Source organism: Pseudomonas sp. AIG (assembly GCF_977020205.1).
The window spans coordinates 1-43,053 of the sequence record NZ_CDROCK010000059.1 but is presented as its reverse complement, the minus strand read 5'-3'; the positions used below and the strand labels follow the sequence as shown (position 1 = coordinate 43,053).

Annotated in this window: 47 protein-coding genes, 1 tRNA gene and 1 pseudogene; 24 read left to right on the top strand and 25 right to left on the bottom strand. The window is 58.3% G+C overall.

The genetic code is table 11. The annotated features are described in order from the left end of the window. Nucleotides 1-82: 82 nt before the first annotated feature. Nucleotides 83-159: transfer RNA gene (locus ACWR1S_RS26465), tRNA-Arg, on the bottom strand. A 275-nt stretch (nucleotides 160-434) separates the two neighbouring features. On the opposite strand from ACWR1S_RS26465, the gene folD reads away from it, so the two are divergent. From folD to pbpG, 4 genes are all read left to right on the top strand, one after another. Then, complete coding sequence (gene folD, locus ACWR1S_RS26460; RefSeq protein ID WP_454565547.1) at nucleotides 435-1,289, top strand: bifunctional methylenetetrahydrofolate dehydrogenase/methenyltetrahydrofolate cyclohydrolase FolD; 855 nt, start codon at nucleotides 435-437, stop codon at nucleotides 1,287-1,289. A gap of 479 nt (nucleotides 1,290-1,768) precedes the next feature. Then, a complete protein-coding gene (locus ACWR1S_RS26455; RefSeq protein WP_254846371.1) occupies nucleotides 1,769-2,164 on the top strand; it encodes a DUF6932 family protein in 396 nt (131 codons plus the stop codon). After that, complete coding sequence (locus tag ACWR1S_RS26450; RefSeq protein WP_454565546.1) at nucleotides 2,151-3,053, top strand: hypothetical protein; 903 nt, start codon at nucleotides 2,151-2,153, stop codon at nucleotides 3,051-3,053. The genes ACWR1S_RS26455 and ACWR1S_RS26450 overlap by 14 nt, the downstream gene beginning before the upstream one ends. 282 nt (nucleotides 3,054-3,335) lie before the next feature. Then, nucleotides 3,336-4,274, top strand: a complete 939-nt coding sequence (pbpG, locus tag ACWR1S_RS26445) for a D-alanyl-D-alanine endopeptidase (RefSeq protein WP_141128104.1) — start codon at nucleotides 3,336-3,338, stop codon at nucleotides 4,272-4,274. 56 nt (nucleotides 4,275-4,330) lie between these two features. Here pbpG and ACWR1S_RS26440 read toward each other — a convergent pair whose 3' ends face one another. From ACWR1S_RS26440 to ACWR1S_RS26430, 3 genes are all read right to left on the bottom strand, one after another. Then, nucleotides 4,331-4,537, bottom strand: a complete 207-nt coding sequence (locus tag ACWR1S_RS26440) for a hypothetical protein (protein ID WP_454565545.1) — start codon at nucleotides 4,535-4,537, stop codon at nucleotides 4,331-4,333. 12 nt (nucleotides 4,538-4,549) lie between these two features. Continuing rightward, nucleotides 4,550-4,756, bottom strand: coding sequence for a DUF6021 family protein (locus ACWR1S_RS26435; protein WP_454565544.1), 207 nt, complete (start codon nucleotides 4,754-4,756; stop codon nucleotides 4,550-4,552). A gap of 91 nt (nucleotides 4,757-4,847) precedes the next feature. Beyond that, nucleotides 4,848-5,519 (bottom strand): peptidase C39 family protein, encoded by a 672-nt coding sequence (locus ACWR1S_RS26430; RefSeq protein WP_454565543.1) that lies wholly within the window; start codon nucleotides 5,517-5,519, stop codon nucleotides 4,848-4,850. Nucleotides 5,520-5,752: 233 nt separating this feature from the next. On the opposite strand from ACWR1S_RS26430, the gene ACWR1S_RS26425 reads away from it, so the two are divergent. After that, nucleotides 5,753-5,923, top strand: coding sequence for a hypothetical protein (locus tag ACWR1S_RS26425; protein WP_454565542.1), 171 nt, complete (start codon nucleotides 5,753-5,755; stop codon nucleotides 5,921-5,923). 256 nt (nucleotides 5,924-6,179) lie between these two features. Here ACWR1S_RS26425 and ACWR1S_RS26420 read toward each other — a convergent pair whose 3' ends face one another. Together ACWR1S_RS26420 and ACWR1S_RS26415 are read right to left on the bottom strand one after the other, a co-directional pair. Next, nucleotides 6,180-6,929, bottom strand: a complete 750-nt coding sequence (locus tag ACWR1S_RS26420; RefSeq protein ID WP_150751142.1) for a TerC family protein — start codon at nucleotides 6,927-6,929, stop codon at nucleotides 6,180-6,182. A gap of 29 nt (nucleotides 6,930-6,958) precedes the next feature. Continuing rightward, a complete protein-coding gene (locus ACWR1S_RS26415) occupies nucleotides 6,959-7,201 on the bottom strand; it encodes a hypothetical protein (protein WP_122597351.1) in 243 nt (80 codons plus the stop codon). Nucleotides 7,202-7,334: 133 nt separating this feature from the next. Here ACWR1S_RS26415 and nhaR point away from each other — a divergent pair, with 133 nt between their 5' ends. Further along, entirely contained in the window at nucleotides 7,335-8,234 is a 900-nt protein-coding gene (gene nhaR, locus ACWR1S_RS26410; RefSeq protein ID WP_108225594.1) for a transcriptional activator NhaR, read from the top strand. Here nhaR and ACWR1S_RS26405 read toward each other — a convergent pair. Further along, a complete protein-coding gene (locus tag ACWR1S_RS26405) occupies nucleotides 8,229-9,392 on the bottom strand; it encodes an MFS transporter (RefSeq protein ID WP_095123386.1) in 1,164 nt (387 codons plus the stop codon). The genes nhaR and ACWR1S_RS26405 overlap by 6 nt on opposite strands. A gap of 336 nt (nucleotides 9,393-9,728) precedes the next feature. On the opposite strand from ACWR1S_RS26405, the gene sstT reads away from it, so the two are divergent. Continuing rightward, nucleotides 9,729-10,961, top strand: a complete 1,233-nt coding sequence (gene sstT / locus ACWR1S_RS26400; protein ID WP_077573699.1) for a serine/threonine transporter SstT — start codon at nucleotides 9,729-9,731, stop codon at nucleotides 10,959-10,961. 336 nt (nucleotides 10,962-11,297) lie between these two features. Here sstT and ACWR1S_RS26395 read toward each other — a convergent pair whose 3' ends face one another. Then, nucleotides 11,298-11,807 (bottom strand): DUF1993 domain-containing protein, encoded by a 510-nt coding sequence (locus ACWR1S_RS26395; RefSeq protein ID WP_454565541.1) that lies wholly within the window; start codon nucleotides 11,805-11,807, stop codon nucleotides 11,298-11,300. Between the two features lie 125 nt (nucleotides 11,808-11,932). On the opposite strand from ACWR1S_RS26395, the gene ACWR1S_RS26390 reads away from it, so the two are divergent. After that, a complete protein-coding gene (locus tag ACWR1S_RS26390) occupies nucleotides 11,933-12,580 on the top strand; it encodes a YceH family protein (protein WP_454565540.1) in 648 nt (215 codons plus the stop codon). A gap of 116 nt (nucleotides 12,581-12,696) precedes the next feature. Here the strand turns inward: ACWR1S_RS26390 and ACWR1S_RS26385 are convergent, their stop codons facing one another. Both ACWR1S_RS26385 and ACWR1S_RS26380 read right to left on the bottom strand, forming a co-directional pair. Continuing rightward, the gene (locus ACWR1S_RS26385; RefSeq protein WP_454565539.1) at nucleotides 12,697-13,215 is read right to left on the bottom strand and encodes a cupin domain-containing protein; all 519 of its coding nucleotides are present in this window, start codon (nucleotides 13,213-13,215) and stop codon (nucleotides 12,697-12,699) included. Between the two features lie 191 nt (nucleotides 13,216-13,406). Continuing rightward, a complete protein-coding gene (locus ACWR1S_RS26380; RefSeq protein ID WP_454565538.1) occupies nucleotides 13,407-14,225 on the bottom strand; it encodes a shikimate 5-dehydrogenase in 819 nt (272 codons plus the stop codon). A 256-nt stretch (nucleotides 14,226-14,481) separates the two neighbouring features. Between ACWR1S_RS26380 and ACWR1S_RS26375 the strand changes: the two genes are divergently transcribed. The 3 genes from ACWR1S_RS26375 to ACWR1S_RS26365 all read left to right on the top strand — a co-directional run bounded on the left by ACWR1S_RS26375 (nucleotide 14,482) and on the right by ACWR1S_RS26365 (nucleotide 15,551). Next, complete coding sequence (locus ACWR1S_RS26375) at nucleotides 14,482-14,841, top strand: hypothetical protein (RefSeq protein WP_454565537.1); 360 nt, start codon at nucleotides 14,482-14,484, stop codon at nucleotides 14,839-14,841. 230 nt (nucleotides 14,842-15,071) lie between these two features. Further along, the gene (locus ACWR1S_RS26370) at nucleotides 15,072-15,266 is read left to right on the top strand and encodes a hypothetical protein (protein WP_454565536.1); all 195 of its coding nucleotides are present in this window, start codon (nucleotides 15,072-15,074) and stop codon (nucleotides 15,264-15,266) included. Between the two features lie 102 nt (nucleotides 15,267-15,368). Further along, nucleotides 15,369-15,551, top strand: coding sequence for a hypothetical protein (locus tag ACWR1S_RS26365; RefSeq protein ID WP_454565535.1), 183 nt, complete (start codon nucleotides 15,369-15,371; stop codon nucleotides 15,549-15,551). On the opposite strand, the gene ACWR1S_RS26360 is transcribed toward ACWR1S_RS26365, so the two are convergent. Further along, nucleotides 15,548-16,609: an AI-2E family transporter gene (locus ACWR1S_RS26360; RefSeq protein ID WP_454565534.1), complete on the bottom strand. Its 1,062-nt coding sequence runs from the start codon at nucleotides 16,607-16,609 to the stop codon at nucleotides 15,548-15,550. The genes ACWR1S_RS26365 and ACWR1S_RS26360 overlap by 4 nt on opposite strands. A 155-nt stretch (nucleotides 16,610-16,764) precedes the next feature. Here ACWR1S_RS26360 and trhP point away from each other — a divergent pair, with 155 nt between their 5' ends. Then, entirely contained in the window at nucleotides 16,765-18,096 is a 1,332-nt protein-coding gene (gene trhP, locus ACWR1S_RS26355; protein WP_454565533.1) for a prephenate-dependent tRNA uridine(34) hydroxylase TrhP, read from the top strand. A gap of 265 nt (nucleotides 18,097-18,361) precedes the next feature. Here trhP and ACWR1S_RS26350 read toward each other — a convergent pair whose 3' ends face one another. After that, nucleotides 18,362-19,228: a LysR family transcriptional regulator gene (locus ACWR1S_RS26350; RefSeq protein WP_454565532.1), complete on the bottom strand. Its 867-nt coding sequence runs from the start codon at nucleotides 19,226-19,228 to the stop codon at nucleotides 18,362-18,364. Between the two features lie 101 nt (nucleotides 19,229-19,329). Between ACWR1S_RS26350 and ACWR1S_RS26345 the strand changes: the two genes are divergently transcribed. Next, the gene (locus ACWR1S_RS26345) at nucleotides 19,330-20,226 is read left to right on the top strand and encodes a DMT family transporter (RefSeq protein ID WP_454565549.1); all 897 of its coding nucleotides are present in this window, start codon (nucleotides 19,330-19,332) and stop codon (nucleotides 20,224-20,226) included. Nucleotides 20,227-20,354: 128 nt separating this feature from the next. Here the strand turns inward: ACWR1S_RS26345 and ACWR1S_RS26340 are convergent, their stop codons facing one another. After that, nucleotides 20,355-20,588, bottom strand: a complete 234-nt coding sequence (locus ACWR1S_RS26340; protein ID WP_454565531.1) for a hypothetical protein — start codon at nucleotides 20,586-20,588, stop codon at nucleotides 20,355-20,357. Nucleotides 20,589-20,680: 92 nt separating this feature from the next. Continuing rightward, entirely contained in the window at nucleotides 20,681-21,394 is a 714-nt protein-coding gene (locus tag ACWR1S_RS26335) for a FadR/GntR family transcriptional regulator (RefSeq protein WP_454565530.1), read from the bottom strand. Between the two features lie 344 nt (nucleotides 21,395-21,738). Between ACWR1S_RS26335 and ACWR1S_RS26330 the strand changes: the two genes are divergently transcribed. Then, on the top strand, nucleotides 21,739-23,085 hold the full coding sequence (locus tag ACWR1S_RS26330; protein ID WP_454565529.1) for an MFS transporter: 1,347 nt from the start codon (nucleotides 21,739-21,741) through the stop codon (nucleotides 23,083-23,085). 39 nt (nucleotides 23,086-23,124) lie between these two features. After that, entirely contained in the window at nucleotides 23,125-24,468 is a 1,344-nt protein-coding gene (gudD, locus tag ACWR1S_RS26325; RefSeq protein ID WP_454565528.1) for a glucarate dehydratase, read from the top strand. A 128-nt stretch (nucleotides 24,469-24,596) separates the two neighbouring features. On the opposite strand, the gene ACWR1S_RS26320 is transcribed toward gudD, so the two are convergent. After that, nucleotides 24,597-25,469 (bottom strand): LysR family transcriptional regulator, encoded by an 873-nt coding sequence (locus tag ACWR1S_RS26320; protein ID WP_454565527.1) that lies wholly within the window; start codon nucleotides 25,467-25,469, stop codon nucleotides 24,597-24,599. Between the two features lie 169 nt (nucleotides 25,470-25,638). On the opposite strand from ACWR1S_RS26320, the gene ampC reads away from it, so the two are divergent. Continuing rightward, nucleotides 25,639-26,796 (top strand): class C beta-lactamase, encoded by a 1,158-nt coding sequence (gene ampC, locus ACWR1S_RS26315; protein ID WP_454565548.1) that lies wholly within the window; start codon nucleotides 25,639-25,641, stop codon nucleotides 26,794-26,796. 93 nt (nucleotides 26,797-26,889) lie between these two features. Here the strand turns inward: ampC and ACWR1S_RS26310 are convergent, their stop codons facing one another. The 3 genes from ACWR1S_RS26310 to ACWR1S_RS26300 form a co-directional block, all read right to left on the bottom strand. Continuing rightward, nucleotides 26,890-27,156 (bottom strand): hypothetical protein, encoded by a 267-nt coding sequence (locus ACWR1S_RS26310; RefSeq protein WP_454565526.1) that lies wholly within the window; start codon nucleotides 27,154-27,156, stop codon nucleotides 26,890-26,892. A 16-nt stretch (nucleotides 27,157-27,172) separates the two neighbouring features. Next, a complete protein-coding gene (locus ACWR1S_RS26305; protein WP_454565525.1) occupies nucleotides 27,173-27,463 on the bottom strand; it encodes a DUF6124 family protein in 291 nt (96 codons plus the stop codon). Nucleotides 27,464-27,540: 77 nt separating this feature from the next. Beyond that, a complete protein-coding gene (locus ACWR1S_RS26300; protein WP_454565524.1) occupies nucleotides 27,541-27,753 on the bottom strand; it encodes a hypothetical protein in 213 nt (70 codons plus the stop codon). 238 nt (nucleotides 27,754-27,991) lie between these two features. On the opposite strand from ACWR1S_RS26300, the gene ACWR1S_RS26295 reads away from it, so the two are divergent. Both ACWR1S_RS26295 and ACWR1S_RS26290 read left to right on the top strand, forming a co-directional pair. After that, entirely contained in the window at nucleotides 27,992-29,359 is a 1,368-nt protein-coding gene (locus ACWR1S_RS26295; RefSeq protein WP_454565523.1) for an AAA family ATPase, read from the top strand. Continuing rightward, nucleotides 29,352-29,981: a retron system putative HNH endonuclease gene (locus tag ACWR1S_RS26290; RefSeq protein WP_454565522.1), complete on the top strand. Its 630-nt coding sequence runs from the start codon at nucleotides 29,352-29,354 to the stop codon at nucleotides 29,979-29,981. Before ACWR1S_RS26295 ends, ACWR1S_RS26290 begins: the two co-directional genes overlap by 8 nt. A 64-nt stretch (nucleotides 29,982-30,045) precedes the next feature. Here the strand turns inward: ACWR1S_RS26290 and ACWR1S_RS26285 are convergent, their stop codons facing one another. Then, on the bottom strand, nucleotides 30,046-30,609 hold the full coding sequence (locus ACWR1S_RS26285; protein WP_454565521.1) for a DUF4174 domain-containing protein: 564 nt from the start codon (nucleotides 30,607-30,609) through the stop codon (nucleotides 30,046-30,048). A 208-nt stretch (nucleotides 30,610-30,817) separates the two neighbouring features. Between ACWR1S_RS26285 and ACWR1S_RS26280 the strand changes: the two genes are divergently transcribed. Continuing rightward, nucleotides 30,818-31,282 (top strand): GNAT family N-acetyltransferase, encoded by a 465-nt coding sequence (locus tag ACWR1S_RS26280; protein ID WP_454565520.1) that lies wholly within the window; start codon nucleotides 30,818-30,820, stop codon nucleotides 31,280-31,282. Between the two features lie 36 nt (nucleotides 31,283-31,318). On the opposite strand, the gene ACWR1S_RS26275 is transcribed toward ACWR1S_RS26280, so the two are convergent. The 4 genes from ACWR1S_RS26275 to ACWR1S_RS26260 all read right to left on the bottom strand — a co-directional run bounded on the left by ACWR1S_RS26275 (nucleotide 31,319) and on the right by ACWR1S_RS26260 (nucleotide 34,812). Then, nucleotides 31,319-31,645: a hypothetical protein gene (locus ACWR1S_RS26275; RefSeq protein ID WP_454565519.1), complete on the bottom strand. Its 327-nt coding sequence runs from the start codon at nucleotides 31,643-31,645 to the stop codon at nucleotides 31,319-31,321. Between the two features lie 7 nt (nucleotides 31,646-31,652). Continuing rightward, nucleotides 31,653-32,438, bottom strand: a complete 786-nt coding sequence (locus ACWR1S_RS26270; protein ID WP_242207532.1) for a sulfite exporter TauE/SafE family protein — start codon at nucleotides 32,436-32,438, stop codon at nucleotides 31,653-31,655. Between the two features lie 233 nt (nucleotides 32,439-32,671). Next, a complete protein-coding gene (locus tag ACWR1S_RS26265) occupies nucleotides 32,672-33,886 on the bottom strand; it encodes an MFS transporter (RefSeq protein WP_454565518.1) in 1,215 nt (404 codons plus the stop codon). Nucleotides 33,887-34,062: 176 nt separating this feature from the next. Continuing rightward, the gene (locus tag ACWR1S_RS26260; protein WP_242207530.1) at nucleotides 34,063-34,812 is read right to left on the bottom strand and encodes a hypothetical protein; all 750 of its coding nucleotides are present in this window, start codon (nucleotides 34,810-34,812) and stop codon (nucleotides 34,063-34,065) included. 344 nt (nucleotides 34,813-35,156) lie between these two features. Between ACWR1S_RS26260 and ACWR1S_RS26255 the strand changes: the two genes are divergently transcribed. The 3 genes from ACWR1S_RS26255 to ACWR1S_RS26245 all read left to right on the top strand — a co-directional run bounded on the left by ACWR1S_RS26255 (nucleotide 35,157) and on the right by ACWR1S_RS26245 (nucleotide 37,726). After that, nucleotides 35,157-36,305, top strand: coding sequence for an aldose epimerase family protein (locus ACWR1S_RS26255; RefSeq protein ID WP_454565517.1), 1,149 nt, complete (start codon nucleotides 35,157-35,159; stop codon nucleotides 36,303-36,305). Nucleotides 36,306-36,408: 103 nt separating this feature from the next. Further along, nucleotides 36,409-37,230: an aldo/keto reductase gene (locus ACWR1S_RS26250; RefSeq protein ID WP_454565516.1), complete on the top strand. Its 822-nt coding sequence runs from the start codon at nucleotides 36,409-36,411 to the stop codon at nucleotides 37,228-37,230. 25 nt (nucleotides 37,231-37,255) lie between these two features. After that, nucleotides 37,256-37,726, top strand: a complete 471-nt coding sequence (locus ACWR1S_RS26245; protein ID WP_454565515.1) for a DUF1810 domain-containing protein — start codon at nucleotides 37,256-37,258, stop codon at nucleotides 37,724-37,726. Here the strand turns inward: ACWR1S_RS26245 and ACWR1S_RS26240 are convergent. Beyond that, entirely contained in the window at nucleotides 37,691-40,051 is a 2,361-nt protein-coding gene (locus ACWR1S_RS26240) for a DNA polymerase II (RefSeq protein ID WP_454565514.1), read from the bottom strand. The genes ACWR1S_RS26245 and ACWR1S_RS26240 overlap by 36 nt on opposite strands. 198 nt (nucleotides 40,052-40,249) lie before the next feature. Here ACWR1S_RS26240 and ACWR1S_RS26235 point away from each other — a divergent pair, with 198 nt between their 5' ends. Next, nucleotides 40,250-40,690, top strand: coding sequence for a CBS domain-containing protein (locus tag ACWR1S_RS26235; protein WP_008084932.1), 441 nt, complete (start codon nucleotides 40,250-40,252; stop codon nucleotides 40,688-40,690). A gap of 133 nt (nucleotides 40,691-40,823) precedes the next feature. Here the strand turns inward: ACWR1S_RS26235 and ACWR1S_RS26230 are convergent, their stop codons facing one another. Continuing rightward, nucleotides 40,824-41,447 (bottom strand): glutathione S-transferase N-terminal domain-containing protein, encoded by a 624-nt coding sequence (locus ACWR1S_RS26230; protein WP_454565513.1) that lies wholly within the window; start codon nucleotides 41,445-41,447, stop codon nucleotides 40,824-40,826. 1,119 nt (nucleotides 41,448-42,566) lie between these two features. On the opposite strand from ACWR1S_RS26230, the pseudogene ACWR1S_RS26225 reads away from it, so the two are divergent. After that, nucleotides 42,567-43,053: pseudogene (locus tag ACWR1S_RS26225) on the top strand (energy transducer TonB); the annotation flags it as partial.

Sequence of the window (43,053 nt, the reverse complement as noted above, 5' to 3'; positions counted from 1 at the left end):
ACGACAACGGGAGTCACAATCCCGTGCTCTACCAACTGAGCTACGCCCACCATATCGCGCTACTTGTGCCAAAGCTGCCTAATGGCGCACCCGGCAGGACTCGAACCTGCGACCATCCGCTTAGAAGGCGGATGCTCTATCCAGCTGAGCTACGGGCGCCTTATTAATCTGTACTCTTAAAGGACTACAAACTAAGTGCTTTCCAGTGTTGCAGAACCTTGATTCCGCTTCACCTTCTTAACCAGTGCTAGGCTGTGCCCGACAAGTGCGACGAATAGTATAGAGCGCTCCGAAGGTCGTCAAATCCTTTTTGAAAAAAATTCATTTAATTAAAGGAGTTAGAGGAATTTGCTGACCAAGCGCCTTTGCCCTCACCGCTCGACATGCGAGAATGCGTTCTCATTTTTTCCCCTCTCGATGGTTAATCACGCGCAATGACTGCACAACTAATCGACGGCAAATCGATCGCCGCCAGCCTGCGCCAGCAGATCGCCCAACGAGTTGCCGAGCGTCGCCAGCAAGGCCTGCGCACTCCCGGCCTCGCGGTGATCCTGGTCGGCAGCGATCCTGCCTCTCAGGTTTATGTCTCGCACAAGCGTAAAGACTGTGAAGAGGTTGGCTTCCTCTCTCAAGCCTACGACCTGCCCTCTGAAACCACGCAAGACGCGTTGACCGATCTGATCGATCGCCTCAACGACGACCCTGCTATCGACGGCATCCTGCTTCAATTGCCGCTGCCCGAGCACCTGGACGCCTCCAAACTGCTGGAACGCATTCGCCCGGACAAAGACGTCGACGGTTTCCACCCTTATAACGTCGGCCGTCTGGCCCAGCGCATTCCGCTGCTGCGCCCGTGCACGCCTAAAGGCATCATGACCTTGCTGGAAAGCACAGGTGCTGATCTTTATGGCATGGACGCAGTGGTTGTCGGCGCGTCCAACATTGTCGGTCGCCCAATGGCGATGGAACTGTTGCTGGCCGGTTGCACCGTGACCGTGACTCACCGCTTCACCAAGGATCTGGCCGGCCACGTTGGTCGTGCTGATCTGGTGGTGGTGGCCGCCGGCAAACCGGGCCTGGTCAAGGGCGAGTGGATCAAGGAAGGCGCGATTGTGATCGACGTCGGCATCAACCGGCAGGACGACGGCAAACTGGTCGGTGACGTTGTCTACGAAACCGCCCTGCCCCGCGCCGGCTGGATCACGCCGGTACCGGGCGGTGTCGGCCCGATGACTCGTGCTTGCCTGCTGGAAAATACCCTCTACGCGGCAGAAACCCTGCACGCCTGAAGCGGTTTTACCGCTGCACCAGAACCCCGCCCAGTGCGGGGTTTTTCATGCCAAAGAAAAATCCGCCTCTTTTTCTATTAACAGCCCCCCAAAAAAGCTCCCCCCCCTGGAGGAGCTACATTAATCCTCCAAAGGCACTTCCGCTAACACGCTGAAGCATTTCTAAAATGCGAGGGACTGGCAACCAAGCGTATGGTGACGCGCATGTACTGACTTTTTGGCACCCCACATAACACTTGGCGCGATTGGCCCCCTCAGTCCGCCGACTAGGTCAAGACAACGGAACGCATGGAGGCTGGATTGATACCTGAATGGAATGCCGAAGGGGTAATCCCCCCTATAAACGAGGATAAACCCGCGGGGTTTGATCGAGCGCCTTATGAGGTTAGTCTTGGGCAAGTCGTCTCGAGATTTGCGACCAGCCCTGAGCGATGTGATATTTTTCAGGATATCTCGCTCATCGAGCAGAACTGCATAAAATGGGTATCGACAGGGGTTTTCAGTGGCTGGATGGAAGTTTCACTGAAGATATCGAGATGCTCGAACATCGCCCTCCGCGAGACATTGATGTTGTGACGTTCACGCCAGCAGGTGATGCGTTTTTCGATGCGCTCGGCGATCATGAAATCAATCTTCTTGGCGGCGATCGGGCTAATCTGAAGAAAGAATTCAAGATCGACTTCTACATCCAATCGTTGAGCGATCCAGCCGAATCCCTGGTGGCGATGACCACTTACTGGTACAGCATGTGGTCACACCGGCGCACCGGACAATGGAAGGGCTTTTTGAAAGTCGACCTTTCTCCTGATCAGGATGCAGATGCCGAAAGCTTGCTTGTGGTACGTCGGCAGGAGCTTGAACATGAACAGATCTGAGTACGCCCATAAAGCTGCGGAGCTCGGCTTCCTTGTAAAACAAGCTGCCACTCCTGGCATCAGTAAACTTACCCTGATGTCGATACAAGCAAAAATCGATCAGGCTCGCGCGTTTCTTGACGATAATGGTCAGCACGCCTATCGACCTGCCAGGGCCAGACTGACCTACCGCGGCGTTCCTGTATGGGGAACGCATGGTGTGCTGGCTGAATTTGGTGCGACAGCAACTCGGGCATTCAGCGTCGCAATAACCGCGATTGCAGCATCGGTTTCGGGAACGCTCGCAGACAAAGGGCCTATCCCCAACCGACTAAGCAACCAGCTTTTGATCACCGGACCAGCTCGCGGCTCTTTTGGATTCGAACTCGAAGAAATACCGGCTGATAGGCAGCTTGATATAGAGGGCACCACACCGGTATCCCAAGCTATCGATATTCTGGCCGAACTGCTCGAGGCCACGACAAAAAGCGACGAAGAATTATCTGAGCCGGTCTCCCGTTTGGCCGACAGAGCGATCGCAGCCGTTTCAGACTTCCTCAACGAGTTAGCCGAGAACGATGCTTCATGCGCGCTTACGACCAACACTCGCAGCTTCCTGTTTTCAGACGTAGAGCAGGTTCGCCGCAGCAAAGCGCGGCTGAGTAGAGACAATATCAAAGAGGATGATGAAGTTTTTACCGGGGCCTTTGTCGGTGTGTTGCCCGATAAAAGAGTTTTCGAATTCAAAACCGATGGAGGTGAAATTATCCATGGAAGGATTTCAAGCGAGATCACCAGCCCAAATGACATCAACGGGCATCTCTATACTCATCTGACGATCCGCGTTACTGCCAGGAGAATCGGTTCCAGTAATCCGAGATTCATGCTGAAAGGGCTTCCCTGGACGTAAGCCTGCCTGCTGAAAAAAACACCCTTTACGCCGCAGAAACCCTGCACGCTGAGTCGTCGTTTTCAGCGATAGAAAAACCCGCCTCGTGCGGGTTTTTTCATGCCTGAGAAAAAACTGTAACCGTTCGCCGGAAACCCCTCTTTTTACAGGCCTTTTCACGAGATTTTCAGGTCGTTCAAACAACCATCGACAGATCTTCAGCCATACTCCTAGAATGCGACGCTTTGAAGAAATAACCCGTTACAAACTAACGGAATATCCAACCTTTATGAGTTCGCCCGCGTGAAAATTCGTCTTTCGATTCTGAGCCTGTTTTTTGCTTTTACAGGCACATTCATCACGCCAACGATCAACGCTGCGGAAACCACCGCTGCCCCTCGTGATGCTTCGACCCTGAAGATCGCTTCCGGCAGTGCCCTGCTCATGGATATGCAGACCAACAAAGTCATCTACTCCAGCAACCCTGACGTGATCGTGCCGATCGCTTCTGTCAGTAAGTTGATGACCGGTTTGGTCGTGGTTGAAGCCCGGCAAAACATGGACGAATGGATCAATGTCGATATCAGCAACACGCCGGAAATGAAAGGTGTGTTCTCCCGAGTCAAACTGAAGAGTGAACTGCCGCGCCGCGAGATGCTGCTGATTGCCCTGATGTCCTCGGAAAACCGTGCCGCTGCCAGCCTGGCACACCACTACCCGGGTGGCTATGCAGCCTTTATCGCGGCCATGAACGCCAAGGCCAAAGCGCTGGGCATGACCAACACGCACTATGTCGAGCCAACGGGTTTGTCCGAGCGCAACGTCTCCACCGCCCGCGACCTGAGCAAGTTGCTGGTCGCGGCGAGCAAGTACCCGATTCTCAGCGAACTCACCACCACCAAAGAAAAGACCGTGTCTTTCCGCAAACCCAATTACACCCTGGGTTTCCGCAATACCGATCACTTGGTCAACAAGGCCGACTGGGACATCAAGATCACCAAGACCGGCTTCACCAATCCCGCCGGTCACTGCCTGGTACTGGTGACCAAGATGGGCAACCGTCCCGTCGCACTGGTCATTCTCGACGCGTTCGGCAAGTACACCCACTTTGCCGATGCCAGCCGTATTCGCAGCTGGGTAGAAACCGGGCGCAGCGCCAGCGTTCCGGCGGTGGCTCAGCAGTACAAGGCCGAGAAAAACCTCAAGAATCGCCAGAGCGGCGTGGTCGAAGCGTCCAAGTAAGCCACCGCACAAGAAAAAGCCCCGAATCCTCGGGGCTTTTTTTCATCTGCTGCCTCTCAGTCATTGGGCAACGGCATCTGATCATCATCGGGAATGCCATCCCCCGCACTCGGATCCCGTGAAGGTTCCGGCGTCGTGATATTGGGCCGGGCCATCGGGTCGCGCAGCGGGCTGTCCGGGTCCAGCACCGGATCAATCTCCGGCTCTGGCGTCGTCGGCACACTGTCAGGTTTTTGGTCATCGAAGCTTGAATCGGTACTCATACGCACCTCACATCAAGGTTTCAGATTGGCTAACGGGTCATAAGGCTTGGCCGGCTTCTTGGCATCCTCGCCGGGCTCGACGTCGAGAGGCGCCTTGGCGGGGCCGACAGGATCGACCTGCGGATCATCAAGATCGGGCGAGTCCGGATCGAACCCCAAATCATCTCCCGAGGAATGCTCGGAGGAATGTGGGCCTGTCGCTGTTGGGGAATCTTTCATATCGCCTCCTGATTCACCCGCAAAAACACGGGATGTATAAGTAGGAGGCTTGCCGGGCGTCGTCGTGCCCGGCAGATGACGAACGGAAAATTCAGTGTGCGGCCAACGCCTTGCGCGCCTGCGCCGCTTCGTTTTCCTGACCGGCCTGCGCCAACTCATCGGCCGCTTTGAGCCAGCGCTGACGATCAACCGCGGCTGGGATCTGCGACGGTTTTTGAATCAGAATCGCCCATCCACCGGACTTTTCCAGCGCCGACTCAAAGGAACTGAAACTCATCAATTCGCGGCGGTTCATGCCGGCGCGCAGCAGTACCTTCTGTTTGTTGCGGTCATAACCGGACAAGATCGCGTAACGCGGCTCGGCCCAGAACGCCGCCCCCTCACTGAAGCGCACCATCACCGGATAACCCGCTGCCACTTGAGTCAACAACGCCGGCAGGTTGCTGTCCAGCGGATACACCACCATGCCGTACTCACGGGCCAGGTTCTGCAGGTTCTGCTGCAATTTGTCTTCGGCACCCGGCAGATGCAGTGGTTTTTCCAAAAGCCCCGGAGTGATCACGATGCCCTGCTGCGACAACAGACTGGCCAGCACTTGCGGCCCACTCTGATTGGCTTCGCCGCGATAGAACGTGCCGCTGAGTTCGACTCGCTCCGGCAGACGCTTGACCTCAGGCGCGACACTGCCTGCACACCCGGCCAACATGGCCGCGCAACCCGCCACCAGCAGCGCCGCACGAATTCGAGAAAATACCTGCACCATCATCACTCTCTGTTCAGACGCCGGTCATCGTGTTCCGGCAACGCTTGCGATCATAGGGCCGCGCCAGTCTGCGGTATAGCCTTAAGCGGCAGACACATCGCTTGCATAGAGCAAACTGATTGGTCACCACCGACCTTTGGTCAATAGTCTGAAACACCCCATTGTCTAGACTGTCACTGAAACAGAGCGAATTGAAAAGTGGGCGCCCGATGCAGGGCGAAGAGGAGGCACTGATGAGCCTGACCATGACGATTGTGATGTTGATTGCCGGCTGGCTGGCGGTGGCTGCTGCCATGTTGTGGGGTGTGTTGCGGATTTCGCGACGCCATCATCACCATCCGGCTCAGCCTGCTGCGGTTGAGAAAACCGAGGAGCACCGAGTGCGTCACGCGGCCGCACATTGAAATTGAACAGCAAAGTCAAAAGCCCCTCACCCTAGCCCTCTCCCCGAGGGAGAGGGGACTGATCGAGTTGTTTTCTCGAGTTACACCGACCTGAAATATCGAGCCGAACTAAAGACTAAAACACTCCACAAATCGGCTCCCTCTCCTTCGGGAGAGGACTGGGGTGAGGGGCTGGCTCTTATCCACACTGAAAATCTCGAATCGAAAAAAAGCCGCCTGACCTCAAAGAGTTCAGGCGGCTTTTCACTTTCAGCGGTTACACCTGCTCAGCCAATTTCTTCTGCCTGGCCCGGCGCGACATCATGTTCAGCACTTCAATCGAAGCCGAGAACGCCATCGCCGCATACACATAACCTTTCGGTACGTGGGCGCCGAAGCCTTCTGCGATCAAGGTCATACCGATCATGATCAGGAAGCCCAGGGCCAGCATCACCACCGTCGGGTTGTCGTTGATGAACTTGGCCAGCGGCTCAGCAGCAAACAGCATCACCAGCACCGACACCACCACCGCGATGATCATGATCGGCAAGTGTTCAGTCATGCCGACCGCAGTAATGATGCTGTCGATCGAGAACACCATGTCGAGCATCAGGATCTGGCCGATGGCAGCGGCAAAACCCAAGGTGACCGTCGAGGTCGCCGACTTCGGATCTTCCGGTGCCGGGTCCATGCTGTGATGGATCTCGGTCGTGGCTTTCCAGACCAGGAACAGACCGCCGGCAATCAGGATCATGTCCTTCCAGGAGAACGCCTGGCCCAGAATCTCGATCACCGGCGCAGTCAGTTGCACGATGAAGGCGATAGTGCTTAACAGCGCCAGACGCAGGATCAACGCCATGCCGATACCGATCCGGCGCGCTTTCTGCTGGTATTGCTTGGGCAACTTGTTGGTCAGGATCGAGATAAAGATCAGGTTATCGATGCCGAGCACGATTTCCATCACCACCAATGTGGCCAAAGCAACCCAGGCGGTGGGGCTGGCGGCGAGCTGTAACAGATATTCCATGGGTCAGTCCTGACTCTGTGTAAGACGAATTAGATGGTCTTGGAGGAAGATTCGGATTGTTCCGCATCTTTTTCCGGTGTTTCTTTTTTCTCGATCAGTCCGCCAGTGGCATCGCTCAGCGCTTGCTCGGCGGCTTTATGGGTGTCGTCGATCGCCTGCTTGGCGCTTTCGGCCGCTTTGCCCATCAGTTGCTGAGCGCTTTTCTCGGCCTGATCGCAACCGGCCAGAAGCAGTAAAGACGTAAACATCAGCGCAGGGATTGTGTATTTCATAAGGTTTCCTTCGAATGAACAGACAGGCTCACAGACCGGCCGTCGATGGCTGGGCATTCTAGGGAGATGAACACTTCAGGAAAATTCGTATTTTTAGCGGCTATACTTCGGTTTTCACGAAGTGACGACACTCATGCTCAACTACCGACAACTGCATTACTTCTGGGTCGTGGCGAAGACTGGCAGCATCGTTCGCGCGTGCGAGCAGCTGAACCTGACGCCCCAGACCATCAGCGGGCAAATATCGCTGCTCGAACAGACCTACGGCATCGAGCTATTCAGACGAGTCGGCCGGCAACTCGAATTGACCGAAGCCGGGCGACAAGCCCTGCCCTACGCCGAGCAGATGTTCCAGCTCGGCGGCGAACTGGAACTGATGCTGCGTGCACAACCCAACGAACAGCAGATACTCTTTCGCGTCGGCGTGGCGGATGTGGTGCCGAAGTCCATCGTCTATCGCCTGATTGCGCCGACCATGGAATTGAATGAACCCCTGCGCATCACCTGCCGCGAAGACAAGCTCGAACGCTTGCTCGCCGATCTGGCCATCCAGCGCCTGGACCTGGTGATCTCCGACAGCCCGATGCCCTCGCACCTCGATATCAAGGGCTACAGCCAGAAGCTCGGTGAGTGTGGAATCAGCTTTTTCGCCACCCCGGAACTGGCAGCAAAATACGGTCAGGATTTCCCGCGCAGTCTACATGGCGCGCCACTGTTGATTCCCGGCGCGGAAACCGTGGTGCGCAGCCGCTTGCAGCGCTGGTTTGCCGAGCAGCAGATCCAGCCGCAAATCGTCGGCGAGTTTGATGACAGTGCCTTGATGCAGGCCTTCGGCCAATCCGGCAGCGGGATTTTTATCGGCCCGAGCGTGATTGCCGATGAAGTGAAGCGCCAGTACGGCGTCGAACTGATAGGCCAGACCGACGCGGTGACCGAGTCGTTCTATGCCATTTCGGTGGAACGCAAGGTCAAGCACCCCGGCATCGTTGCGATTACCGAAGGTGCCCGACGCGAGCTGTTTACTGCGTTATGAGGCCTCAGCGCACATTTCGCGCGGTTTGAGCGTCATCAGCACCATGGCGAGGAACACCGAGAGCAAGATGAAACCGGCGGCGGCAAAGCCAAGGAAGCCCAGACCCGCGCTGTCGATGACCCGGCCTCCGACGATAGCGCCCAGACCGATGCCCAGATTGGCCCCGGCGATGTTCAGCGACGCGGCAAAGGCCGGCGCTTCTGGCGCGGCTTTCATCAGGCGCACATGGCTGACCAGGAACAACGCGGCCTGGGTGATGCCCCAGATTCCCATCGCCACTGCAAGCCCCAGCGGTGAGTGAATATTCGGCACCAGCGAGACCATGCCGGAAATCATGAACGCACAGAACAACACCGACGCCCCCAGCGGATGGCGATCCACCGCACGGCCGCCCAGCGAGTTACCGATCAGCCCGACCGCGCCGAAGGCCATCAGGCACCAACCCACCACAGTGCCGTTGAAGCCGGCGAGGCGCTCAAGGATGTCGGCCAGATACGTGTAAGCGGTAAACATGCCGCTGAACACCAAAATCGACAGGACGATATGGCCGATCATCAACGGGCTGCGCAGGATCTTGAACTGCGAACGGAAGCTGACCTGATGCTGATGCAAACTGGTTTTCGGCAGGTAAACAAACAGCAACAAGGCTTTGGCAAAGGCGATCACCGCCAGAATGCCAAAGGCACTGCGCCAGCCGAACGCATCGGAAATCAGAGTGCCGACCGGGATGCCGAACACCGTGGCGCAGACAATGCCGAAGCCGATCTTGGCGATCGCACGACCGGCAAAGTCCGGGCCGACAATGTCCACGGCCGTCTCACTGGCCAAGGCCCAGAACACCGGCAGACCCAGCGCTGGGATCAACCTGGCAATCGCCATCACCCAGATGTTCGGCGCCAGCGCCGCCACGGTATTGGCCAGACCGAACATGATCAGGATGCTGATAAACAGCTTGCGCCGCTCGAAGCGGGCGAAATAGGCGGTCAGGAAAGGCCCGAACATGGCCACGGTGAAAGCGAAAAGAGTCACCAGCAACCCGGCCTGCGGGATGGTGACTTCAAGGTCTCGGGCAATCGCCGGCAACAGGCCGACAATGACGAATTCCGTGGTCAGCACCGTGAAGCCGGCGGCAGACAACAGAAGAATGGGCAACAGCATGCGCAACTCCAGCAAAACGACGACACCAGCGTTGACCCGGAGGCCCGCTGGCAGAACTTGAAAATAAGGATGAGGAATCTTAACAGAGTGTGTCCGCACTGACTTGCACAAACCTGCCGACTTTGTTGCCTGATCCGGTGGCAGATCGTCACAGGTCTGAAGGATAAGGCCTACGCTGTGATAAAGTCCGCGCCCTTAAAAACGTACAGCCTATTCAACGACCGGTTTAGTGGCGTTGAAGTCGCATCAAACTTTCGGTGCGTGACGGTGGTCTGCCCCCGAATATCCACCGCCTTCACGCTACCTCGCACCCTATAAAAAATCAGAGATGCCGTTATGACTGCTTCATCCCCTTCTCTATTGCAACGCCTGAAGAACCTGAGCCTGGTCGCACAGATCCTGATCGGCCTGATCGCCGGTATTGCCTTGGCGATGTTTGCCCCGCAAGTGGCAAAAGACACCGCGTTCATCGGCAAAGTGTTCGTGTCGGCGTTGAAAGCCGTCGCGCCGATTCTGGTGTTCGTGTTGGTAATGGCGTCGATTGCCAACCACAAGCACGGCCAGGAAACCCACATCCGTCCGATTCTGTTCCTCTATCTGCTGGGCACCTTCGCCGCAGCCGTGGTGGCCGTGATTGCCAGCATGGCATTCCCGTCGCATCTGGTGCTGTCCACCGAAAACGTCGCGGTGACCGCGCCGGGTGGCATTGCAGAAGTGTTGCAGAGCCTGTTGCTGAGCGTCGTGGATAACCCGGTGAATGCGCTGATCAACGCCAACTTCATCGGTATTCTGGCCTGGGCAATCGGCATGGGCGTTGCGATTCGCCATGCCGGTGACACTACCCGCGAAGTGCTCGGTGATCTGTCCAACGGCGTGACCCTGATCGTGCGTGTGGTGATCCGCTTCGCGCCGCTGGGCATTTTCGGTCTGGTGGCCTCGACGCTGGCCACGTCCGGTTTCGGCGCGCTGATCGGTTATGCGCACCTGCTGGCCGTGCTGCTCGGCTGCATGTTGTTCGTCGCGCTGGTGATGAACCCGCTGATCGTGTTCTGGAAGCTGCGTCGCAATCCGTACCCGCTGACCCTCAAGTGCCTGCGTGAAAGCGGCATCACCGCGTTCTTCACCCGCAGCTCGGCGGCGAACATTCCGGTCAACCTGGAGTTGAGCAAGCGTCTGGGCCTGCATGAAGACACCTATTCGGTGTCGATCCCGCTGGGCGCGACCATCAACATGGCCGGTGCGGCGATCACCATTACTGTGTTGACCCTGGCGGCCGTGCATACACTGGGCATTGCCGTGGATATTCCTACGGCGATTCTGCTCAGCGTTGTGGCTGCGATTTGCGCGTGTGGCGCTTCGGGTGTGGCGGGTGGTTCGTTGCTGTTGATTCCCTTGGCGTGCAGCCTGTTTGGTATTCCGAGCGAGATCGCCATGCAGGTGGTGGCGGTCGGTTTCATCATTGGCGTGTTGCAGGATTCCGCCGAGACCGCGCTGAACTCGTCGACTGACGTGTTGTTCACCGCTGCGGCGTGCCTGGGTGAAGAAGCGAAAGCCCAACGTACCGCGTAACCGCCTTACCCTGTGGGAGTGAGCCTGCTCGCGAAGGGGGCGGGTCAATCGACATTGATGTTGCCTGACACACTGCACTCGCGAGCAGGCTCGCTCCCACAATGAAAAATGAAAAGCCCGCCATGGTGTGAACCTTGGCGGGCTTTTTTGTGGCTGAGATCTTTTCCCCCTCACCCCAACCCTCTCCCCCAAGGGGGCGAGGGGGAAGGGAGCGGATTTGCGTGCTGTTCAAAACCTGAGTTCGACTCGATAGATCAGGTCGGCGTATCTCGAACAAACAACGCGATCAGTCCCCTCTCCCTCCGGGAGAGGGCTACGATGAGGGGCTCTTAAAACTCAGAACGCGCCCATGTAATCACGCTTGCCCACTTCAACCCCGTTATGACGCAGCAGCGCATAAGTGGTGGTGACGTGGAAGAAGAACTGCGGCAGACCGTAGGTCAGCAGGTAAGCCTGACCACTGAAGCGCTTCTCTTTCGGCGTGCCCGGACGGGTGACGATTTCGATGCCTTCCTTGCCATCGATCTGCTCTGGCTTGATCTCGCCGATGTAGGCCAGAACCTTGGCGATCAAGGCTTGAAGCTCGGCGAAGGTGGTTTCGGTATCGTCGTACTTCGGCACTTCGACTTCAGCCAGACGCGAGGAAACGCCTTTGGCGAAGTCCACGGCGATCTGTACCTGGCGAATCAGCGGGAACATGTCTGGATACAGACGCGCCTGCAGGAAGGCGTTCGGGTCGATGTTTTTCTCGGTGGCGTGGGCTTCAGCCTTTTTCAGTACATCGCTCAGCGCGTTGAGCATTTGTTGAAAAACCGGGACGGATGCGGCGTACAGGGAAATGGTCATGGCAGTCTCGTGTGGTGGCTGGGTGGAACAAGGAGGCGATTATAGCCATGCTTGATGACCACACGGCTTGCCTTTTGTTTGGCAAGGATTAGGCTAGGCGCCTTCGACTGCAGAGGGAACGCGCGATGACCACAGAACCAGAATCCACCTTCGACGAGCCACGGCTCAATGCCACGGAAATCCGCATCCTCGGCTCGTTGATCGAGAAACAGGCGACCAGCCCTGAAACCTATCCGCTGACGCTCAACGCGTTGGTCACGGCATGCAATCAGAAAACCAGCCGCGAACCGGTGATGAACCTGACTCAGGGTCAGGTCGGCCAGAGTTTGCGCGCGCTCGAAGGGCGCGGTTTCGCCAAACTGGTGATGGGCAGTCGTGCCGACCGCTGGGAGCACAAGGTCGACAAGGCACTGGAACTGGTACCAGCGCAAGTGATTCTCAGTGGTTTGATGTTTCTGCGCGGCCCGCAAACCGTCAACGAACTGCTGACCCGCAGCGGCCGCATGCACGATTTCGAAGATGCCGAGCAGGTGGTGCATCAGCTGGAGCGCTTGATTGCGCGAGGGTTGGCGGTACTGATTCCACGTCAGGCCGGGCAGCGCGAAGATCGTTACACCCATGCGCTGGGTGATCCGGCGGATATCGAGGTGATCATGGCGGCGCGGCAGAATCCGCAGGAACGCGGTGCCAGCAGTGGCGTTTCGGTTGAGCGTATCGAAGAGCTCGAAGCGCGGATTGCCGCGCTGGAAGAACGCCTGGCCCGACTCGAATAACCACACAAAACCAATGTAGGAGTGAGCCTGCTCGCGATAGCGGTGTGTCAGTCACATCATTTTTGGATGACACACCGCTATCGCGAGCAGGCTCACTCCTACAAGGGATCTGCGTGTTATTCACCGTCCCAGTAGTCCACACCATCCGCCTGCCGCGCCACCGCCACAAAACCTGAGGCATTGCCCTCGGCATCGACGTTGAAGTTATCCATCACCACGTATTTGTTCGAATCCGGGTATTCGCAGATTTCCGGCTGCTGCTGGGTGCTCACCGCCAGATAACGCAGTTCCGCCTGACTGGTATTGATGATCTGATGCGCCTTCTCAGGCCCACCCGGCGGACAGGCGATCACATCGCCCTCGCGGATCGGAAAGCGCTCGGCGCCGAGACGCACCTCGCCCTCCCCGGCCACGACGTAAAACATCTCTTCGTTGACCCGATGGCTGTGAAACGGACTGCCGCGCATGCCCGGCGGCAAGGCGTACAGCCGATAACCGAGTTTTTGCGAACCCAATTGCTGGCCGATACGGGCCATGCGCTGCTGATAGCGGCCGGCGGTTTCACCTTCCGGGGCCAAGGCTTCGGGCAGGGGCTCGAGTTCGACCTGATGCAGGTTGAGAATGGGTGGGTGCATGGGGAGCCTCGGTCACGGTTTTTGTGGTGGGCAAGTCTGTGCTTGCTGGGGAGGCAGTATAGGCAGGTTCTGATCTGAATCCGTTGTGAGGCCATCGCGAGCAGGCTCACTCCTACAGGGTGAACGCATTCCAACTGTAGGAGTGAGCCTGCTCGCGATGGGTCCGGTAAGGCTCTTACACAATTCGCTGATCAGCTCCGGGCAAACGCCACCGCCGCCGCAAACTGCGCCTCATTCGGGCGCACGCCGGTGTACAACACAAACTGCTCCAGCGCCTGAATCGCAATCACCTCAAGCCCGGTAATGACCTTTTTACCTTCGGCCCGACCACGCACGATCAACGGCGTTTCCGACGGAATCGCCACCACATCAAACACGGTATCCGTCGCCTTGATCACTTCAGGCGCAAACGCCAGTTGCCCCGCCTCCGGCCCGCCGTCCATGCCCACCGGCGTCACGTTGATCAGCATCTGCGGGCGCTCATCACCCAGCTCAGCCTGCCAGCGATAACCCAGCGAGTCCGCCAGCGCACGTCCGGCGCGCTCGTTGCGGGCAACGATCAAACCGTTTTTGTATCCGCCATCACGCAAGGCACTGGCCACCGCTTTGGCCATGCCACCACTGCCACGCAAGGCGAAGGTCAAGTCCTTGGGCACCGCGTGGGTCTTCAGCAATTGCTCGATGGCAAGGTAATCGGTGTTGTAAGCCTTGAGATGGCCGTCGGTGTTGACGATGGTGTTGATCGACTGAATCGCCGCAGCGGACGCATCCAGCTCATCGACCAGCGCAATGCACGCTTCCTTGAACGGCATCGACACGCCGCAACCGCGAATACCCAAGGCACGAATACCACCGACCGCGCCAGTCAGGTCCTGGCTGCTGAACGCCTTGTAATAGAAATTCAGGCCCAACTGCTCATACAAATGGTTATGAAAACGCAGACCGAAATTGCCTGGCCGCCCCGACAGGGACATGCACAGCTGGGTGTCTTTGTTCGGGTTCATCTGCATGAAACTTCTCCTTCAAACGCACTTTCGGATAAACGGGATTAGCCAGCCCATCGGGTTCTGAACGATCATAGAGGCCTGTTTTAAACGGGTTCTGTGGCCCTTGCCCGGACCGGTAAAGAAGCCGGTACAGACCTTACACAAAATTTACCCAGCGGCTGTGCTGATTTTCAGAATTTCGCTGTCTTAGAAGTATCCCCGCGACAACTGTGGGCCTGGTGCAGGCCCTGCCGCCGGGTCGAAGAACCGAGGATTTATCATGATTCGTAAACTCCCTCTCGTGGCCCTGCTGATCGGTGCATTCGCTGTCGCAGGGCAAGCAGAAGCCCACGGCGGCAATTACTGGCAAGGCCCGGCGGTGTTTGGCGCGATCGTTGGTTCGGCCATCATCGGCTCGGCACTGATCAATCAGGATCGCCCGGTTTATGTGCAGCAGGCGCCGGTGTATGCCGCTCCGCCACCACCGGTTTATGTGCAGCAGCCACCGCCACCGGTCTACTATCAGCCAGCGCCGGTGTATGTGCAGCAACCGGTCTACGTGCAACCGGCGCCGGTGTATTACGGTCCGCCGCGTGGCTACTACGGTCGCCCGCACTACTACGGCGGTCCACGCTGGTAACCGAAACACAAAGCCCCGCTTTTATAGCGGGGCTTTTTTATGACCGTTGGTCGGCCAGCGTCTGAAAAAATCTCGCCAAGGTCGCTGTGAGGACAGTTTCACCGGCTAAAGTCGGCATGATTGATTGACCGTTATGGTCTTTTCCATAAAACGGTCATTTATTTGTCATGACGGAACCGCAATCTGAATCCGTCCGTAAACAACAGGTTGATAACAACAAGGACGACGGTATGCCAACACAAAACCCGCACCGCATTGTCGGCCTGTGCACCTCCAGCAAGGTGTACGGCGCGCTGACCGAACTCAAGCACCTGGAAGGCCATCGCTGCGCGAAATTCCTTTCGCTGCTGGCGGAAAACCTTGTGGACAAAGGTCTGCTCAACGAGCGCGAAGTCATGCACATGCTCGACCAAGTGGTCGATTGAGCCCGCCCTCAACGGCGTCAATGACCACTATCGAAAGCGTTGATTGTCCGTAGAACCCGCGAATCTCTAAGGTAGCTCCATTGATAGATGGAGGTACCCGTCATGGCTCAGGTTCAAATCATGTCCGTTATCGGCAGCGCCGTTCCCGCCTCGCTCAGAGCCTCGGGCCTGCTCGCCTGCTGGTATCTGATGCGTGATGGCGAGCCCATCAGCGGCCCGCTCACCTCGTTACCCGCTGCGCAAGCGTTGTCTCAGAAGCTCATCAGCCAGCCGTTCAACGCTTAAGGCAACTGCACTTTGGGCTTGGTTTCGGCGAACAGTGCCCAGCTCGACATGAACAGCGCCGCGATCAACGGCCCGATCACAAAGCCATTCAGACCGAATACCGCCAGACCGCCAAGGGTCGAGATCAGAATCATGTAATCGGGCATTTTGGTGTCCTTGCCCACCAGAATCGGCCGCAACACGTTGTCCACCAAACCGATCACAAATACCCCGAACAGCCCCAGCACCACGCCCTGCCAGATCATGCCGCTGAGCAGGAAATACGCCGCCACCGGCGCCCAGACAATCCCCGCGCCGACCGCTGGCAGCAACGACAGAAACGCCATCAACACCGCCCACAGCAACGCGCTGGGGATGTCGAGAAACCAGAAAATCGCTCCGCCCAGCGCGCCTTGAGTCACGGCAACCACCAGATTGCCCTTCACCGTCGCGCGCACCACCCGGTTGAATTTTAGCTGCAAGCGGCGCTTGTGATTCTCCTCCAGCGGTACGGCGGTGCGCACTTTGCGCGCCAGTTCGGCGCCATCGCGCAGAAAGAAAAACAGCAGATACAGCATGATGAAAAAACTCACCACGAACTCGAACGTACCCTGACCAAAACTGAACGCCTGACTGGCCAGCACCTGACTGCCCTGCATCGCCATTTTGACGATTTTCTCGCGCAGCGCATTGAGTTCGCCCATGCCGAAACGATCGAGCAAGTGCTGAAAGTACGGCGGCAGGCTGTGCTTGAATTGCGCCAGATACGCAGCAATATCCAGCTCGCCGCTTTCGATGTTTTTGTACACCGTCGCGCCTTCCTGCACCAGCAGCACACTGAGAATGATCACCGGCAGAATCGCGATCACCAGGCAGATCGCCAAGGTGCACAGGGATGTAAGGTTGCGCTGCCAGCCGAATTTCGCCTGCAGCCGGCGTTGCATCGGCGCAAACACAATGCCGAGAATCACCGCCCAGAACACCGCGCCGTAGAACGGCAAGAGGATCCAGATAAACGCCACCGTGACCAAAAACAGCAGCACGGTGAGGGATTTGAATTGAAGGCTTTTTTCGTTCATGTCCGATCCATGTCAGTCAGGCGTCGTGCACGCCCCGATGCTTAGTCAACCGGGGCCTGCACGAGTGCCATCTTTATTCATGGAGCATAGATCCAGATCAACAAACCCTCACCGCACCTGACTTACCCTGCCGCGCTTTTGCGACCGACACCGCCATGACCTCGATCCTCGCCGCCCCCGAACTGCTCGCTCCCGCCGGCACCTTGAAAAACATGCGCTACGCCTTCGCCTACGGTGCCGACGCGGTTTACGCCGGCCAACCGCGATACAGCCTGCGGGTGCGCAACAACGAGTTCGATCACGCCAACCTCGCGTTGGGCATTGGTGAAGCCCAGGCACAGGGCAAACGCTTCTACGTGGTGGTCAACATCGCGCCGCACAACGCCAAGCTGAAGACCTTCCTCAAGGATCTGGCGCCGGTCATCGAGATGGCGCCGGATGCGCTGATCATGTCCGACCCGGGGCTGATCATGCTGGTGCGTCGGCATTTTCCGCAGATGCCGATTCACCTCTCGGTGCAGGCCAATACGGTGAACTGGGCGAGCGTCGAGTTCTGGCAGCAGCAGGGTGTGAGCCGGATCATCCTGTCGCGAGAATTGTCGCTGGAAGAAATCGGTGAAATCCGCGAACAGGTGCCGGGCATGGAACTGGAAGTGTTCGTTCACGGCGCATTGTGCATGGCCTACTCCGGCCGCTGCCTGCTGTCGGGTTACATGAACAAACGCGATGCCAATCAGGGCACCTGCACCAACGCCTGTCGCTGGAAATACTCGGCGCAAGCGGCCACGGAAAATCAGCTTGGCGAGATCGTCCAGACCTTCCAGCCCGAGCCGACATTGGGCCTCGGCGCGCCGACCGATCAAGTGTTCCTGCTGCAGGAAGCCAATCGTCCCGACGAGTTGATGCCGGCGTTCGAAGACGAGCACGGCACCTACATCATGAACGCCAAGGACCTGCGCGCGGTGCAGCACGTCGAACGCCTGACGCGCATGGGCGTGCATTCATTGAAGATCGAGGGCCGGACCAAATCGCACTTCTATTGCGCCCGCACCACCCAGGTGTATCGGCGAGCGATAGATGATGCGGTGGCCGGGCGTGAGTTTGATCGCAGCCTGATGACCGATCTGGAGTCACTGGCGCAGCGTGGCTACACCGAGGGTTTTCTGCGTCGGCATGTGCATGACGAGTATCAGAATTATCAGCACGGCAGCTCGGTATCGGAGCGTCAGCAGTTCGTGGGTGAGTTGACCGGCGAGCGGCGTGAGGGGCTGGCCGAGGTCAAGGTGAAGAACCGTTTTGGTCTGGGTGATCATCTGGAGTTGATGACGCCCACGGGGAATTTTCATTTTGATCTGTGTGAGTTGCAGAGCGTCAAGGGTGAGGCGATTGAGGTGGCGCCGGGGGATGGGCATACGGTTTATGTGCCGATTCCGGAGGCGGTGGAGTTGCGGTTTGGGTTGTTGATGCGGGATATCGGGGTTGCCTGAAATGGCCCCCTCACCCTAGCCCTCTCCCAGAGGGAGAGGGGACTGATTGGGGGATATTTGAGAGGTTCACCGACCTGAAAATTCGCCGGTGAATCCACTATCGACCTGATCAAGAAAATCAGACTTGGCCGAATCCATAATCAACCCGGTTGTTCAGCTTGGCTGAATCCATAATCGACTCGATTGTTCAGGTCGGCGTATAACCTGAGACACCTCGGTCGGCTCCCTCTCCCTCGGGGAGAGGGCTGGGGTGAGGGAAGCCTTTTTACGCAACAAACTCCTCCCGCAACATCGCCACAAACGCCTCCCGCGCCGGATGCACGCCGGCGTTTTCATGCCAGTAAAACAAATTGTCTACGGCCGTCAGCTCAGCAAACTCATACCCCACACACCCAGCCCCTTTTGCGTACTGCTCAAACACGCCCTTGGGCACCAGCGCCACCCCCGCCCCGGCACTCACACAGCCGACAATCGCCCCGTAACTGGCCAGGCTGACAATCGGCAGCGCATGCCCCTGACGCAACAGCCAATGCTCCAGCGCCGCCCGGTATGGACACCCCTGCGGCCACATGAACACGGTTTTGTCCTGCAGGTCTTCGATGCCGCGCACCGGTCCGAACGAGGTTGACGCGATCAGCAGCAGTTCCTCGCGATACATCGGCGTGCGCTTGAGCTGCGAACGCTCGACATCCACCGCAACAATCGCACCGTCGAGGCGATGGCTGACGGTGTCGTCGAGCAACTGCCCCCACGTGCCGGTGGTGAGTTCCAGCGCCACCTGCGGATAACGCTGGTGAAACTTCGCCAGCAAGCGCGGCAAACGCCCGGTCGCCGAGGATTCGATTGCGCCGATACGCAGCGGTCCAGAGGGTTCGGACGAAGGATCAACCGCACGTTTCGCTTCAGCGGTCAGCGCCAGAATCTTTTCCGCATAGGCGAGAAACGTCTGCCCCGCCGGGCTGATGCGCAATCCGCGGCCCTCACGCAGAAACAGCGCAACGCCCAATTCCGCTTCCAGCGCCTTGATCCGCGCAGTGATATTCGACGGCACGCAGAACAGCTTTTCCGCCGCCCGGGCGATGCTGCCGAACTCGGCCACGGTCTTGAACATACGGATTTGCGCCAGCTCCATATTCATCACTCTGAGTGAACATTTGACGCAGTATAAGTCAGTTGTGGCGAATGATTGGCCACGCGGATACTCGGCGCATCGACACCACCGAGCGCCTGATCATGCCGCCCCCTTCCCCACTGAAAATCCTCTTGGCGATGGCTTTCGTCGTTGCTTGCTGGGCGTATTCGCCGACTGGCATTCACATCGGATTGCAAGCCTACGATCCCGGGCATCTGGCGTTGCTGCGTTTTCTGTTGGCGTCGCTGTTCATGGCACTGATCGCCGCGTTCAAGGGCATTCGCCTGCCGCATTGGCGCGATGTGCCACTGTTGTTTGCCTTGGGCTTCTTCGCCGTCAGCCTGCATCACGTCGCACTGAACATCGGCCAGCAAAGCGTCAGTGCCGGCGCTTCCAGCGTGTTGGCGCAATCGAGTCCGTTGTTCAGCACGCTGCTGGCGCGGTTTGTGTTCAAGGATCAGGTCAGTGTCTGGCGTTGGAATTGTGTGTTGCTCGGGTTTGTCGGCGTGGTGATCGTGGTCAGCGGCGATAAGGGTTTGGGGGCTATCGATGTCCATGGCTTGCTGATCTTGCTGGCAGCCATTTCATGGAGCATTTACTTCGCCCTGCAAAAACATCATGCGCGGCGTTACGACGGCTTCAGTCTGGCGTGTTACGCGGTGTGGTCGGGGACGTTGATGCTGCTGGTCTATCTGCCCGGGCTGGGTCAAGCCGTGCTGAATGCGCCGTTGCGGGTGCAGTGGGCGGTGTTGGCGCTGGGGGTATTTCCCAGTGCGCTGGCCTATCTGGCGTGGGGATTTGTGCTCAAGCATGTGGATCTGAGCCGGGCGACGATGACGTTGTATTTGATACCGTCGACGGCGATGGGGATTGCGTCGGTTGGTTTGGGCGAGCGGCCGACGTTGCTGGTGCTGGTGGGGTCGGTGGTGGTGTTGATCAGTGTGTTGGCGTTGAATCTGGAGCGGCGGGTTGGAGGTGTTCGGGCTGCCGGGGTTTGATCTGAAATCTGTTTTGAAGCGAATGCCGTCTTCGCGAGCAGGCTCGTTCCCACAGGAGAACGCATTCCAAAATGTGGGAGCGAGCCTGCTCGCGAAAGGGCCGGTAAATCCAGCACAACAACCAGGGTTCAGCGCCGATCATCCGACAACGGCGTCGGCTCATCCGCCGGCGGCACATCTTCATCGTCTGTCGCCGGATCCTTCCAGTCCTCTGGCCGATCACCATCGCTCAGCGGATCACGCCCCGGGGGCATTCCCATCGGTGAGTCGTGATCGGCCAGAGTCGGTTCATCGGTACCGGGCATCGGCCGGGTGGGATCGGTCGGCAGCACACCGCCCTGAAACAGCAAATCATTAGCCATGACACACCTCACCAAGGAGGTCCGGAAAACCCGGGCCGTACAGCTTGGAATCAGGCCGGTTGGCGGCGTGCCATCGACCAGACCGACGGCGTTCAACCCTGCGCGGAAAAGCGGTCGCGGCTGTTGGTCAAGTGAAGCCACATGGCCGCGCGCGCGGCGTCCGCATCCTGGCGCTTGATCGCATTCAGGATCGCCTCATGTTCCAGATGGGCCAGTTGCCCGAGCTTGCTCAGATCCGCCACCCCGCGCTCCGCAGCATTGAGCCGGTGACGCGGAATCATCGCACTGCCCAGGTGCTGCATGATTTCGCTGAAACAGACGTTACCCGTGGCTTCGGCGATCAGCAGGTGAAAACGTCGATCGGCCTCGACGCAACTGTCGTTGTTGTCCAGTAACCGCTGATAGTCATCCAGCGCCTGACGCATTTGCAGCAATTGCTGCTCGCTGCGCCGTTGCGCTGCCAGTGCTGCTGCCTGGGTTTCCAGGCCCAGGCGCAGTTCGAGAATGCTGCGCACGCCCAGCGCGGTGTCGACATTCAGGCGCAAGCCCTGCTCCGGCGCGCGTTCGATGACGAACGTGCCGATGCCGTGGCGCGTCTCCACCAACCCCGAGGCCTGCAATTTGGAAATCGCCTCGCGCACCACGGTGCGGCTGACGCCGTGTTCCTGAACGATGGAATTCTCTGAGGGCAATTTGTCACCGGGCGACAACTGACCCAACAGGATGCTCTGGGTGAGTTTCTCCACCAGATCATGGGCGAGGTTGTGTGCACGTTTGCGCGCGGGGGCGTCGAGGTCTTCTTGCATGGTCGGTTCCGGTGATCGGGGCTTGCCGATCGTAGCATTGCGAGGCGGGTTGGCGGGATCAATTCTAGCGCTCAACTTGTATGACAACACTCAAATAAATTGGAAAAACCCAAGCATCCCTGACGATTTACCGTATGCAGGCGCGAGATCCCATCGCGTCCCTCAAATCACAAAGACCAACAAACATTGGGATAAAACACGAAAAAGCATAAGAAGCCGGCCTTCCAGATAAAATTAATCGACCCTACCCACTTGTAGGACAAAAAATCCAAGTTGTATGATGTCTATCAACAACGCAGCACCTGCCCTACCCCGCATAAAAATAATCAGTGGGAGAAAACCAAGTGAAAACCTCCGTCTCCGGGATGAACGAGGGCGTCGATTCGACACTCGCGTCGGCCATCTCGAAAGTGAAACGCCACGTCCTGCCGCTCTTCGTGATCATGTTCATCGTCAATTACATTGACCGGGTGAACATCGGTTTCGTCCGCACCCACATGGAACACGACCTCGGTATTGGTGCCGCCGCTTACGGCTTCGGCGCCGGGTTGTTCTTCATCGGTTACGCGCTGTTTGAAGTCCCCTCCAACATGCTTTTGCAGAAAGTCGGCGCACGCATCTGGCTGACTCGCATCATGTTCACCTGGGGCCTGGTCGCCGCCGGCATGGCGTTTATCCAGAACGAAACCCACTTCTATGTGTTGCGCTTTTTGCTCGGTGTGGCCGAGGCCGGGTTCTTTCCCGGGGTGATCTACTACTTCACCCGTTGGCTGCCCGGCGCCGAACGCGGCAAGGCGATTGCGATCTTCCTCAGTGGCTCCGCCGTGGCTTCGTTGATCTCCGGTCCGCTGTCGGGTCTGCTTCTGCAGATCAACGGGCTGGGCATGCATGGCTGGCAATGGATGTACTTCATTGAAGGGATGTTCTCGGTGTGCCTGTGCGTATTTGTCTGGTTCTGGCTCGACGCCAAACCCCACGACGCGAAATGGCTGAGCCGTGCCGAACAGAATGCTCTGGTCAACGCCATTGACGCTGAACAGCAGGCCCGCGAAGCCGCGACGCCGATCCGGCCATCGATGGGCAAACTGCTCAAGGATCGCCAGATCATTCTGTTCTGCCTGATCTACTTCTTCATTCAGTTGACCATCTACGCGGCAACCTTCTGGCTGCCGAGCATCATCAAGAAAATGGGCGAGATGAGCGACTTCCAGGTCGGCCTGTTCAACTCGATTCCGTGGTTGCTGTCGATCATCGGCATGTACGCCTTCGCTTCGTTCTCGGCCAAGTGGAAACACCAGCAGGCGTGGGTCGCTACTGCGCTGTTGATCGCGGCTGCGGGGATGTTCATGTCCACCACCGGCGGGCCGGTCTTCGCCTTCGTCGCCATCTGCTTCGCCGCGCTGGGTTTCAAATCCGCTTCGTCACTGTTCTGGCCGATTCCGCAGGCGTATCTGGATGCCCGCATCGCTGCGGCGGTGATCGCACTGATCAACTCGGTGGGCAACCTTGGTGGCTTCGTCGCGCCGACCACCTTCGGCCTGCTCGAAGAACACACCGGCTCGATTCAGGGCGGCCTCTATGGCCTGGCCGCGACCTCGATCATCGCCGCGATCATTGTCTTCTTCGCGCGCACTACGCCAAAACCTGCTGCCGACATCGCCGTGGTCGAGACCGCGCCGAAACACGCCTGACGCCCATTGTTAAAGATTGCGTATTAAAAGGATAAGAACATGACCGCACACGACACCGCCAAAGCTCCGATCATCACCGACATGCAAGTCATCCCGGTGGCCGGTCACGACGGCATGCTGCTGAATTTGAGCGGCGCCCACGGGCCGTTTTTCACCCGTAACATCGTCATTCTCAAGGACAACGCCGGCCACACCGGCGTCGGTGAAGTGCCCGGTGGCGAGCGCATTCGCCAGACCCTGGAAGATGCACGCAGCCTGGTGGTCGGCAGCCCGATCGGCACTTATCAGAAGATTCTCAATCAAGTGCGCCAGACCTTTGCCGACCGCGATGCCGGCGGCCGTGGCCTGCAGACCTTTGACCTGCGCATCACCATTCACGCGGTCACCGGTCTTGAAGCGGCGCTGCTCGATTTGCTCGGTCAGCATCTGGATGTACCGGTGGCGGCATTGCTCGGCGAAGGTCAGCAACGCGATGAAGTGAAGATGCTCGGTTATCTGTTTTACGTCGGTGATCAGCGCGAAACCGACCTCGCCTATCGCAGCGAACCGGACGCCGACAACGACTGGTTCCGCGTGCGTCATGAGAAGGCCATGACCGCCGAAGCCGTAGTGCGCCTCGCCGAAGCAGCCCACGCGAAATACGGTTTCAAGGACTTCAAGCTCAAGGGCGGCGTGCTCAGCGGCGATGCCGAAATCGAAGCGGTGACGGCGCTGGCTGAACGCTTTCCTGATGCGCGCATCACCCTCGATCCGAACGGCGCCTGGTCACTGAAAGAAGCCATTCGTTTGTGCCGCGATCAGCATCATGTGCTGGCCTACGCCGAAGACCCGTGCGGCGCGGAAAACGGTTATTCCGGCCGTGAAGTGATGGCCGAGTTCCGTCGCGCCACGGGGCTGAAAACCGCCACCAACATGATTGCCACTGACTGGCGCGAAATGGGCCACGCGATCCAGTTGCAGTCGGTGGACATTCCATTGGCCGACCCGCACTTCTGGACCATGCAGGGTTCGGTGCGCGTGGCGCAGATGTGCCATGAATGGGGCCTGACCTGGGGCTCGCACTCCAACAACCACTTCGATATCTCGCTGGCGATGTTCACCCATGTTGCTGCTGCGGCGCCGGGCGAGATCACCGCGATCGACACCCACTGGATCTGGCAGGACGGCCAGCGCCTGACCAAGGCCCCGCTGCAAATTGTCGACGGTCTGGTGCAGGTGCCGAAAAAACCGGGGCTGGGTGTCGAGCTGGATATGGATCAGGTGGCCAAGGCTCATGAGCTATATAAAGGCATGGGCCTCGGCGCACGCGATGACAGCGTGGCGATGCAGTTTCTGATTCCGGGATGGAAGTTCGATAACAAGCGGCCGTGTCTGGTGCGCTGAACCTGATCTCCAATCCACCACGGTCCCTGTAGGAGTGAGCCTGCTCGCGATAGCGGTGTGTCAGTTGATATCAATGTTGACTGAGACACCGCTATCGCGAGCAGGCTCACTCCTACAAGGGTTTTGCATTAACCGGAAATTTGCAGCAGCCAGGTTTTGAACGCTGTCATCGCCGCCGTTTCCGGGCGCGACTGCAACCGCGTCAACCAGTAACTCCCCGTCGTAATCTCAATCGCAAACGGCTGGCATATCGCCTCCGCCGCCAGTTGCCGGGCGAACATTAGCGGCGGCGCCAATGCCACCCCGCTACCCTGCAATGCCGCCTCCATCATCGCCAGCGACGAATCGAACACGATGCTCTGCGGCGGTGCCGCCTGAGTCGCCATCCCGGCAGCCTGAAACCACTCCGGCCACTCATCGGTGCGATAAGAGCGAAGCAGCGTCTGCTGCAACAAATCCCCCGGCGAATGCAATTGCCGGGCGATCTCCGGCACGCACAACACCGACAGCGGCGCATCGAGCAAACGCGTCGCTTCGATGCCATGCCACGCCCCGGCGCCAAAACGGATCGCATAATCCAACCCTTCTGCCGCCACATCCACGCGATTGTTGTTGGTCGACAGGCGCAAATCTATGAGCGGATGTTTCGCCCGAAAGTCCGCAAGTCTAGGCAACAGCCAACCCACGGCGAACGTACCGACCGCGCCAACGGTCAACATTTCGCGGTACTGTCCGCCGGCGAGGCGTTCGAGTATCTGTGCGATGTGATCGAACGAGGTGCTCAGTACCGGCAGCAAGGTTTCGCCCTCGCTGGTCAGCATCAGCCCACGGGGCAGGCGTTTGAACAGCGTCACGTTGAGCTGCGCTTCCAGGCTTTTGACCTGATGGCTGACGGCGGCTTGCGTGACGCACAGCTCAACGGCGGCGCGGGTGAAGCTCAAATGACGCGCGGAGGCTTCAAAGGCGCGCAGTGCGTTGAGCGGCAATTGCGGTCGAATCATGCCCAGTCCCAAATTTTTCTAATGGCTCGTGCGAGTTTTCGTCGTTTGTCGATTGCCGTCGCGCTGACTAGATTGGCGGCGCTGTTCAGTTGCCCAACGAAGAAATCGCCCGCAGTGTAGCGGGATAACATCATCAACACTCATGGAGAGTGGTTCATTCATGTCATCCATTCAATCGAGCAAAGTCATTTCCTGCGCCGCTTTCGGTCTGCTCTTCGGCGCCAATTCCTGTTTCGCCGCCGTGCCCGACGATGCGCAACTGTCAGCGCTGGTCAACGCAGCGGTGACGCCGATGATGAAGCAACAGAACGTTCCCGGCCTCACCGTGGCGCTGACCGTAAACGGCAAGGCGCATTACTTTAACTACGGCGTAGCCAGTAAAGACACCGCGCAAAAAGTCAGCGAAAACACCCTGTTCGAAATCGGCTCGGTGAGCAAAACCTTCACTGCCACCCTCGCCGGTTACGCCCAGGCCACTGGCAAACTGGACCTGTCGACCAAGGCCAGCCAGCTCTGGCCTGATCTGAATGGCAGCGCGTTCGACAACATCACAGTGCTGCAACTGGGCACCTACAGCGCCGGCGGCTTGCCACTGCAATTCCCGGACAACGCGGATTCGTCTGACAAGATGCTCGGCTATTTCCAACAGTGGAAACCGGTTTATCCGGCAGGCAGTCATCGCCAGTATTCAAATCCAAGCCTTGGATTGTTCGGTTATCTGGCAGCGAAGAGCCTCGGCCAGCCGTTTGATCAGGCGATGACCCAAACCCTGCTGCCGAAACTCGGTTTGCAGCACACCTACCTCAGCGTTCCTGCCGCGCAAATGGACCTGTATGCCCAGGGCTATGACAAGAACGGCAAACCGGTCCGCGTTACGCCCGGTGCGCTGGACGAGCAGGCCTATGGCGTGAAAACCAGCGCGGTGGACATGCTGCGTTACGTTCAGGCCAACCTGAAACCTGAAACGCTGGAAGCCTCCCTGCAAAAAACCATCGCCAACACCCACACCGGTTACTACACGGTTGGCGACATGACCCAAGGTCTGGGTTGGGAAATGTATCGCTACCCGATCAGCCTTGACCGTTTGTTGGCGGGCAACTCGACGGAAATGGCCATGGAGGCGCACAAGGTGCAGTGGCTGAACCCGTCGCAACCGCAGCCGCATGATGTGCTGATCAACAAGACTGGCTCTACCGGTGGTTTTGGCACTTATGTGGCGTTTGTGCCAAGCAAAGATGTTGGCATCGTGATCATGGCTAACAAGAACTTCCCGATTCCTGAGCGGGTGAAAATCGCCCATACAATTCTCAGCGCTGTCGCTGACTGAAAATCAAAAGATCGCAGCCTGCGGCAGCTCACACATTGACCGAGTGAAAAAACCGATCCTGTAGGAGCTGCCGCAGGCTGCGATCTTTTGTCTTTAAAGCTGCGCCTGCAGCTTCCAGCCGATGACATCCATCAAGTCACAGCTGTCACGCAACGGGATCGCCATCACCCGGGCGAAATCCTGCAGCAGCAAAGCGTCTTGGCCCTTGCCGTCACCGAGCGCCAGTGTCTCCATCAATTGCGTCACACAGCGCAAACGGTAAGCCGCTGTGCCATGCAGCACATCCACCGGTGCTTCGCGGTCGATCAACAGAGCGGGAATCTTGCAGTCGATCCCGGTCAGCGGAATGTATCGCGTCATGTTTGAACCTCCCTGTTCAATGTTGCGTTGCCGCCGGTGGATCGAGATTGTCCAGCGCTCGGTTGACCAGCAACTCGCCGAGCACGGCCAACTGCTGAATCGACAAGGCTAGGCTGCGCGGCGAACCCTGCAGTTCTGCGGCGAGGTCGGTGGTCAGGGCGTTGAGTGAAGCGAGGGTTTCGCAAGCGTGGCAGAGCAGCGTGGGGGTATCGATATCGGGGAGGATGGTGAAGACGTGGCTGATGGGATCGGGGTGATGCGGGTTGCGTAAGCGGGGGTTATTGGCATCGAAGGATCCTGAATCCATGGGGGATTCGGGAGGGTTTGGAGTGTGTTTTTTCATGTCAGAAGTTCTCTATTTGAATTTCAGAAGGCCACCCAAACTCACTTCCACATGAAAGGTGGCAGCTGTACGCAGGTGTGGAAGACCTGGGAAGAGAACGAAACCCCGGCGCACTCGAAAGTGCTCCCGCGCACAGCCGCCATAAACGCGGCAATGTTGACATAAATAATGTCGCACTGCGCTTTATGAAAGCCTGTTTCATTCTCTATCCAGCGGACTTCCACATCCGACCACTGTTTTTTTGCAGCGGCCAAAGAAGACTATCCCGCCTCCCCAAAACCCACCAGTTCACCACCGCCGCCGCGACTTGCAGGAAAAATCCGCGGGGGTTGAAGGGGATTTGCGTCAGACATTTCGGCAGGCACATGCCGCAACGACTTTTGATTACCGACCTAATTCGTTGTATCTACACTGCATCGAATCAATTCGTTGGTGGGGATGACATAATGCGCGCCAAAGCCAGCAACCGTGATGCCGCGTAAGGGCGTACTAATGGAAGTAAGAGTACTCAAGCTCAAAAACTTTGGTCGATTTGCGAACGTGGCCGTCAAGCTGGCACCGACGGATACGCACCCGTCGAATGTAACAGTGATTGTCGGAAATAACGGTGCAGGAAAGACCACGCTTTTGAGATCCCTCGCCACGACGCTGAGCTGGCTCGTCGCAAGAGTTCGCACTGAGAAAGGCAATGGCACCCATATTGCTGAAGAAGATATTCAGAACGGATTTTCAGCATCCTACGCATCAACTGTAGTCGCAGACTGCTTAGAATCTCACTCAGGAACGGATGCTAATAGCTCGAAGACCGAACTGTTTGTCTGGGGAGTGGCACGCGGCCGACAAGGGCGAAAGTACGCAGTCCACAGTGAATTAACCGAAGCGAGTCGTCTTGCCGATCACTATCGCTCCCGACTAACAGCCGATGAGAAAGCCTCTCTCCCTCTAATCGCCTACTACCCGGTTGAGCGCTCGGTTCTAGAGATCCCATTAAAGATTAAAACTAAACACACCTTCGATCAGCTCGACGGCTACGATAACTCACTCAACCGGGGCGTCGATTTCCGTCGCTTCTTTGAATGGTTCCGTGAGCGCGAAGACAGCGAAAACGAAACTGGAATTTCCGACACTGCACTGGCCGAAATCTCGGAAAAGTTCGGCACCGCCAGCGACGTTTGGAATACCCTGGCCAATTTGAAAGCCTCCTCCCGTGACCGCCAACTGACTGCAGTGCGCTCGGCCATCGCGGCGTTCATGCCCGGCTTCTCCAACTTGCGCGTGCAACGCAAACCGCGTCTGCACATGGCAATCGAAAAGGACGGCGTCACCCTCAACGTTGCTCAACTCTCGCAAGGTGAGAAATCGATGATGGCGCTGGTCGGCGACATCGCGCGTCGCCTGGCGATGATGAACCAGTCACTGGACAACCCGCTGCACGGCGACGGCATCGTACTGATCGACGAAGTGGATCTACACCTGCACCCGAGATGGCAACGCAGCCTGATCCGCCAATTGAGCGAAACCTTCCCGAACTGCCAATTCGTCCTGACCACCCACTCACCGCTGGTCATCAGTGACGCCAAAGATGTGCTGGTTTATGTCCTTAATGACGGAGAACTTCACGAACACAACGGCCTGTACGGACTCGACGCCAATCAGGTACTTCTGGAAGTCATGGACACCGACATCCGCAACAGCGACGTGCAGAAGCGCCTGAACCGACTGCTTAACGAGGTGCAGGACGGTAATCTCGAGAAAGCAAAATCACTTTTCGCCGAACTTTCCTCGGAACTCCCCGAAGGTCATATCGAGCTGGCAAAAGCTGCTCTCTTGATCCGCAAACTGGAGTTGCGTCGTGCGTAAGATCATCAAAGGAACTGAGCCGGATTCGCTTGCAAAATGGAAGCTGAAAAACAAAACCGCCACTTATCCCGACTTGCCGCCCGAAGAGCGTCAATCCGTCCGCGCCGCCTGCATCGCCGAACAGTTCGGACTGTGCGCCTATTGCTGCCAGTCCATCACAATTAATGGCTCTCACAATGAGCATGTTGAGGCTCAGGATCGAGTACACAATCGCACACTGGATTTCAGCAACATTGTAGCCAGTTGCGAGAACCGTCCGCATTGCGGACATGGTCGAGGAACACAGCCGCTGCGGCTGACTCCGTTCATGGATGAGTGTGAAACCGAACTCAAGTTCTATCTTTCAGGACTGGTCGCAGGAAAAACCTCGCGCGCAGAAGAAGCCATCAAGGCGTTGAATCTGGGTCACACCGAAGAGAGCAATCGACCACTTATCGGCAGAAGAAGAACCTTGGTTGAAGCACTGATTTACAAGGTCGGGGTCCAACCTGGCGAATTGCCGGAGATCGAGGACAAGGAAATACTCGACCTGCTCCTGGATGATCTACTTCTTCCCAAAGCGCATAAACTCGACCCCTTCTCCCCCGTACTGGTGAACATCATTCGCCAAATGCCAGCATAAAAAAGGGGCGAGAAGATTGAATCCTCTCGCCCCTTTGACGTGAAATCGTCTCTACAAAAACCGATCAATCATCCGGCATTTCCGGCGGCTTGGCTGGTTTCGCAGGCTTGGTCGGCTTGGCGTTCTTCGCGCCTTTCGCCGGTTCCGGCGTAGCAGCGACCGGCGCCTGAGCCGCAGCGGCCGCTTCCTTCTCAGCCATCGGCATGGCGTCGATGGTGTCGAAGATTTTCTTCAGGTCCAGCGCTTTCGCTTCATCCCCCGAAGCCGAGAGTTTGGTCTCGCCGTCCTTGCCCACCAGGAACACTTTCGGATACGCCCCGGCACCGAGCTTCAGCGAGCGCAGCAGCGCCATGGTGTCTTGCTGGCCCATGTCCTTGCCGTCGAGTTGGCCGGACATGTTGAGGATGGTGTAGACCTTGATGTTGCGGTCGGTGACGCCCTTTTTGTTGGCGGGATCCTCCAGCGACTTTTTCAAAGCCACCCACACGGGGTCGACCGTGCTTTGTGCGATCACGATCAGCGGTCGGGCGCGGCCCATATCTCCGGCGATGGGCGAATCGTTGTCAGCGGCGAACAAGGGGCCGGCAATCGCCAGCAAGAGTGTCAGGGTCAGTGACCTGATGAGCATGCGCATCTCCTTTTGATATCCACGCTCTAATGATTGCGCATCGTGGCGATTGTTCCGGGACAACCCGGCAAATATCTTCCGCCTAGTCAGAAGCTTAGGACAGGCGCGACATTGCGCAACCTATCCGAGGTGATCGCAACGCGGATTTGATTACCTTTTATGACCGCATTAGGGTCGTGGTTCTGCCCATGAAATGGAGTTCACCCGCATGCACATCGATTACCTGTGCGATCACCCCGAATTGATCGAAGAACTGGCCACGCTCAACTTCGAGGAATGGGGCGAGTTTCGTGCCGGGCAAACCGTCGAGCACCGCATCGAACACATGCGCGAATCCTGCGGCAAAGGAGTGGTGCCGAGTGTGGTGGTAGCGCTTGAGGGTTCACGTTTGCTGGGCGGCGCGTTGCTGATCGAGAACGATCTGAAGCTGCGCCCGAACCTGACGCCATGGCTGGCTGGCGTTTATGTGAAGGCTGAGGAACGCGGTCGCGGGATTGCTTCGCAACTGGTCAATCGAGTGGTTGCAGAAGCGGCGGCGCTGGGTGTGCCTGAGTTGTATCTGTACACCGACACGTCGCAGTCGCTATATGCGCGGCTGGGTTGGGAAGAGGTTGAAGCACTGGTCTACGACGATTTGCCAGTGACAGTGATGAAATACGTCATTCAGCGCTAACCGGTGGTGAGGCGGCTCGCGGTAGGCTGTGCCGCCTCACCCCAGCGCTGAATCGAGCGCGGAGAGCAATTGCGCAGGGGCGACGGGTTGTCCACCGAGCTTGAGTTCACCGCTGTCGAGTTCAACGCTCAACCTCACCGACGCCCGATCGCCCGGGTATTTGCGCAGCACCAGCGAGAGGCCATTGACGGTCTCGTCGGCAGTACCGAGCAAATCCCACAGGCTCTCGCTCAGATCCAGCAGCACTTGCTGGCGCTGCAGATCGACTACCCGCGGCGCATACAGCCAATGGCTCATGCGCATCTCACGCGGTTCGACGGTGATGGCGAGGCGGCCATCGCAATGGACAGTGGTTTCACTCATGGCCGGTTCAGAACGCCAGTTTGTAGCCGATCAACACCAGCATCGTCGCCAGGCACGGGCGCAGCACTTCATCAGAGATGCGTCCGGTCAGGTGGCTGCCGAGCCAGATGCCTGGCAACGAGCCGACCAGCAAGAACCCCAGCACGCCCCAATCCATATTGCCCATGCTCGCGTGGCCGAGGCCTGCAACGAGGGTCAGCGGAACGGCGTGGGCGATTTCCGTGCCGACCAAACGGCGGGTCGGCAGCAGCGGATAGAGGATGAACAGCGCAACGGTGCCAAGGGCGCCCGCACCGATCGAGGTCAGGGCAACCATGGTGCCGAGGACCAGACCGGTGATCACGGTCATCACGTTCAGCCGTGAACCACTCGGGTTGTAGTTGCCACCGGCGCGTTTGTGGGCGAAGTCGAGCAAGCGTTTCTTGAAGAAGATCGCCAGCGCGGTGGCGAACAGCACAAAGCCCAGGGCCTGTTTGATGATGGCGTTCATCGCGTCCGGCGCTGTGTGCAGGGTGCTAAGGAACCACAAGGTCATCGCCACCGCTGGCACGCTGCCGAGGGTCAGCCAACCGGTGATCGCCCAGTCGATGTTTTTGTTTTTGCGGTGAACGAGGACGCCACTGGATTTGGTAATGGCGGCGTACAACAGATCAGTGCCCACTGCCGTTGCCGGGTTGATGCCGAACCACAGCAGGATCGGCGTCATTAACGAACCACCGCCGACACCGGTCATGCCGACAATAAACCCCACCACCAGCCCGGCAATCACCAGGCCGAAATTTGCCAATTCCATTAAACCGTCCAGAAAAACGACAGGAAAAATCTGGCCCGCAGCATAGCGATTTTTCTTATAACCACAGATATCGATGCGGTCTATCGTTATGCCATATCGAATTCACCACGATTATCCCCCTGTGGGAGCGAGCTTGCTCGCGAATGCGGTGGATCCTTCAACTCATCTGTCGACTGACACAACGTATTCGCGAGCAAGCTCGCTCCCACAGTGTGAAGCGGTGGTTTCCAGAGTTAATGCACTCGTCGGCCTGGTTTGAAGCTGTGGTTTTTGTTGATCCACACCGTGGCCAGCGCGATCAGCGACAGGATCAGCAGCGCCCACGGAAACGACATCGCCCCGGCCCGATCCAGCAACAACCCGCCAAACAACCCGCCGCCGGCAATCGCCACGTTCCAAGAGGTGGTGAGCATCGCCTGTACCACATCGACGTGATCACCGGCCGAGTCCGCTGCCGAAGTCAGCAGCAAAGTGGCCGAGCCGCCAAACGACAATCCCCACACCGCCATGCACGCGTAAATGATCAGCGGCGACGGCGCTGCCAACGCCAGAACCAGCGCCGTCAGCGCAAACACCGCGAGGCTGATCAGCGTCAGCCAACGCAGCCAGCGATCCACCAGCATGCCAATAATCCAGATCCCCACCAGCGAACACAGGCCAAACACCAGCAGCACCAAATCGACCCGGTCAGCCAACCCGGCCTGCATCAGAAACGGTGCAATGTAGGTGTAGAGAATGTTGTGTCCGAGCATCCACGTCAGCACCACGAACAACACCGGTCGCACACCGGGCAGACGCAGCGATTCGAGTAACGGCAGACGCTCCTCGCTGGTTTGCCCCGGACGATCCGGCACGGCGATGACAATCCACGCCGCCAACACCAGAGCCAGCGCCGACATGATCGCGAACGACGCGCGCCAACCGATCAGATTGCCCAGCCACGTCCCCGCCGGTGTGCCCAGCGACAGCGCCACTGGTGTGCCGAGCATGGCAATCGCCAGCGCCCGCCCCTGTTGATGCACCGGCACGATGCCGCGCGCATACCCGGCCATGATCCCCCACGACAGCCCCGCCGCCATCCCGGCGAGAAAGCGCGAGGCGAGGGTCAAACCGTAATGGCTGGAGAACGTGGTGACGGTGTTGAATATCAGAAAGCCGCCGACCGTCATCAACAACACCCGCCGCCGAGGCCAACCGCGCGTGGCGACGGTCAGCGGAATCGCCGCGACAATCGAACCCAGCGCGTAGAGCGTCACCAGTTGCCCGGCGAGCACTTCGCTGACGTCGAGCCCGGCGCCGATTTGCGGCAGCAGGCCGGCCGGCAGGGTTTCGGTGAGGATGGCGATGAAACCGGTCATGGCGAATGCCAGCAACGCGGCATAGGGCAGTTTGTCCGCACGGGCGGTGCGGTCGACGCGGCTGAAATCGGCGCTGGCGGGGTCGGTCATGACGGGGGCGGCTCCATTTTGATCAATAGCGGTGACGGATTGTATACAAAAACAACCTTCACTATTCGATCAATGTGGGAGCGAGCCTGCTCGCGAATGCGCTCTTTCAGGCACTGAAGTGTTGATTGATCCACCGCTTTCGCGAGCAGGCTCGCTCCCACATTGGTGCTCTGCACTCACTGCACCGGCAAGAAATTCAGGAACAGCAAACTCTGCGCGTAGTTAAGGCCGATCCGCCGGTAGCGCTCATCAAGCATCTGCGTGATCAGGTCCAGTCGCGCAACGATTTTGCCGAACTCGGTGGCGAAACTCAGGTTGCTGCCCTCCTCCGAGATCTCATTGGAGAACAGCAGCGGCTGCCCTTCCTTGTTCTGTCGCTGGGACAAAATCCACGTGGCTTTTTCGATATTGCGTGCAGCGTTGTGAACGAACGTCGGGTTGATCGCGTCCGTCATATAGAACTCGGTGCGATTGCCGTGGGCGGTGACCAGCATGCTGCCGATCGCATAGATGAACGCGCCGACGCGATCGCCGAGAAACTCCGGACTCATCGCATAGCTGAGCGCCGCCAGATCCTTGCGCCCTCCCAGCACCGGCAGCGGCTGTTGCTGCTCGATGGCCTGGCGCACCTGTTTCACGGCCGCATGGATGTTGAGAAAGCCTGACTTGCGCAGTTCTTCCGGGTTGCGCAAGTACAACTTGCCCTGCAAGCGATAGAGGCTGTTGAGGTTGTCGCGCATCGCCAGTGTGGCCATGCGGTCGACGCTGGTCTGCAAGAACTCTTGCGGCTGACCGTCACGCATCTGATTGAAGAAGCCGTTGCCGTCCTGGTGACTGCAACCGCTGAACAGCAGCGACGACAAACAGGCCAGCAACAGGCACGGGCGGCGGAAAAAAGCAGCGATCAGGGCAAAAACTCTCGGCATGAAATCTCGAACGGGCACATTCCTGTGCGGCGGGAGTCACCGCATCCTGGCCATGGATAGAGCCGCCGATTGCGAAAAAGTGCAGTGGTGCGCATGACCAACCGACCTTCGGCAATGCCTGCCCAACCAATTAGTCTGTCTTTATTGTTGAAATAAACGATTAATCAACTATAAATCTTCACTTCACATACAAATAGCATGACTAGTTACCGTGTAGGAGCTGCCGAAGGCTGCGATCTTTTGACTCTGGGGTTTAGAAGCAAGATCAACAGATCGCAGCCTGCGGCAGCTCCTACACGGCATCGGCGCCATTTTGAAAACAACAACAAGAAGGAAGGTCTACCATGCTTCAATCCCGTCACCTGCTCTCCGGCCTCGGACTGTCCCTGATGATCGCCACCCTCTCCGCCAACGCGGCCGGCCTCAGCGCCGAACACAAAGCTTTCGGCAAAACCAATGACGGCACGCCCGTCGAGCAATACATCCTGCGCAACAGCCACGGCATGCAAGCGACCGTCATCACCTACGGTGCGACCCTGCAATCGCTGAAAGTGGCGGACAAGCACGGCAAGTTCGACGACGTCGTGCTCGGCTTCGACGATGTGCAGGGCTACCAGAAAGGCACCGCCTACTTCGGCGCGACCATCGGCCGCTTCGGCAATCGCCTCGCCGAAGGTGCGTTCGAACTCGACGGCAAGCGCTATCAAGTGCCGCAGAACGACAAGACCAACGCGCTGCACGGCGGCACGCTGGGCTTCGACAAGAAAGTCTGGAAAGCCCAGGAAACCAAGGACAAGGATTCGGTCGGCGTGACCCTGACCTATCTGTCGGCGGACGGCGAAATGGGCTTCCCCGGCAACCTCACCACCGAAGTGACCTATCGCCTCACCGACAACAACGAACTGCGCATCGACTACAAGGCCAGCACCGACAAACCGACCGTGCTCAACCTGACCAACCACAGCTATTTCAACCTCGCCGGTGCCGGCAATGGCGACATCCTCAAACAGGTCGCCACCCTGCACGCCAGCCATTACACCCCGGTCACCGCCAAACTGATCCCGACCGGCGAACTGGCACCCGTCGCGGGCACGCCGATGGATTTCAGCAAACCCACTGCGATTGGCACGCACATCAAGGCTGATCATCCGCAGCTAAAATTCGCTGAGCCGAAACAGGGTGGGTTTGATTTCAACTGGGCGCTGGATACCAAAGGTGATATCGGCAAAGTAGCGACTGAGGTGAGTGACCCGCAGTCCGGTCGCGTGCTGCAGTTGTTCACCACGGAACCGGGTGTGCAGTTCTATACCAGCAACTTCCTCGACGGCACGGTCAAGGGCAAGGGTGGCAAGGTCTATCCGCATTGGGGCGCGTTTACCCTGGAGACTCAGCATTATCCGGATTCACCGAATCAGCCGGACTTCCCGAGCACTCGGCTTGATCCGGGGCAGGCTTACAGCCACAGCGTGGTGTTGAAGTTCTCCGCAAAATAACTCGCCCCGCCGTACCTGATCGTTCCCACGCTCCGCGTGGGAACGATCTGATCTATCCTGCTGCCCACTAAAAGGTATCGACACATTCAGCAAGGAGGTTTGCATGCGTACCCTCGAACTGGCCGGCGTCCAGGTTCCGATCATTGGCCAAGGCACTTGGCGCATGGGTGAAGATCGCTCGGCGCACAAGCGTGAAGTGGCGGCGCTGCGCACGGGGATCGAGCTGGGCATGACCCTGATCGACAGCGCCGAAATGTACGCCGAGGGCGGCGCCGAAAGCGTGGTTGGCGAAGCCATTGCCGGTCTGCGCGATCAGGTGTTTCTGGTGAGCAAGGTCTACCCGCACAACGCCAGCCGCAAAGGCATTCCGCAGGCCTGCGAGCGCAGTCTGCGGCGGCTCGACACCGATTACATCGACCTCTATCTGTTGCACTGGCGCGGCCAGTATCCGCTGGACGAAACCGTCGAAGCCTTCGAGCGCCTGCGCGAGGACGGCAAGATCGGCCGTTGGGGCGTGTCGAATTTCGATGTCGATGATCTCGAAGAACTGTCGAGTTCTGCCTGCGCGACCAATCAGGTGCTCTACAACCTCGAAGAGCGCGGCATCGAATTCGATCTGCTGCCGTGGTGCCAACACCAGCGCATGCCGCTGATGGCCTATTGTCCGATTGGCCAGGGTGGCGCGATGCTGGCTGAACCGCTGCTGAACAAGATTGCCGCTCGTCATGGTGTAACCCCCGCGCAGGTTTCACTGGCGTGGATTCTGCGTCAGGATGGTGTGATTGCGATTCCCAAGGCTGTGCGACCGGAACATGTGCAACTCAATGCACAAGCCGCGCAACTGCAACTGGAGGCCGGGGATCTGGCGGCGCTGGACCAGGCGTTTCAAGCGCCACAACGCAAGCAGCGGCTGGCCATGGTTTGAGCCAGCGGCTGGCGAGGGCTTCGCGATGAGAAGCACTGATCAGTACGACCCGTTCAACCTGCAACGTTTTGTCCAGGCCCAGGATCCGGTGTTCGAGCGCGTGCAACGCGAGCTCGACGACGGCCGCAAACGCAGCCACTGGATGTGGTTTGTCTTTCCGCAGTTCGCCGGCCTGGGCGGCAGTGAAATGTCCCGGCGCTACGCCATCGGTTCGGCCGAGGAAGCCCGGGCCTATCTGGCCCACGAGCTGCTCGGCGCACGCCTGCGTACTTGCACGCAGTTAGTGCTTAATGTGCAACAGCGCTCGATTGCGGAGATTTTCGGCCATCCCGATGACCTGAAATTTCATTCATCGATGACCCTGTTCGCGCAGTTTTGCGCTGAAGACAGCGTGTTCAATCAGGCACTGGAGCGCTACTTCCACGGCATTCTTGATGAGTGGACGCTGCAACTGCTCGACTCAAAACAGGCCCAGTTGCCCCCCGATCAGGGTTGAGAAGTCGTCGTCGACAAACGGCAGAATCGCATCCGCCACCGGCTGCAGTTGCCGAGTGATGTAGTGGTCGTAATCGATCGCGGCGCGGCGCACTTCCAGCGGCTCGGGGCCGGCCAGGGTGATGACGTAGCTGATCCAGCCGCCATTCTGGTACTGCCGTGGGCGCCCGTGTTGCGCGTTGTAATCGTCGGCCAGCCGCGCCGCGCGCACGTGCGGCGGGACGTTGCGTTCATAGTCGTCAAGGGTGCGGCGCAGACGTTTGCGGTAGATCAGTCGATCGTCGAATTCGCCGGCGAGGGTTTTGCGCACGTAGTCACGCACGTAATCCTGATACGGCTTGCGCTGGAAAATCCGCTCGTAGAGTTCCTGCTGAAATTGCCGGGCCAGCAGCGACCAGTCGGTGCGCACGGTTTCCAGACCTTTGTAGACCATTTCATCGCTGCCGTCGGCACGGGTGACGAGGCCGGCATAACGTTTTTTGCTGCCCTCCTCCGCGCCGCGAATGGTCGGCATCAGAAAGCGTTTGTAGTGAATTTCGAATTGCAGTTCGAGGGCGCTTTCCAGGCCATATTCATCACGCACATGCGCGCGCCACCAGTCGTTGACGTGCTTGACCAGCGCATGACCGATGTTCGCCGCCTCTTCCTGCCCGTGCGGACGACGCAGCCAGACAAACGTTGAATCGGTGTCGCCATAGATCACCGCGTGGCCTTGCTCTTCGATCAGCTTGCGCGTGCGCAGCATGATCTCGTGGCCGCGCAGAGTGATCGATGAGGCCAGCCGCGTATCGAAGAAGCGGCAACCGCTGGAGCCGAGCACGCCGTAGAAAGCGTTCATGATGATTTTCAGCGCTTGCGACAGCGGTGCGTTGTGCTCGCGCTTGGCGGTCTCGCGACCCTCGGCGACGCGCGAGACAATAGAAGGCAGGCAATGACGGGTGCGCGAGAATCGCGCGCCACGGAAGCCCGGCACCGAGTCGGCGTCATCGGGGTGTTGCAAGCCTTCTATCAGGCCGACAGGGTCGATCAGAAAGGTGCGAATGATTGACGGGTACAGGCTCTTGTAATCGAGCACCAGCACCGATTCGTAAAGGCCCGGTTGCGAGTCCATGACAAACCCGCCCGGGCTGGCCTGCGGCGGATTGGTGCCGAGGTTCGGCGCAACAAAACCCTGGCGGTGCATCAACGGCATATACAGATGGGTGAACGCCGCCACGGAACCGCCGCTGCGATCGGCCGGCAGTCCGGTGACGCTGGCGCGTTCGAGCAAAAAGGTCAGCAGTTCGGTCTTGGCGAAGATCCGCGTGACCAGTTCACAGTCCTTGAGGTTGTACTTGGCCAGCGCCGGTTTGTCCTCGGCGAACATGCGGTTGATTTCGTCCATGCGCTGGTACGGATTGTCGATCGACTTGCCTTCGCCGAGCAGGGTCTGGGCGACGTTTTCCAGACTGAACGAGGGGAAGCTCCAGGTCGCCGAACGCAGGGACTCGATACCGTCGATGATCAACCGCCCCGCCGCCGAAGCGAAGTAGTGATTACGGCTGCCGTGCTCGCGCCACTGCATTTCTTCGCCGCCACGGCCGATCTTAAGCGGCACACCGAGGCGCCGTGCGTGTTCGTGGAGGATGCGCAGGTCGAACTGCACGACGTTCCAGCCGATGATTGCATCGGGGTCGTGGCGGGCGAACCAGTCGTTGAGCTTTTTCAGAATGACGGTGCGCGAGTCGCAGTATTCAAGGTCGAAGTCGACGATGCTGGCGTCGCCGTTCGGCGCACCGAGCATGTACACCTGACGCTCGCCGCAGCCTTCGAGGGCGATGGAGTACAGCTCGCCGGTTTCGGTGGTTTCGATGTCCAGCGAAACCAGCCGTAGTTTCGGTCGATAATCGGGGTCAGGTTTGAGCTGGGCGTTGAGCAATACGCCGTCGGCATCGGGCGTGCCACTGAACCGCACCGGCGCGGTGATAAAACGCTCCATCAAATAGCGTTCCGGCGGGCGTACGTCAGCTTCGTAGACGTCCACACTGTTGCGGTTGAGCGCGGTTTCCAAGCGCATCAATTGGCCGTGTTGCTGACAATACAGACCCAGCACCGGGCGATGCTCGAAATCCTGCAGGGCCAGGGGGCGCAGTTCGACGTTCTTTTCGTCGTGCAGCAGGCGTTCGGCCGCTTCGCGCTGCTCGGCGGGGATAAACGCCACCGACGGCTGATGTGGCAGACGCACACGGCGCGGCCCGGCGTCGGTCGCCAGCCAGAACTCGACTTCGGTGCCGGCCGGAGTATCGCGCCAATGCCGGGTCAGGACGAAGCCCTGCGGTAAATCCACCACTGCAACCTCAGAAATTGAAACAGAGGGGCATTCTACGCGGCATTGCCTGGGATGACCCTGACGATAAACAGCCGCCAGCCACGGAAAAACCCGGCAAATGACGTTTTTTGCGTGTTATCTGCCGCTTTGCCACCTTGCCCTGCGCGCTTGCGTCTACGATGCTTGGATAACAACGACAACACCTGAGTAACCGCCATGAAGACCGTCGCCCAACTGCTCAAGCTCAAAGATCAGAAAAATCAGGAAGTGCACCAGATCAAACCTGATCACATGGTGCTCGAAGCGCTGATGAAGATGGCCGAAAAAAACGTCGGCGCCTTGCTGGTGGTCGAAGACGACAAAGTGGTCGGCATCATCAGCGAACGCGACTACGCGCGCAAACTGGTGTTGCATGGCCGCTCATCCGTGGGCACGCCGGTGCGCGACATCATGGTGGCGAACGTGATCACCGTGGACACTCATCAAACCGTCGACACCTGCTTGGGCATCATGTCGGACAAACGCCTGCGCCACTTGCCGGTGGTGGAGAACGGCAAGTTGATTGGTTTGCTGTCGATCGGTGACCTGGTCAAAGAAGCGATTGCCGAACAGGCGGAGCTGATCAAGCAGCTGGAGCAGTACATTCGCGGGGAATAAACCCCCTCCTCCTGATCGTTCCCACGCGCAGCAAAGGAATGCCTCCTGTGACGCTCTGCGTCACGCATTGGGACGCGGAGCGTCCCGGGCTGCGTTACCACGCAGAGCGTGGGAACGATCATCTGCGGTGTGTTCAGGAAGGCCAATGCCGGGCAAACACCGGTGCCAGCACCGGATGCCGGTCGATCCGCTGCAACCATGCATAAAACCCCGGTCGCGCCTGACGCAAATGCTCGCGGCTGCCGGCCCAGCGCGTCACCACCGCCGCCAACACATCCAGCGCCCCCGGCGTTTCGTCATCCAGGTACAGCTCGGCAGAAAACTGGTCGGCAAACACCTCCCAACTCCAGTGCAAACGCACGCGCGCGCCGGCGACCAGATTCTGCCGCGAGGCTTCGTCGGGCATCAGCAGCCAGCGCTCCGGATAATCGATGACGCCGATCGCCGCATAACAGTTGCTGACGATGTAAACCAGACCACGAATCGCCTGATCACGATCATCCGCCTTGGCCGGCAGCAGGCCTGACTTGGGAAACGTCAGGCCCAGATGAATCAGAATCGCCGCACTCTCGGTGATTGCACTGCCATCGGGCAGTTGCAGGGTGGGAATCTGCTTCAGTGGATTGAGCTGGGCCAGCGCCTCGGCGGCTTCGGTGCTGGCTTCGATATCAATGAAGCGGTAAGCGATCTGGCACAGTTCCAGCGCCGCTTCGATGGCGGCTGCGCCCGAATTTCTGTGCCCGTAGAGCTGGTACATATCCAATCCCCCCGAAAAGGCCATTGCCACAGGGTAGATGGCTGTAGCGCGGGTGTAGAAATAATCTGTCTGTGTATCGGTTTTGGCACGGATTTCCCATGCACTCGCGACTTGCGAATTCAAACCTCGCAAAACAGCGCTGGCGGTGCCCATCCCGCACCAAGAGCAATCATCGAACGCTATCCGCGTTCTTGTAAGGTGCGATACCGAACCAAAAGTTCGCGTATCCGAGCTGGCAACAAGGAGTTCACCGCGTGAATCTTCAAACGCTCTGCCGCATCAACCTCTGCTCGCCTCTTTGTGCACAACGCCGAGTTCATTCGAACAGCCCCGGCGACCAACGCCTTTACTTTATTACCTGACTCCACGACCGCGCCCTGTGATCGGCAATGACTTATTCGCCGGCAATGGCGTGCTATTTATTTTTTAAATACAACTCACAAAGTTATTGCACAACCAATGTATTAAATGAACGCAAGCAGGATTGTCGAACAATAACTTCCAGCGATTTTACAAACGCACCAAAACAGCTCCAGTGACTTTAACCAAACAGCACAGCAAACATTGATTTCATTTAAACAAGAACAAGGAACATGCCACGTGAGCCGCTAAAACATTGACCCGCACCAATTCAGTCCGCCGCGCACCAGCAAGTGCCCTGGCCGCCAGCTGCGCAGCCGCTCTATCCCGCCAACCCGCGTGATAGCGCGTAGAGCCTGACTCGCCTCTGAAAAAGCTCCGTTAACCGGAGTAACGGGAATCCGTGCGCCGGAGAAAAACCACGGCGATGGCAAAACTTATATAAATGCGACATGGGTAACACTCATGAAATAACCACTCTACATTTCGGCAACATCTGGCACAGCCGTTGCAAAACAGAATTCGAGTAATCAATTGTAGGAGCTGCCGAAGGCTCCTACATAGAACAACACCAGGGAATGGCTAATGAACACTCGAAGTCGATAGCGCTAAGCCAGTAAGTTTGCACAAGCCTTGTTAACCGGATAGTTCCACTATCGGCTTCTGCTCACCTTGAAGAAAGTTGCACCCACCCACTCGAACATCCCCCAGATGTTCGGACGGCACCTTATTGCCCTTCATCAACCCGAGGGAGCTTTAATGAACGATGCGGTAAAGCACAGAACCCTGCCGGGGCCGTTGCGGGAAGCGCCAACTCCGCCGCCACCGGGCAGGCCGGCGTTTAAAGCCAATACCTCGCAACCCGGCGGTTTGAATAAACAGCAGATGGTGTTGCTGGTCGCTGTGTCGGCGCTGATACATGGCGGCGCCTGGTGGTTTCTCCAGCAATCCAAAACAGAGCCATTGCCAACGCCACCGCAGATTCCGGAAATGACCGTCGAGCTGACCAGCCCGACGCCACCGGCACCACCCACCCCGGAACCGCCACCGCCGCCTCCTCCGCCACCACCGCCGGAACCTGAACAACCGGTGGAAGACGAGGACGCGGTCAAGCCACCGCCGAAACCGGTGGAGAAACCCAAGCCGATCGAAAAACCGAAACCGGTCGAGAAGCCGAAACCGGTGAAAAAGGTCGAGCCGCCGAAAGCTCCACCGGCCCCGGCACAACCGGCTGCACCCGCTGCCC

Bases quoted from the DNA above. Each gene is read 5' to 3' on its own strand.
- folD (WP_454565547.1), top strand. From the start codon at position 435: ATGACTGCACAACTAATCGACGGCAAATCGATCGCCGCCAGCCTGCGC.
- ACWR1S_RS26455 (WP_254846371.1), top strand. From the start codon at position 1,769: ATGGGTATCGACAGGGGTTTTCAGTGGCTGGATGGAAGTTTCACTGAA.
- ACWR1S_RS26450 (WP_454565546.1), top strand. From the start codon at position 2,151: ATGAACAGATCTGAGTACGCCCATAAAGCTGCGGAGCTCGGCTTCCTT.
- ACWR1S_RS26440 (WP_454565545.1), bottom strand. From the start codon at position 4,537: ATGAGTACCGATTCAAGCTTCGATGACCAAAAACCTGACAGTGTGCCG.
- ACWR1S_RS26435 (WP_454565544.1), bottom strand. From the start codon at position 4,756: ATGAAAGATTCCCCAACAGCGACAGGCCCACATTCCTCCGAGCATTCC.
- ACWR1S_RS26430 (WP_454565543.1), bottom strand. From the start codon at position 5,519: ATGGTGCAGGTATTTTCTCGAATTCGTGCGGCGCTGCTGGTGGCGGGT.
- ACWR1S_RS26425 (WP_454565542.1), top strand. From the start codon at position 5,753: ATGAGCCTGACCATGACGATTGTGATGTTGATTGCCGGCTGGCTGGCG.
- ACWR1S_RS26420 (WP_150751142.1), bottom strand. From the start codon at position 6,929: ATGGAATATCTGTTACAGCTCGCCGCCAGCCCCACCGCCTGGGTTGCT.
- ACWR1S_RS26415 (WP_122597351.1), bottom strand. From the start codon at position 7,201: ATGAAATACACAATCCCTGCGCTGATGTTTACGTCTTTACTGCTTCTG.
- nhaR (WP_108225594.1), top strand. From the start codon at position 7,335: ATGCTCAACTACCGACAACTGCATTACTTCTGGGTCGTGGCGAAGACT.
- ACWR1S_RS26405 (WP_095123386.1), bottom strand. From the start codon at position 9,392: ATGCTGTTGCCCATTCTTCTGTTGTCTGCCGCCGGCTTCACGGTGCTG.
- sstT (WP_077573699.1), top strand. From the start codon at position 9,729: ATGACTGCTTCATCCCCTTCTCTATTGCAACGCCTGAAGAACCTGAGC.
- ACWR1S_RS26395 (WP_454565541.1), bottom strand. From the start codon at position 11,807: ATGACCATTTCCCTGTACGCCGCATCCGTCCCGGTTTTTCAACAAATG.
- ACWR1S_RS26390 (WP_454565540.1), top strand. From the start codon at position 11,933: ATGACCACAGAACCAGAATCCACCTTCGACGAGCCACGGCTCAATGCC.
- ACWR1S_RS26385 (WP_454565539.1), bottom strand. From the start codon at position 13,215: ATGCACCCACCCATTCTCAACCTGCATCAGGTCGAACTCGAGCCCCTG.
- ACWR1S_RS26380 (WP_454565538.1), bottom strand. From the start codon at position 14,225: ATGCAGATGAACCCGAACAAAGACACCCAGCTGTGCATGTCCCTGTCG.
- ACWR1S_RS26375 (WP_454565537.1), top strand. From the start codon at position 14,482: ATGATTCGTAAACTCCCTCTCGTGGCCCTGCTGATCGGTGCATTCGCT.
- ACWR1S_RS26370 (WP_454565536.1), top strand. From the start codon at position 15,072: ATGCCAACACAAAACCCGCACCGCATTGTCGGCCTGTGCACCTCCAGC.
- ACWR1S_RS26365 (WP_454565535.1), top strand. From the start codon at position 15,369: ATGGCTCAGGTTCAAATCATGTCCGTTATCGGCAGCGCCGTTCCCGCC.
- ACWR1S_RS26360 (WP_454565534.1), bottom strand. From the start codon at position 16,609: ATGAACGAAAAAAGCCTTCAATTCAAATCCCTCACCGTGCTGCTGTTT.
- trhP (WP_454565533.1), top strand. From the start codon at position 16,765: ATGACCTCGATCCTCGCCGCCCCCGAACTGCTCGCTCCCGCCGGCACC.
- ACWR1S_RS26350 (WP_454565532.1), bottom strand. From the start codon at position 19,228: ATGGAGCTGGCGCAAATCCGTATGTTCAAGACCGTGGCCGAGTTCGGC.
- ACWR1S_RS26345 (WP_454565549.1), top strand. From the start codon at position 19,330: ATGCCGCCCCCTTCCCCACTGAAAATCCTCTTGGCGATGGCTTTCGTC.
- ACWR1S_RS26340 (WP_454565531.1), bottom strand. From the start codon at position 20,588: ATGGCTAATGATTTGCTGTTTCAGGGCGGTGTGCTGCCGACCGATCCC.
- ACWR1S_RS26335 (WP_454565530.1), bottom strand. From the start codon at position 21,394: ATGCAAGAAGACCTCGACGCCCCCGCGCGCAAACGTGCACACAACCTC.
- gudD (WP_454565528.1), top strand. From the start codon at position 23,125: ATGACCGCACACGACACCGCCAAAGCTCCGATCATCACCGACATGCAA.
- ACWR1S_RS26320 (WP_454565527.1), bottom strand. From the start codon at position 25,469: ATGATTCGACCGCAATTGCCGCTCAACGCACTGCGCGCCTTTGAAGCC.
- ACWR1S_RS26310 (WP_454565526.1), bottom strand. From the start codon at position 27,156: ATGACGCGATACATTCCGCTGACCGGGATCGACTGCAAGATTCCCGCT.
- ACWR1S_RS26305 (WP_454565525.1), bottom strand. From the start codon at position 27,463: ATGGATTCAGGATCCTTCGATGCCAATAACCCCCGCTTACGCAACCCG.
- ACWR1S_RS26295 (WP_454565523.1), top strand. From the start codon at position 27,992: ATGGAAGTAAGAGTACTCAAGCTCAAAAACTTTGGTCGATTTGCGAAC.
- ACWR1S_RS26285 (WP_454565521.1), bottom strand. From the start codon at position 30,609: ATGCTCATCAGGTCACTGACCCTGACACTCTTGCTGGCGATTGCCGGC.
- ACWR1S_RS26280 (WP_454565520.1), top strand. From the start codon at position 30,818: ATGCACATCGATTACCTGTGCGATCACCCCGAATTGATCGAAGAACTG.
- ACWR1S_RS26275 (WP_454565519.1), bottom strand. From the start codon at position 31,645: ATGAGTGAAACCACTGTCCATTGCGATGGCCGCCTCGCCATCACCGTC.
- ACWR1S_RS26270 (WP_242207532.1), bottom strand. From the start codon at position 32,438: ATGGAATTGGCAAATTTCGGCCTGGTGATTGCCGGGCTGGTGGTGGGG.
- ACWR1S_RS26265 (WP_454565518.1), bottom strand. From the start codon at position 33,886: ATGACCGACCCCGCCAGCGCCGATTTCAGCCGCGTCGACCGCACCGCC.
- ACWR1S_RS26260 (WP_242207530.1), bottom strand. From the start codon at position 34,812: ATGCCGAGAGTTTTTGCCCTGATCGCTGCTTTTTTCCGCCGCCCGTGC.
- ACWR1S_RS26255 (WP_454565517.1), top strand. From the start codon at position 35,157: ATGCTTCAATCCCGTCACCTGCTCTCCGGCCTCGGACTGTCCCTGATG.
- ACWR1S_RS26250 (WP_454565516.1), top strand. From the start codon at position 36,409: ATGCGTACCCTCGAACTGGCCGGCGTCCAGGTTCCGATCATTGGCCAA.
- ACWR1S_RS26245 (WP_454565515.1), top strand. From the start codon at position 37,256: ATGAGAAGCACTGATCAGTACGACCCGTTCAACCTGCAACGTTTTGTC.
- ACWR1S_RS26235 (WP_008084932.1), top strand. From the start codon at position 40,250: ATGAAGACCGTCGCCCAACTGCTCAAGCTCAAAGATCAGAAAAATCAG.
- ACWR1S_RS26230 (WP_454565513.1), bottom strand. From the start codon at position 41,447: ATGTACCAGCTCTACGGGCACAGAAATTCGGGCGCAGCCGCCATCGAA.